Origin of the sequence: Apibacter sp. B3706 (genome assembly GCF_011082725.1) — a bacterium.
GTDB lineage: Bacteria > Bacteroidota > Bacteroidia > Flavobacteriales > Weeksellaceae > Apibacter.
Map to the genome: position 1 here is coordinate 403,700 of NZ_CP049715.1, position 57,671 is coordinate 461,370.

The following is a 57,671-nucleotide window of genomic DNA, read 5'->3' on the forward strand; positions in this document are numbered from 1 at the left end:
GTATACTTTCTTCTTTAATTTTAACCGAGGAAGATTTAATAGGAAGAACGTTTTGTAAATTATTAGTATAGGCCAAACATTCCTCCTGAATAATACATTGATCGCATTTTGGATGTAACGGTGTGCAGACCATCGAACCGAAGTCCATGATCGCTTGATTGAAATCTCCCGGATTTTCTGGCATTAAAGGTTTAATTAAATCAAAAAAGTAGGTAAAAGTGCTACTTTTACTTATATCTTTTTCTGAGCCAAAAACTCTGGAATATACCCGAAATGCATTACCGTCCAGCGCGGGTACTTTTTCATTAAAAGATATTGAAGCTATGGCAGCTGCTGTATATTTTCCGATTCCTTTAAGTTTAATTATTTCATGATAAGAATTAGGGAAAATACCATTTAATTCATTTACAATGTATTTTGCGGTAAAGTGTAAATTGTGCGCTCTAGAATAATACCCCAATCCCTGCCAGGAATTTAATACTTCATCTTCGGAGGCATTTGCCAGAACTTTAACATTAGGAAACCGTTGAATAAAATTTAAATAATATTCATATCCTTGATTAATACGAGTTTGCTGAAAAATAATTTCCGAAATCCAAATGTTATAAGGAGAAAGAGTTTCCCTCCATGGCAGTAAGCGTTTATTAATTTTATACCATTTCTGTAAAAGACTAATAAAATTCACACTTTTAAATGTTTATAAGTTTTACTTTCCAAAAATAATATTATATTTGCAAACTCAAAATTTAATTAGAAGTATAATAATATAATATTAAAAGTATGACAAAAGCAGATATCGTAAATTCGATTTCAAGTAAACTGGGTCTTGAAAAAGTTGAAACTCAAAAAGTCGTGGAAGTTTTTATGGATGAGATTAAAACTGCTATGGCTAAGGGTGATAATGTTTATTTAAGAGGTTTTGGAACTTTTTTAATTAAAAAAAGAGCAGCTAAAACAGGAAGAAACATTTCTAAAAATACAACTATTAAGATTCCGGCTCACAATGTACCTGCTTTTAAACCAGCTAAGTCTTTTGTTGAAGACGTAAAAACAAATGTTAAAGTCAAAAATTAGTAATAATTAATAAATAAAAGAACACTATGCCAAGCGGAAAAAAAAGAAAACGTCATAAGGTAGCGACCCATAAACGTAAAAAAAGAAGAAGATTAAACCGTCATAAAAAGAAAAATAAATAATTTTCTTCTAACATAAAACTAAGGTTTTTTTACTTAAGATATTTGTACATTCTTTACCAAAGTTTAAACTCAAAAACAATAGGTAAAGAATGTTTTTGTTCAAAAATGAATGTGTATAAGGGTGGATAATTAATGTAAAAGATGAGTAAAGAATTAATAGTATCATACGAACATTCAAAGGTTAGAATTATAATATTAGAAGGAGGAAGGATTCAAGAACTTCATGAAGAAGAAATAGGAAATAATTTTACGGTTGGAGATATTATTATGGGCAAAGTAAAAAAACTTGCCCCAAGTCTTAATGCTTGTTTCGTAAACATCGGATACGAAAAAGATGCTTTTTTACATTATCTTGATTTAGGTCCACAAATTAAATCTTCATTAAAATACTGTAAAGGAGTATCTTCCGGTAAAATAAATTCACCCAAATTAACTTCGTTCCCTTTTGAAGAAGATATAAACAAGGATGGAGTTATACAAGATGTTCTAACTCCTAATCAGGATATACTCGTACAAATTACCAAAGAGCCTATTTCAACCAAAGGTCCTCGATTATCTTCCGAAATTTCTTTAGCTGGAAGGTATCTTGTATTGATTCCTTTTGCATCCAAGACATCAGTTTCAAGAAATGTCTCTACTGCTGAAGAAAAAGACAGGTTGAAACAAATCGGAGAACAAATACGCCCTAATGGTTTCGGACTTATTATTAGAACGGTAGCAGAAGGTAAATCCGCTCAAGAATTACAATCGGAATTAACTAATCTTTTAAATAAATGGAACAATGTGTGCTTTCGTAATATAAAAAAAAGCAAAGCACCTGCCAAAATTTTGGGAGAGTTAGATAAAGCTTCATCAATTCTTAGGGATAATTTAAATGAAGATTTTGTTAGTATCGTTTGTGATAATGAGGAATTGGCCGGAGAGATGAAAGAATACCTCAATATTATTGCTCCCGAAAAATCTAAGTTAGTTAAATATTACGATTCCCATATTCCCATCTTTGAATATTACAATATAGATAAGCAAATAAAACAATTGTTTGGTAAGCATGTTAATATTTATCAATCGAAAGGCGCGTATTTGATAATTGAACATACTGAAGCCATGCATGTTATAGATGTTAATTCAGGGAACGTTACAGCCAATCAAAAATCTCAAGAAGATGCAGCCTTACATATCAACAAATTAGCTGCAGCAGAAATTGCTCGTCAATTGCGTTTACGGGATATCGGAGGAATCATCGTTATAGATTTTATTGATCTAACTTCATCTCAGCACAAAAAAGATCTTTATGAGTATCTAAAAAAGGTAATGAAAGATGATAAAGCAAAACATAAAATCTTACCTCCAAGTAAATTTGGAATAGTTCAAATCACCAGACAAAGAGTACGCCCTCAAAAACAGTTGAATACAACAGAGGAAAATCCTAATATTAATGGAAAAGTAGAATCTCCTATTGTATTAGTTGATAAAATTCAACAACAAATTTTAAATGCCATAGTTTCTAATAAAGGCAAATTGTATTTGCATACACATCCATTTGTTGCGGCATATCTAACTAAAGGCATTAAAAGCATACGTAATGAATGGTTTCTAAATTACAAACGATGGATTAGGGTAATTCCTAGAGACAGCTTTAAATATCTTGAATTTCAAATACAAAACGAAGAGAAGGAAGTCATTTATAAATTTTCAAATTAAACTCTATGCTTTTTTTTCTTTCATTACACACTCTTCCTATCCTTCTTTTTGAGGAGAGAAATTTAATTGAATAGTAGATCTGAGCTTAAAGATCCGATTTCTTAACATTCTTAGAAACAATAATCATAGTTCGACTTTTATTCTAAAATTTAATGGTATTCAAATTTTAGAAATAAAATTTCCTATCCAAACACCCAAAATTCCTACAAAGATGCTGATACCTATATATAAAGCTAAAGTGAAGAATTGATGATTTTGATATAATTGCAAATTTTCAGCTGAAAAAGTTGAAAAAGTAGTATATCCACCACAAAAACCGGTTATTAATAGTAATTTTATTTCATTGTTTATAAAATTAAATCGTTCAGATAAACCCAAAAATAATCCGATGACAATACATCCGCTACAATTTATAAGAAAGGTAGCTAAAGGAAATATTCCTCCATAATATTTTTGGATATAAAGAGATAATAGATAACGAATGATTGAACCTAAAGATCCACCTAATCCAACTAAAAATATATTATAAATCATAAAATAAAATTATCTTTATCTAAATCTTTACTATTAACAAAAAGTGTAATCAAGTTAATAAATTTCTTGCATCGAATCCTTAAATGCCGTTGTCATCATCATCTTCTTCATTACTATACCATTTGCTGTATTTAATATAATTGGAAGCCGTCTGGTGTATTTTATTTTTCATTAAATCTTCTGAAACCATACCTATTTTTTTTGCCGGAATTCCTGCCCAAATTTCACCACGTGATATAAACGTACCTTGAGTGACTACAGCTCCGGCAGCAATAATTGCATTACTTTCTACGGTTACCTCATCCATGACTATAGCTCCCATACCAACCAGAACATCATCGTGAATGGAACATCCATGGACAATTGCATTATGACCTATAGATACGTTATTTCCAATAAGGGTAGGATGTTTCATATAGGTACAATGAATGACTGCATTGTCTTGAATATTAACTCTGCTGCCAATTTTTATAAAATTAACATCACCACGGATTACAGCATTAAACCAAACAGAACTTTGGCTTCCTATAGTCACATTTCCGATGATTACGCATGTTTCTGATAAATAACAATCATTTTCAATTGAGGGAAATTTATCTAATACTTTTTTAAGTAGCGCCATATTTTTAAATAATATTATAAGAATCTGTTTATAGATACTAGCAAGTTATGTAATTTTGAAGAATTAAACTAAATGACATGAAATTAAAAATTGAAAAAACTCCCAATAAAAATATAATTAAATTCGTTGCCCCCTCAACATTAGTAGAAGGCAGTTATGAAATATCGGATATAAAAAAAGCAGTTGATATTCCTATAGCACAAGAATTACTTCAATTGCCATTTGTTACTCATATTTTTATTACAGCAAATTTTATTGCTGTTCAAAAAAATGATATGGTAGAATGGGATATGGTCTTAGATGAAGTAAAAGAACTAATTGAAGACGAATTACTGGCGAATCCTTCAGTTGTTTTACAGCCGCGAAATACTCCCATATCTGTGTATGTAGAAATGACGCCTAATGCCTCTGTAATGAAATTTGTTACCAACAAAATTTTAGTTGAAGGAATAATTGAATTAAAAAATGAGAGCGAAGCTAAAGAAGTCCCTTTAGCACAATATTTATTTAATTTTCCTTATGTAAAAGAAGTGTTTATATCGGATAATTTCGTGTCCATAACTAAAGCAGATGATTATCAATGGGAAGATATCTCTATGGAACTAAGGTATACTATTTCTGAATATTTAAGAGAAGAAAAAGAGATCAGCAATATAAAAAATTTTTCCACCTATAAAACTACAGATCATACGGAAAGAGAATTTTCAGAAATTGAAATTAAAATTAAAAATATTTTGGATGAATATGTGTTACCTGCAATTGCCGGAGATGGAGGTAATATAGAACTTATTTCTTTCGATGAAGAAACGAAGGTAGCTAAAATGCTTTTACAAGGCGCATGCAATGGTTGTCCATCCTCAACATTTACTTTAAAAAATGGAATTGAGGAACTTTTAAAACAAATGTTACCTAATGAAATTGAAGCAGTAGAAGCGATTAATGGGTAAGTAACTTATCCATTAATCCTTTGAAAGTTTTTCAGCAATACAAGTACAAGCTTCATTCAATAGGTTGAAAACATTTTCAAAATCTTCTATATCACCGTAATAAGGGTCTGGAACACTTTGTTTAACAGCAGTAGGAGATTCAGACATAATTAGCTTAACCTTTTTCTTATCTGCTTCTTTTTTTGCTTTGAAGATTATATCACTGTAGTTGGCATGATCCATAACATATATGGCATCAAACTCGTCGAAATCAGAAGTAATAAATTTTCTGCCTCTTAGCTGAGAAATATCAATATTGTTTTTTTTACAAACCTGAATTGCACGTTTATCAGGTTTTTCATTTACATGATAATCGGTTATCCCGGCACTATCTACAGTAAAACTATCAGGAAGTTTTGAACGTAAAATTCCTTCTGCCATAGGGGAACGACAAACATTACCTAAACAAACCATTAATATTTTCATATATCAGAAGTCAATTTTTTATTTAAATCGTCAACATAAGATTTGAATAACTTATCTGTTTCAAATAAGTTGTCAACCGTTTTACAAGCATGTAATACAGTTGCGTGATCTCTTTTACCAATTTGAATACCAATAGAAGAAAGAGAGGCATTGGTATATTTTTTAGCGAAATACATAGCTAATTGTCTCGCCTGAACAATATCTCTTTTTCTGGTTTTTGATTGTAAAGCATCAATTGATACTTTAAAATAATCGCAAACCAAGTTTTGAATATAATCTATGGTAATATCTTTTTTTGAATTAGTAATAAGATTTGATAGTGTTTTTTCAACAAGATCTAAGGTTATTTCCTTTTTATTGAAAGTTGCCTGAGCAATTATGGAATTTAGAGATCCTTCCAGTTCTCTAATATTGGTTTTTATATTTTTAGCAATATATCCTAAAACTTCATCAGAAAGCGCAATACCATCAAATTCCATTTTTTGTTGGAGAATTGCTAACCTCGTAGTATAATCAGGGGATTGTATTTCAGTTGAAAGTCCCCATTTGAATCGAGAGATTAATCGTTGCTCAACATCTTGAATGTCTACCGGCGATTTATCCGAGGTTAATATAATCTGTTTTCCGTTTTGATGTAAATGATTAAAAATATGGAAAAATACTTCTTGTGTACCTTTTTTACCCGATATGAAATGAATATCATCGACGATCAACACATCAATCATTTGATAAAAATGAATAAAATCATTTCTATTGTTTGATTTAGTAGCTTCCTGGAATTGTTGACAAAATTTTTCCATGGAAACATACAAGACGGTTTTTTCAGATTGAATTCTTTTAACTTCTAAGCCGATAGCATGAGCCAAATGGGTTTTTCCTAAACCTACACTACTATAAATAAATAAAGGATTAAAAGAAGTACCGCCGGGTCTTTTAGCAATTTGTTTTCCCGCAGAACGGGCAAGACGATTAGAATCTCCTTCAATAAAATTATCAAATGTATAATTTGTATTGAGTTGACTATCAATCTTTAATTTTTGTAATCCGGGAATAATAAATGGATTTTTAACTCCTCTTTCAATAAATAGGGGAGCTTCCACTTCCTGAACCTTTATTTGTGCTTTTTGGGAACTTGGAATGTTAACGGTATAGGAATTTTCAGATTGTTGGTTTTTTTCCATCATAATGGAATAAACCAATTTGGCATCTTTTCCCAAATTTTTGGTTAAGGCACTTTTTATTATCTTTATGTAATTTTCTTCAAGATATTCATAGTAAAACTTACTGGGTACCTGTATGGTTAATATTTTATCTTGAAGCTTTACGGCCTTGATAGGTTGGAACCATGTAAAATAGGATTTCTCAGAGATATTATCTTTGATATATTGTAGACAGGCTTCCCATATTGAAATCGCAGAATTTAACATTTTTTTAAATTTGTATAAAAAATAAAGGATAAAATTTTACCCACCTTTTAGATCACAAAATTGTTAATTTATTTTAGAAAAAAAAAGAGGATTACCTGTTGTATTTTTAGAAATTTATTAGTAAGTAAATATATATTCTATCTTGGATGAAATAAAGCGTAAAAATAAGAATAAGATAGGATAAATTGGATAAAAAACAACTGTTTAAAAATATTGATTATTAATAATAATTTGGATTGTATAAATTCGATCTATATAAGGCCAATAAAGGGATTGCAGAATATGAGCCAATAGTTGTGAAAAACAATTTATTCATCAAATAGGCAAAAATAGAATTGAAATGTTGTTGAACAAATTATTTATTTTAATATCCATCATTTTTCTAAAGAAATAGGTATATTTTTGGTCTTTGAAATCAAAAAAACAAGATGATTTTTTATGGCTTTTAAAGAAGGAAAATTAGTGTTATTTTGGATTAATAAATCGGTAGAAAATTTGTTGCTCAGTACGATAAGTGAGCTATAAAATTTTTTTTATGGCAATAAAATTTTGAGCCAAATAAGAATCGAATTTTTCAAAAAATAATTCTTTATTTTTCATGGGAACTTCAACTACAAGATAACATTTATCGGAAAAAGTGCTTGATACTATTTCAATCGATAATTTTTTTAAAAGAGTCATAACAGAAGATTGATACGCATAATCAAATAAGAGCTCATAGTTCTCACTTAATTCCTTAGAAATGATTTTTGCGCATTCAATAGTATATTGAGCACTTTCTTTATAAGCTTTTATCAATCCCCCAACCCCAAGTTTAGTTCCTCCAAAATATCGTACTATAATTAAAAGTACATTGGTTAGTCCTGAAGAAAGCAATTGATTATAGATTGGTAATCCGGCAGTACCCGAAGGTTCTCCATCATCATTGGCTCTGTATAGCTCTCCCGAAATGCCCATTCGAAAAGCATAACAATAATGCGTTGCATTGGGATATAGTGTTTCACTAAATTTTAGATAATCTTTTACTTCTTGTTCATTATTGACATTAAATATTAGCCCGTAAAATTTACTTCCTTTAATTTTTAAAAGAGCATCCGTTATATCAGTATCAACAGTTTTATAAATAAATTTATCATCCATGTAAATTTAAGATAATGATTTGTAAATAATTGATTAATATAACGTTGATGGATTCTTAAGATATGAAATAAGGTTGTCTCCCACTAATTCTTGATAACTAATATCTCCGAAAAGAATAGGGGCATTGGTACCATTTTTTAATATATTTGGAGACGTGATGATCATTGCTTCATCCCACATTCCTTTATCAATAAAATGTTGTAAGGTTTGTTTACCGCCTTCGATGATTACCGATTGAATATTTTTGTCGTATAAAACATTTATAATTTGGGGAACTAAATCCTTGTCAAAATCTAATTGAAAATAGTTTAAATGAGTAGTTGATTGAGATTTTTTTTCCGTAAAGATAAAAGTCTCAGCTTGGTCATCGAAAATAGAATGACTGAGGGGAATTTCTAAATTTTTATCGATGAGTAATCTTATTGGGTTATTACCATAAACAGATCGGGTAGTTAAACTAGGATTGTCTATTAAAGCAGTATTTTTTCCGACTAATATAGATTGTTCTTCATTTCTTAACACATGTGTTTTTTGTATTGAAAACGGATTGCTGATCCAGAACGGATGGTTTCTATCTCTGCCGTTATCTATTTTCTTATTTAAAGTTTCTGCCCATTTTAAAATAATATACGGTCGTTTTTTCAAATGATAAGTAAAAAATCTTTTATTTAATCTTTTACATTCTTTTTCCATAACACCGGTAACTACTTCTATACCTGAATTGCGAATTATTTCAATTCCTTTACCGTTAACTTTACTCGTTGGATCCTGAGTACCGATCACCACTTTTTTAAACATTAAATCCTTTATTTTTAAAGCGCAAGGAGGAGTTTTTCCGTAATGAGCGCAAGGCTCTAAGGAAACATAAATGGTACTTTCTTTAAGTAAACTTTGATCTTTAACCGAAGAAATGGCATTAATTTCAGCATGAGCTTCACCGGATTTTCTATGCCAGCCTTCTCCAATTATTGTATTGTTGTAAACTATAACAGAACCTACTAAAGGATTAGGATAAGTGGTTCCCAAACCATTTTGAGCAAGATCTATACAACGCCGCATGTAGATTTCATCGACAGTATTACCCATAAATACTTTTTATAAGCGGTGAAATAGATTATTCTTCCTCAGTTTCTTCAGAAATATCTTCACCATCTTCATAATTTGAATCGCTTTCAGACAAATTTAAATTAACCAGTTTTGAATAAGTTTGTTTTAATTCATCCAATTTAGTTTTTTTAGATTCAATATTGTTTAATGTATTCTGTAATAGAGGATTGTCTTGATTGGCATTTGAAAAGTATGATAAATTATTCTCCAATTGAACAATTTCATGTCCCAAATCTTGGATTTGCTTTCTCATTTTTCGTAGATCTTCATCCAGCTTTTTATCATCTTTAGATTGCTTATAATTTTCTACTTTAATATTTAATTGAATTTCATCAATGATGTTTTTATCAATATCGAATTTTTTAATAAGATTTTTAATAGCTGAATTAAATTCTTTATTGATGTTCATATTCTCTCTGGGAACTTTTCCTATAGAATTCCATTGAATGCTGTAATCATTGATTTTAGCAAGGGCATCTTCTTTATCAGTAGCAGAAATGGAGGATATTTCTTCCAAAAGACTTTGCTTTCTTTTTAAATTTTCGATCCATTCTTCATTAACTTTATTATTTCTTAATTTATATCGGTTAAAGAAATAATTGCAATTTTCTCTAAATTCATCCCAAAGTTTATCAGAATATTTTCTTGGAACATGACCAATATTTTTCCATTCATTCTGAATCTTTTTATAAAGATTTAAAGCAACTTCCCAATCTTCGCTGTCTTTATTTGCTTTAGCGATTTCCAATAAGTCGTTTTTCTTTTTAAGATTTTCTTGTTGGATCTTTTTTAAATCTTTATAAAATGTATTTTTCTTATTGTTGATTTCATGAAGCAAACTTTTAAATTTACTCCAAGTGTCACTACTGGTTTCTTTAGGAATTCTTCCTGTAGTAAAGAAAGCTTCTCTTAAATTTTCTATTTTCTTAACATTATTTTGCCAGAAGGAATGATCGGGATTTTCAGCGGATGCTATAGTTTCAAGTTGAGAAATAATGGCTTGTTTTTTCTCCAAATTCGCTTGTTGTTCTTCTTTAATTTTTTCAAATAATTCAGATTTGCGTTCGTGAATTTTTTGGGTTATAGCTTTAAATTCTTGCCAAGTACTTTCTCTAAACTCTTCCGCCACAGGTTCTGCTTGTTCTTTCCATAGCTTGTGCAAATATTGCAGTTCATTTAATGCTTTTTGCACACTAGGCTCAGTTGTCAATTCTTCGGCTCTGCTAATAATAGCCCTTCTTTGTTCCAAATTATGAGCATAGTCCAATTCTTCAAGTTCCTTATTTAATTTGATGAATTCATGTGTATTATCTAAATGATGAAAATAGGTTCTGAAAACATCACCGGCTCTTGATTTAGGAATTTTACCTGCATTATGCCATCTTTCTTTTATATCTCTGAATTTTTTAAAAAAAGAACTGATCGATTCCATAGGGGTTGTATACAGCTCTTTTAATTCTTCAATTATCTGAAGTCTTTTATTGAGATTATTTTGCTCGTTTTGTTCTTGTTCTTTATAATATGAGTTTAGTTTTGTTTTATAGTCGTGGTAGGCTGAATTGAATTTGTTTTTTAAGAATTGATCGGGTTGATAACTTAGCTCGTCTCCACCTTCATTAAGGAACTTTTGTTTTCGTTCCGTTTCATGTTCATCAAATTTTTTTAAAAATATATCCCTTATGGAATTAATATTTTCTCCAATTAATTGAACTGGATAATGATTGTGAAGATATTTAAGCTCATCAATGAGTTTTTCTAATGAAAAAGATTCATAATCTTTTTCAGGAATGGTTGTTTCTTCAACGGATTGATCCTCCTTGTTGTTTTCAGAATTTAGCTCATCAATAGAATCTTCCTTAGAAGAATTTTTATTATATGTTGATTCTAAATTTTGAGTTGATTCAACCTTTTTTTCATTTCCTTCTGCATTATGCAGGTTATCCGATTCAGTACCCATATTTTTGATATTTTTCCAAACAAAAATATAAAAAATATTGCAAATGTGCTATATAAGTGATAATAAAATGTAAATGGATTAAATATTCAAAAAAACATGATTTTTATGTTGTTAAATAAATAAATCAAAAAAAAATATTAGAGTTAAATAAATCACAAAAAGTGTTAAATAAAGTAGAAATTAAATTTTTTTAGTTTTTAAATATTTAAAATCTAAAAATTATATTAACAAATTCTTAAAGATATAAAGCACAATGTAAAAATTAATAATAAAAATTTTTATCTTTTTTTACTATATCGAATTTTAAGATGAAGAATTAAATTGGTGAAGAATTTAATTTATGGAAGATGAAATAGTAATTATAATTAAAAATTATAGAATATAAATATTAAATCCATTCAAGATCAAATATTTCGGAAAAGTATTTTTTAATAACTTTTTTCACCTCATCCGGGTTTACGGATATACCTAATTCTTTTTCTAAAGAAGTAACATATTTGTTTTGTATACCGCAAGGAACGATATAGTCAAAATAGGAAAGGTTGGGGGATAGATTAAGGGCAAAACCGTGCATAGTGACCCATTGAGAGGCCTTTACGCCAATAGCACATATTTTTCTGGCCATAGGTTTATTTACATCAATCCATACGCCTGTTTCCCCGTTAGATCTTTCTCCTTTAATTCCATAAAAATTTATGGTTTTTATAATTACTTCTTCCAACAAGCGCATGTATTTATGGATGTCATTGAAAAAATTATCAAGATCAAATATAGGATATCCAACAATTTGTCCGGGACCATGATACGTAATATCTCCGCCTCGATTGGTTTTAATGAACTGAGCATTAATTTCTTGAAGTTTGATATTGCTGATAAGAAGATGGTCTAAATTACCATTTTTACCTAAGGTAAATATATGCGGATGAGAAACAAATAAAAAATAATTGGGAGTAAGATTTATTTCGTTAGTTATTGATTTTTTGTTTTTTAATTTGATTGAAACAATATATTGGAGTAATTTTTCTTGCAACTTCCAAGTTTTAAGATAATCAGCATGAAGTAAATCTTTATATATTACTTTTTTATTTTGGATTTTATTCATTAAGCTAAAATAATTGTATAAATATAAAAAAGATAATATTTATATATGTTATAAATGAAATATTAAGATTAATAACTTGTTAAAATATAGCAGGGGATTGGTATAAGAAAAAAAAATTTTAACATTAATGTAACATTATTATATGTAAAACCCTTTCAATAGAAACTATGAAAGGGTTCATTAACACTAAAAAACTTTATTAAAGAACAACTAATTATTGATGCAAATATACATCATTTTTCTTAAATACAAAATTATTTAATAGATTTAAGTAAAAATTGTTAATAAAACGTTTAAACTTGTTACTATAATGTTAAGGCTAAAGTTTGAGGTAAAAAAATAATTTGCGCTCATTTTATTTTCAAGAATTAATATATATTAATTTTTTATTCACATAAATCATTAAAAATGCAATTTCTTTACTAGTGCAAAATGAAATTTTTAAATTAATTTTGCTTTAAAAATTAGTGAAGATATAGATATAAATAATACAAATATGAGTTTAGAAATTAGTGATCAAACATTCAAAGATGAGGTATTAAGTTCGAAAGAACCGGTTTTGGTTGATTTTTGGGCTGAATGGTGTGGACCATGCAGAAGTTTAAAACCTATAGTTGATGAATTGTCTGAAGAATTTAAAGGAAAAGTAAAAGTTGCTAAAATTGATATTGATGCCAATCAAGAAGTTTCAGTAGAATATGGAATCAGAAATATTCCTACACTTTTATTCTTTAAAAACGGACAAGTTGTTGACAAAGTAGTAGGGGTTCAGCCAAAAGAAAAGCTAGCAGAAAAAATGAATGCATTATTGGATTAATCCAATTAAATGATGAAAATAAAAATATCCTGAAATATTCAGGATATTTTTATTTATATAAATGCTATTTAAAAGTATATTAAATTTTACGCATACGTAAGCTCTTAGGAGTTATTTCAAGATATTCATCATCTTTAATATATTCCATAGCTTCTTCTAATGAAAATTCAACTTTAGGGAAAATTTTAGCAGCTTGGTCAGATCCGGAAGCTCTCACGTTAGTTAACTTTTTACCTTTAATAAGATTAACTTCCAAATCATTATCACGGCTATGTTCTCCGACTACTTGACCTTTATATATTTGATCTCCCGGTTCAACAAAAAATTTACCTCTATCCTGAAGTCGGTCGATTGCATAAGCCAAAGCCTGTCCCGTTTCAGATGAAATCATAGATCCGTTTTGTCTTTGTGGAATAATGTCTTTTACAGGTTCAAAATCTTTAAAACGATGATTAATAATAGCTTCTCCGGAAGTTGCTGTTAGAAGAAGGTTACGTAATCCGATAAGACCTCGAGAAGAAATATCAAATTCTAAATGTTGTAAATCACCTTTAGGTTCCATCACTTTTAATTCTCCTTTTCTTTGAGTAACCAATTCTATAGCTTTGCCGGATACAGCATCGGGAACATCAATTACTAAATGCTCATAGGGCTCATGCTTAACACCGTCAATCTCTTTAATAGTTACTTTTGGTCTACCAACTTGCAATTCATATCCTTCACGTCTCATAGTTTCGATAAGGACAGATAAGTGAAGAATACCTCTACCAAAAACATTGAACTTATCTTCGGAATCAGTTTCTTCCACACGAAGGGCTAAGTTGATTTCAGTTTCCTTCATTAATCGATCTCTAAGGTGTCTTGATGTAACGTATTTTCCTTCTTTACCGAAAAACGGTGAAGTATTGATAGTAAACAACATACTCATCGTAGGCTCATCAACCGCAATACGAGGCAAAGCTTCCGGTTCGTTCAAGTCAGCAATGGTATCACCGATTTCAAAATCATCGATACCGATTACAGCACATAAATCACCGCTTCTAACAGATTCAACAGGTTTTCTTCCTAAACCTTCAAAAACTTGTAATTCTTTTATGCGTATTTTTTTATTTTTACCGTCTTCCTGGCAAAGAGTATAATCTTTTCCGGAAATTAAATCTCCACGATACACACGACCTATGGCAATTTTTCCAACAAAACTTGAGAAATCAAGAGAGGTAATTTGCATTTGAGGCGTTCCTTCTACATAAGGTGCTTCCGGTATTAATTCAATAATTTTATCTAATAAATATGTAATGTTATCAGTAGGTTGTTTATAATCTCCGGACATCCAACCTTGTTTAGAAGAACCGTATACCGTTTCAAAATCCAATTGTTCTTCAGTAGCGTCTAAATTAAACATCAATTCAAATACCTGATCATGTACATGTTCCGGTTGGCAGTTTTCTTTATCAACTTTATTGATTACTACGATGGGCTTCAATCCCAATTCAATCGCTTTACTAAGAACAAAGCGAGTTTGAGGCATTGGTCCCTCAAACGCATCCACAAGCAATAATACACCGTCAGCCATTTTAAGAACACGTTCAACCTCTCCACCAAAATCCGCGTGTCCGGGAGTGTCAATGATATTAATTTTGACACCTTTATAGTTAACCGATACATTCTTGGATAAAATGGTTATTCCTCGTTCACGTTCCAGATCATTATTATCCAGAATCAAATCCCCGTCATTTTTTTCAACAACATTACAAGACTGAATAATTTTATCTACTAATGTTGTTTTTCCATGATCGACATGAGCAATAATTGCTATATTTCTAATTGATTGCATATATGATATTAAAATTCAGGTGCAAATGTAAGATATTATTGCTAAATATATGGTTTTGTGTTAGTAAATAAAAGCATACTATTATTCATAATTTAAGGCTTTATTAATAGAAACTTAAAAACACTATTAAAATGAATAATTTAATTGTACTTTTGATTAGTATTTAAAAATAAGAAAATGAAAATATCTTATATCGTATTTTTTTTAGGTATTGCTTTAAGCATAAGTTCATGTATCAATTCTAAAAAATCTGAGAAGGCCCCAAATACGACCCAATCTAAAAATAGTACTCCGGTGGTACAATCTACGTCATTAGATACGATAAGTTTATCTCCAATTAAAAAAGTACCGAAATTTGAAAATAAAGAGGTGGACAACTTTGTTCAGAAAACTAAATTATATTTTGAGCAAATAGCAGAAGCTACCCAAGCAGGTAATGATAGTAAAATTTTAGAATTGCAACTTAAAGCCAATGATATAGATGAAAATTACAAAAGGGTTTTAAAAAAATTAGATACCGAACAACAAAAAATTCTTAGAAATTGGTATATGCAATTAGTCGATGCCGCATCTAAATAATACCTTCTATTTTTTTATCGTCTTTAAACGTATTAAAAAATAATGTAAGTATTATTTTAAGTATAAAACAGATATTCATTATTATACATTATCTAAAATAAACTAAAATAGTTTTATCTTTATACGGATAAAACTATTTTTTATGCTAATTAAAACATATGGAAGTTCTGTCTATGGAGTCAATGCTCAATTAATAACCGTTGAAGTAAATGTAGATAAAGGAGTAGGGTATCAGTTAGTAGGTATGCCGGATATGGCAATAAAAGAAAGCGCACATCGAATTTCGGCAGCCTTAAAAAACTGTGGATATAAAATGCCGGGTAAAAAAATCACAGTAAACATGGCACCTGCAGATCTAAGGAAAGAAGGATCAGCTTATGATTTAACTATTGCTATGGGAATATTGGCGGCATCCGAGCAAATAAAAGGAGATCATCTCGATCAATATTTAATTATGGGCGAATTATCTTTAGATGGTTCTTTACAACCCATAAAAGGGGTTTTACCTATTGCAATACAAGCAAGAGAAGATGGTTTTAAAGGCTTTTTTCTTCCTAAACAAAACGCTAAAGAAGCCGCTATAGTCAATGATCTCGAAGTTTATGGAGTTGATAATATTAAAGAAGTCATTAATTTTTTTGATAAAAACATTCAATTAAATCCAACCATAGTAAATACAAGAGAAGAGTTTTTTGAGAATAATAATAAATTTCAATTTGATTTTTCAGAAGTCAAAGGTCAGGAAAATGTAAAAAGAGCTTTGGAAATTGCTGCTGCCGGAGGTCACAATGTACTTTTAATCGGTCCGCCGGGAAGTGGAAAAACCATGTTGGCAAAAAGAATTCCTTCCATCTTACCTCCATTGACCTTATCGGAAGCACTAGAGACAACCAAAATACATTCCGTTGCCGGAAAATTAGGATCAGAATCTTCTTTAATGACAGTAAGGCCTTACCGCAATCCTCACCATACCATATCGGGAGTAGCTTTAGTTGGAGGAGGAAGCTATCCGCAACCCGGAGAAATTTCTCTTTCTCATAACGGCGTACTTTTTCTGGATGAACTGCCTGAATTTAATCGGCAAGTATTGGAAGTCATGAGACAACCTTTAGAAGACAGGATTGTAACTATCTCAAGAGCAAAATTTACGATCACCTATCCGGCCAGTTTTATGTTGATTGCTTCCATGAATCCTTCTCCTTCCGGATATTTTCCAAATGATCCTAAAAATACGAGCACTATACAAGAAATGCAAAGATATATGAATAAAATATCCGGGCCGTTACTCGATCGAATCGATATTCATGTGGAAGTTTCACCCGTTCCTTTTGATGATTTATCGGATAAAAGGAAAGGAGAGTCAAGTTCAGAAATAAGGGCAAGAGTGGTAGAAGCAAGGAAAATTCAAACTCAAAGATATAAAACAGCGGAAGGAATCCATTATAATGCTCAAATAGGTCCTAAACAATTAGATGAATTTTGTTTGTTGGATGACATCTCTAAAAATTTACTAAAGTCTGCCATTGAAAAATTGGGTTTATCTGCCCGAGCCTATGATCGAATCTTAAGAGTGGGCAGAACGATAGCAGATTTAGATAAATCTGAAGTTATCCAAGCTCACCATATTGGAGAAGCTATACAATATCGTAGTCTTGATCGGGAAGGATGGTGTAAATAAATGTAATTTTTTGAAAAATTATTATTAATTTGAACAAAGAAAATAATAATAAATTATGATAAGAAATGTTCAACTATCCGATGCATTAAGAATAGCTGAAATTTATAATTATTATATAGAAAATACGGTCATTACCTTTGAAGAAAAAAAAGTTAGTGCTCGGGAGATAGAAAACAGAATTCAAAAAATATCGGCAAAAGGTTATCCTTATATAGTATATGAAAAAGAAGGAATCATACTAGGATATGCATATTTGAATACTTGGCGAGAACGTTCGGCTTATGATATAACATTAGAAAACAGTATTTACCTGGATTATAATCAAACCCATCAAGGAATAGGTAATGAATTGCTTACAGCCCTGATTGAAGAATCAAAAAAGATAGATATACATTCCATTATAGGAGTAATATCTTTACCGAATGAGCCCAGTAGAAAATTGCATCGGAAAACAGGATTTAATCTGATAGGAAATTTTAAAGAATCAGGAAAAAAATTTAATCAATTGATAGATGTTGAATTTTGGCAATTACTATTGGATTGAATAAATTAAAATCTATATTAAAAATTCAAAATAATTTAAAAAATAATAAAAATGATACATCATATTGTAATGTGGAAGCTTAAAGAAAGCGATAAAAAAAATAATGCTTTAAAAATAAAAAATGATTTAGAAGCCTTAAAAGATCGAATTAAGGAGTTACAATATATCCAAGTAAATACCAATATGGAGATTGCTCCACAGTCAAATTTTGATATACTGTTAGATTCCCGATTTAAAAATTTTGAAGATTTAACTCTATATGCAAATCATCCGGAACATCTTAAAGTGGTGGAGTTTATAAAAACAGTGGTTGAACAAAGAGTAGCTATCGATTACGAAATATAATTAAATAGTAATCGTTTAGTATAAAGGATGTTTACTTACACTATATATCCTTTTTTTATTCTTGCTTTATGGATAATATAAATTTTAATGCCAATTTAACTTCAACAACTAAATAAAATATCCGATTATTCTTTCCCCTAATACGATCAATTTATGGGTAAAATGATGGATGGTGAAATGCGAATAATGTAATTTTTTAGAATATTTATATATAAAAATTACAAATTATTTATTAAATGACTCTTTTTTTTAGAATTTAAACAAAGATGATTAAATTTGCATCCACTATTTAACAAATTAATTATTCATGAAATTACCGGCAATAGTTCAATTGCATATTATCGTATTTATTTGGGGATTTACCGGTGTAATAGGTAAGCTTATCTCTCTTAATGCTATACCTCTGGTATGGGGTAGGACCTTGGTTGCAGCTTTTATTTTATTTTGTTATTTATATTTTTCAAAAGGAAAAAATTTTAAAATTTCCAAAAAGCTGATGTTCCAACTTTTGGGGTGTGGAGTAATTGTAGGTACTCATTGGTCATTGTTTTATGGATCCATTAAAATATCCAACATTTCTATTGCCACTTCAACCCTATCAACAGGTACTTTATTTGTGGCTTTTTTAGAGCCCTTTTTTTTCAAACGAAAAATCAAAATTTCTGAAATAATTTTAAGCTTAGTTATTATAATTTGTATACTTTTTATCTTTAATACAGAAATGAGTTATTGGAAAGGTATACTACTCGGTATCGGATGTGCATTCTTGTCGGCCTTGTTTTCAGTAGTAAACGGAATAATGCATTCAAAAGAAAGTCCCGAAATAATAACTTTCTTTGAAATGGCAGGAGCTTTTGTAACCTTGACGGTTTTTATGTTTTTGTTCAATGATTGGGAAGCCATAGCTACCATAAAAGCTTGGGATATCCTATGGCTTTTAGTGTTGGGCGGACTTTTAACCAGTTTTCCTTTAGTTATGACCATGAAGCTGATGAAACACATTACGCCTTTTACACTTATGCTTTCCATAAACTTAGAGCCTGTATATGCTATTTTAATAGCCTTTTTAATTTGGAAAGATTCGGAAAAAATGAGTCCAGTATTTTATATTTCAACAGCTGTCATGATTGCTGCCATCTGTTTTAACGGTTATTTAAAATCTAAAAATAAAAAGATCCAAAATCAATAAAGTTAGCATTTGCATTATTTTTGAGTTTACATAAGATTAATATTAGACATATGCGTACTGTCCCTAAAATTCTTATGATATTCAGACTCTTACTAGCTCCCCTAAGCATTATTTTATCTTATCACTATGGAGAAAGATGTGTTCCTATGCTTGTTTTAATACTATGCCTGGGGTTGACTTCCGATATATTGGATGGAATTATTGCAAGAAAGTATCAGGTAGCAACTGAAAATTTAAGAAGAATGGATAGTTTTATAGATATTATATTTTGGCTGTCTCTTGCAACTTCAACAGGAATAGTTCGACCCGGGATCATAGAAGCCAATTTGATATTTATTGTAGGTTTAGTAATATTAGAAGGAATAAGTGCGCTAATTAGTTTCTTGCGATTCAGAAAAGAAGCAAGTACCCATGCGTATTCTTCAAAATTTTGGGGAATAACGTTATTTTTAGCACTTATATCAATACTGGGTTTTAATTACGGTGGATTCTTTTTATATCTGACTATAATTGTGGGATATATTTCCTATGTTGATGTTTTACTTATACTTATACTATTACCTCATTGGATGCATGATATACCGAGTTTTTTTCATGCTTATTTAATTAGAAAAAAAATTATTTAAAGAAGAGTACATTGGGTTCAGTTACTAATTAAATATTTTAGAAAGTTTAAATAAAATATTAAATAAAATAGATCATAACAATCGGAAACAACTTATTTTAAAAAATTTAAAATTTTAATTTTAAATGTTGAAAGATTACAAAAAAGACTTAATTATAGCGCTATATTCCTTACCGGGTATATTAATAATCTATTGTTTCGGATTTATCTTCAATAATATCATTTTTGCAAGTATAGCTGCAGGAGGTGCTGTGACGGCGGGATATGGAGCAAATAAAAAAATATTAAAATATCCTTTTGCGCCCATGATCATAGCCGTTCTAGGAATGAGTATATGTGCTGCATTGGGTTCATTAATAGGACATTTCTATTTTTGGTATATAGTCTGTTGTGTATTATTAGCCTGTTTAGCAACCTGTGTGGGAACTATCGATCAAAATGCTTGGTGGATTGTTTTACAATGGTCTATTGCATTTTTTGTAGGAGGCTATTATGTGGGAGATATCTATGCCGCTCTGCATAGAGGTGTTTTAATTCTTGCAGGAGGTTTATTTCAATCAATTTGTATTATTTTTCTCATTGAGAAATCATCATTTGAAAGAAATATCAGTAACCCTGAGGAGCTTCTGATCATTTTTAAAAACATATATGAAGATATTGATAAAAAAATACGCTTTCATATGACCATCATCTATACCGCATTAACCATATTAGTTTGCTTTTTCTTCATTACTATTTTCGATATCAAATATTATTACTGGGCTGTTATGACTGCCTTAGTTATTTTGAAACCTGATTTTATTGATACCCTGAAAAAGGCAAGTATAAGGTTGATGGGAACACTTCTGGGTATTGTCATAGCTACTTTTTTAATATGGTGGTTTCCATCAAGATATATCATGGCATTGGAAATTCTGATTTCTTTATATGTTTGCTATGTATTTGCTAACCACAGATATGCAATTTTGTCAACCTTTTTAACCATTACAACCGTATTAATGTTTGCAATTAATGGGTCATCGGGTAATGAAATAGCTATGGACAGATTAATTGCCACCTCGATTGGAGGAGTATCTGCCATATTAATTATGAGTTTAAGTTTATTGCATATTCGATTTTTAAAAAGTAAAAACTAATAATGATCTTTTAGAATTAGTAATTTTTATTATTTTTTAAAACTTCTTCAAAATGATTTTCAGCCCAAGTGATCATCATCTGAATGGATGGCATTAAACTTATACCTGTTTCCGTAAGACTATATTCAACCCTAGGCGGGATTTCAGCATAGGCTTTTCTTTTAATTAAGTTATATTTTTCCAAATTTTTAAGGGTGTTGGTAAGCATCTTTTGAGAAATATCAGGAAGTTCATTTTTTATTTCTCCATAACGCATCGTTTTGCCGGTATACAAAACAGCTAATAATAATAAAGACCATTTATCGCTAAATCGGCTTAATATATTTCTTATAGGACAGATGGGATATTTTAAATCGAGTTTATGAGCTTTCATTTTTCTATCAAATATACATATTACTCTCCAATAGAGTACAACTATAAATAATAAAGTAATAATTTATAGTTAAACAAATGTTAAAATTAAACATATAATTAGCTGGTAATCAATAATTCTAACTTTAGCGGTTCGTTACGATCCTGTTTGTGAACATAAGTTGTTTGGGCTAAATTCGAATCATAAACTTATTTAAATATATATAAAAATGAAAATATCAATACTAGGAACAGGAAATGTTGCACAAGCGTTAATTAACGGATTAATTAATGAAAAGTATAATGTGGTAGTTGGTTCAAGAAATTTCGAAAAAGGAAGTGAAAATATAGAAAAACTAAAACAAGTTAATAAAACCCTATCCATTGTTTCCTACCAAGAGGCTGTAGCATTAAGTGAAATTATACTTCTTTCAATTCCCGGATTTGCGCTTATAGAAACCATAAAGGATATTGGAATTAAAAATTTTGAAGGTAAAATACTTTGGGATATTACAAATGCATTTTCATCGGAAGCTCCGACTAATGGAGTAATAAAATTAATTTCATCTCCGGAAGAATCTCTGTCAGAAAGTGTACAAAAGCTTTTGCCATTATCGCATGTTGTTAAAGGAATGAATACCATAGGTGCGCATCTAATGTATCAACCTTCACTGAAAGAAAACGGTACCGCATTTATTGCCGGAAATAATGAAGAGGTTAAAAATACAATTTCTACAATAATTAAATCTTTAGGTTGGAATACCTATGATGCAGGTAAACTAGAATCTTCACGAGCATTAGAGTATATGGGACAATTATATGTAGCTCAAGGTATTTTATATAATAAATGGAATTCAACTTTTAAGTATATAGATTAAATTTTATCATGTAATAAAACATATTATAAATCAAGTAATTTGAAAATCGATGAAAATAAATATTATAAAAAATGCATATTTTCTACTTTTTGTTGTGATTATAAACATTTCTGAAATAAAAGCACAAAAAGTTATAGATTTAACGGAGACTCATTTGAAAGCGATAAATACATTTATGACATTTGAAAAAATGGATGGCGATAAAGTAGTAAGAGTCATTAAGGATCCATCAATCAAGAAATTTGATGAACCTACTTATGTACGGATCAATAATGTAAATTTTGCCAATGGGATCATAGAAGTAAAAGTGTTAAGTCGAATTTTGGATGATGCTCCGAATTTTGCCCGAGGTTTTATTGGTATAGCCTTTCATATAAATGATTCAAACTCTAAGTTTGAAAGTATATATGTTCGCCCTTTAAACGGAAGATCCGAGAATCAGGAACACAGAAACAGGACCATACAATATTTTTCTTATCCGAATTATAAGTATCAACGATTGAGAAATCAATCTCAAAATAAATACGAGTCCTATGCAGATATGGCACTAAACGAATGGATACAGTTAAGAATTGAAGTTCAAGGGCAAAAAGCTCAATTGTATATAAATGATAATAAACAACCCTCACTCATCGTAAATGATTTAAAATTAGGAGGAAATGCGACAGGGGCTATCGGACTCTTTGTTGATGTAGGCACTGAAGGATATTTTAAAGATTTGAAGGTTTATCTACAATAATAAAACCTAAAATAAAATTCCGACTCTATTTTAAAGTCGGAATTTTTATTAATTCAACCTGAAATCTAAATACAGATCGTTTCTTAATACATCTAAAATTTGTTTATTTATATTTACTCTTCGGTTCATTGATTGAGATTCTAAATACACATTGTTCTTTTTATCGATAATTTCAAAGTGTATATCTTTTGAACCTGCATTTTCATCACATACTTTATTTAAAGTAGTAATGGTATTTTCATCTAAATTTTCCAAGTTTATCTTAATGGTTAATTTTTTGGCATGTTTTCCGATTACATCGCTAAGTTCTTCGATATTCAGCACGTTTATATATACAAAGCCGTTATCTTTAATCATACCTACCGTGATTTTTACTAAAACAAATAAATTAGGAATAAGATATTTTTGCAAATCCAGATAATTCTTTTTAAGCTTAAGAGAAATAGTACCTGTTTTATCTTCCAAATCAAAATAGGCGATTCTTGTTCTGCCGTCGTTTATTTCCTTATGCTCAAAACGAGAGATCATACCGGCAATATACACTTCCTTATTAATATAATTTTCTTTATTTTCATTAATTTCGGAAATATCAATAGGTTTAATCAACGCAATTTCGTATTTGTAATTATCCATTGGATGAGCAGATATATAGATACCTACTACTTCTTTTTCTCTACCCAATTTATACATGGTACTCCATTCTTCCGTTTCAGGAATTACCGGTTTCATAACATCAAATCCTTCATCCCCCAAGTCTCCAAATAAAGAATTTTGAGCAGAATTCTTATTATCCTGATAGGCAATCCCGTATCTTACCAGCTTTTCAATAGTGCTGGTACCATTTTCTTCTTTAAAAAATTGAGCACGATTATTATTGGCTAATCCATCAAAAGCCCCTGCCAATACTAAATTTTCCAGAACTTTTTTATTTATATTTTTTAAATCTGTCCTTTCAAAAAATTCAAACAGATTTTTATATTTTCCCTTAGTTTGTCTTTCACTTACTACAGCTTCAACAGCATTTTCACCGATTCCCTTAATAGCTCCCATTCCAAAACGGATAGCACCTTTTTCATTTACGGTGAATTCATAATCACTTTCATTAACATCAGGTCCAAGCACTTCCAATCCCATATTTTTACATTCTTCCATAAAGAAACTCAAAGTGGTAAGATTGTTAAGGTTATTGCTGAGCAATGCGGCCATAAATTCTGCAGGAAAATGAGCTTTTAAATAAGCGGTTTGAAAGGCAATAAATGCATAACAAGTGGAGTGAGATTTGTTAAAAGCATACTGTGCAAAAGCTTTCCAGTCTTCCCATATTTTTTTTAATTTATCTTCAGGATGACCTCTTTCGATAGCTCCCTCAAGAAAACGAGCTTCCATTTTATTTAAGACTTGTATTTGCTTCTTACCCATAGCTTTTCTTAGCACGTCCGCATCACCTTTGCTAAATCCGGCTAATTTTTGAGAAAGTAGCATTACTTGTTCTTGATAAACAGTAATTCCGTAAGTATCCGCAAGATACTCTTCCATATCCTCTAAATCGTAAGAAATTTCTTCCTTTCCATGTTTACGATTGATAAAGTTGGGAATATATTGTAAAGGTCCGGGACGATACAAGGCATTCATGGCAATCAAGTCTTCAAACTTATCGGGTTGCAATGCTTTGAGGTGCTTTTGCATTCCGGGGGACTCGTATTGGAAGATCCCTACTGTATTTCCATTTTTGAATATCTCATAGGTTTTATCATCATCCAAAGGAAAATCATCAGGATTTAAAACTTCACCCGTCCTTTTTCTAATAATTTCAATGGTATCGGCAATAATCGTCAAAGTACGTAAACCTAGAAAATCCATTTTTAACAATCCGGCACTTTCTACCACGGAGTTATCAAATTGGGATACCAACAAAGAGGAATCTTTAGCAACGGCAACCGGTATTAAATTAGTAATATCTTCCGGAGTAATAATTACTCCACACGCATGAACTCCCGTGTTCCGTAAGCTACCTTCCAGTTGGTAAGCATTTTGTATTACCCGCCCTTCCAGGTCATATTGATTAAATTTTTGTTTGAGTTGAAGTACAGGAACAGACTCCTCTTTACCGAAATCTTTAATTAACTCACTTTCTGTTTTATTTTTTAGCTTGGTTAAATTTAAGGTAGAGGGTAGGTTTTTTGATAAGCGGTCTGTATCGCTTAAGGGCAATTCAAGCACTCTTCCTGCATCCCTTATTGCGGAACGTCCGGCTAATGTACCGTAAGTAATTATTTGAGCAACCTGATTTTCTCCGTATTTATCTACCACCCATTGAATGATTTTTTCACGTCCTCTATCGTCAAAATCGATGTCTATGTCGGGTAAGGATACCCGATCCGGATTTAAGAAACGCTCAAAAAGTAAATCGTATTTAATAGGATCTATATTAGTAATCCCTATGCAATAAGCAACGGCTGATCCGGCTGCAGAACCTCGACCCGGACCAACAGATACGCCCATTTTACGCGCTTGTGAGGTGAAATCCTGTACAATGAGAAAATATCCGGGATATCCCGTTTTGGCTATGGTTTCCAACTCAAATTGTAAACGATCTTTAGTATCTTCGGATAATTGGTCGCCATATCTTTTTTTAGCACCTTCCCAGGTAAGATATGCTAAGTAGGCATTTTCTCCTCGCTTTCCTCCGTCCACTTCATCTTGAGGGTCTTTAAATTCATCAGGTATATCAAATTTAGGAAGTAAAACATCTCGGGTTAATTGATAAGGTTCAAATTTTTTGATAAAGTCTTCAAAATTTTCAATTGCTTCCGGTATATCTGCAAACAATTGAGCCATTTCTGTTTGAGATTTAAAATTATATTCATCATTAGGAAGACCGTATCTTCTTCCAAAACCTCTGCCCTTAGGGGTAGATTGTTTTTCTCCGTCTTTTATACATAAAAGGATATCCTGGGTTTCTGCTTCTTTTTTACTAATATAAAATGTATCGTTTTGAGCTAAAACTTTGACTCCGTATTTTTTGGCAAATTTTATTAAAACTTTGTTGAGGTGTTCCTCTTCATCTAAATGGTGTCTTAATAACTCTACATAAAAATCATCACCAAATAATCCATGCCAATAGATAAAGGCCTCTTCTGCCTGCTTTTCTCCCACATTTAAAATTAGACTGGGAATTTCTGAAGATAAACTTCCGGTAGTTGCAATTAAATTTTCTTTATATTGTTCAATAAGTTCTTTTCCAATTCTGGGATAGCCTGCATATAAACCTAGTTTATATCCTAATGTTGATAATTTAGAAAGATTTTTAAATCCTTCATGATTTTTAGCAAGTAATATCTGAGTATATCTACGATCCGGATTATCTTTTGTAAACTTATTTTGTAAATATGTTTCAGATATATACAGTTCACAACCGATAATTGGTAAAATCTCATTTTTTAAAGGTTCAGAACCATTGCCTTCTAAAATTTTAGTATTATGATCTTTAATAGATCCATTAGCTTTTTTTATTTCATTGAGAAAAGCAAATGCACCCATCAAGTTGCCCGTATCCGTTACACCTAAAGCGGGCATGTTATATTCTAAGGTTTTTTTTATTAAATCAGAATGTTTACTGGTAGAAGTAAGTATTGAATAAACCGAATGATTGTGAAAGTGGAAAAAAGATGAATAATTTATTTCATCTACAGATTTTTTAGTACTTTCTGATTTCCCTTTTAGTTGCTTATTAAAATCTTTGACCTGTTCACGAATAACAATATCAAAAGGTTGAAAAGGTTCAGGATGAGTTTCAATAAAAGCACTTAATTCTTCTTCTGTAAAATTCAGCTTATTTGCACTTATTTGGTTTCGTCTAACCAACTCCCAAAATGCCTGAGCAGTAGCATTAACGTCTGCCGCAGCATTGTGTGCCTCATCAAAACCATGCCCAAATAATTTTTCATATAATTCGGAAAGTTTAGGAAATTTAAATCCACCTCCCATACCTCCGGGCAAAGCACAAAAATTAGTTCCCTCACGGGCTGTATCTATTAACGGAAGATCCGCAATATGGTTTTCAATTGATTTTCGATAAAATTCAGCTCCAACAATCGGGATGTCGAATGCTATATTTTGTCCGACTAAAATCGGATTATCTGCAAGCACCGCATTAAATTGATCCAATACGGTTTTAAGATCATGACCTTCCGCTAATGCTTTTTCGGTACTTATACCGTGAATTTTTTGAGCATTGAAAGGTATGTCGTATCCTTCGGGTTTAATTATATAGTCATAGTTTTCAATTAAATCACCATTTTCATCATGTAACTGCCAGGCAATTTGAACCATTCTAGGCCAATTGTCTGAATCGGAAACAGGTGCATTTGCATTGGCAGGAAGACCTGTGGTTTCAGTATCAAAAACTAGGAATTTCATAATACAAAGTTAGGGATTTCTTTATGAATCTAACTTTTAAATCTTAAGTTCCTTCAATATTTCATTTCTTAAAAATAACTTTGAAAGATATTGGAATTGAATAAAATAGAGTGAAATTTTACATTAAAAAAATTACAGGGTAAAGAAAGATTAGTTTCTATTTAAACTGAATGTAAAATATAATTTAACAGCCTGAAATTTTACATGTATTACATATAAAATATTTATAAGCAAATCATTTATTAGGTCTAATTTTTGATTTTTTATTTTACTAAAACAATAAAAAAACATAGTGTATGGAAAATATTATTGAAAAACTTCAAAAAGAAGTAGGTCTCAGTGAAGATCAAGCGGTGAAATCTTTAAATGTAATAAAAGAATATATGGATAAAGAAGATTTACATGTTGATTGGGAAAAATTCTTTAAAGGGAAATACGAACATTTTAAAGATTCAGTATCTAATTTTTTTAGTAAAATATCCAATAAGGCAGAAGATTGGGGTGATAAAATAGGAGATAAGGTAGAGGATTTAACCACAGATGCGAAACGAAAAATTAGAGATGCATCTAAAAAAGAATAGATTAAGTTTTTTAACTTATATAAATTTGTGCAAGAAGCTTATCAATTAAGCTTCTTTTTTTATTTAAAAAAATCATTTTTTGATTTAAAAATTAGTATTTCGGCTATGAAAATAAGATAGATTTTAAATGAATTAATTTAATTAGGACTGAAATTGAAATCTAGTTTAAAAACCTATTATTTGTTTTAAATTCATGATAAAAAATTACTAATGTTTTTAATATAAAAATAGTTGATAAACCATAAAATATGTATTTTTGTATCTCTTCTATAATAGGATAAAAATGTTAGTATTAAAATTTGGAGGCACCAGCGTAGGAAGTGCAGAACGTATAAAAAATTTAGCTGAATTAACTAAAGGTCAAAAACCGAAGATTGTTGTTTTGTCTGCTATGAGTGGAACAACTAATGCCTTAGTAGAAATATCTCAAGCTCTTTATGAAAAAAATACTTCTAAGGCGAAAGAATTAATACAATCTCTAGAAGATAAATACAGAAAGGAAATAAAAGATCTGTACAAGAATGAAACCATTGCCAAGAAAGGGAACGAACTTTTGGATGATTATTTCAATTATATAACTTCATTCCTGGATTTTCCTATATTTACTTCCAAAGAAGAAAAAATAATTTTGGCTCAAGGTGAACTTTTGAGTACTCATATGTTCCATTTTTACATGAGTGAAATCGGAGAAAAAACGATATTGCTTCCGGCGTTAGAATTTATGAGAATAAACAAAGACGGTGAACCGGATTTTCCTTATATAGAAGAACGTATTAAAGAAGAAATTAAAAAGTATCCTGATATAGATTTTTTTATTACTCAAGGATATATTTGTAAAAATGCTCAAGGAGACATAGACAATTTGCAAAGAGGGGGAAGTGATTATACAGCTTGTATAATTGGCGCCGTAATTGATGCTGAAGAAATACAAATATGGACCGATATCGACGGGATGCATAATAACGATCCTAGATTTGTTAATAAAACTCATCCCATAAATGAATTAAGTTTTGATGAAGCTGCAGAATTAGCCTATTTCGGAGCAAAGATTTTACATCCAACCTGTATTCTTCCTGCACAGAAAAGAGGAATACCCGTAGCTTTGAAAAATACAATGCAACCTGAAGCTAAAGGTACTTTAATAGGTAATATTAATACTCCGGAAGGAATTCGTGCCGTAGCAGCAAAGGATGGTATTTACGCCATAACCATAAAAAGTGGTAGAATGCTATTGGCGTATGGATTTTTAAAGACAATTTTTGAAATTTTCGATAAATATAAAACCTCTATAGATATGATTACCACTTCAGAGGTTGCTGTATCATTAACCATTGACAATCCTTCTAATTTAGAATATATATTAAAGGAATTAAGAGAAATAGCCAATGTAGAATATGAAAAAGATCAAACCATTATTGCCATAGTTGGAAATATTGCAAAAAATGAATCAGGTTATGCTGTTAAAATTTTGGAAGCTCTTAAAAATATTCCTCTGCATATGATATCTTATGGAGGAAGTGAGCATAATATATCAGTAGTAATTGACAGCAAAAGTAAAAAAGAAGCTTTACAAGCTTTAAATACAACTCTTTTTGGATATTAAAGATATAAGATAATTTAGTTAAATTTTAATAATAAATATATCATTAATCAAAATACCTTTAAGTTAATTACTTAAAGGTATTTTTTATATCGTAATTATACTATATAATCTAAATTGTAAATGCAATTTTATCGATGTAATGATTCTAATTGATTTTAGAAAATAGATAACATGTAACATAATTATATTTTTTCAATATTAGAATCTATCACTACTAATTGTTACTTTAAAAATACCAACTAAAAATAAGTGCAAGTAATATAAAATTTATCCTAAAAAAACATTAAATAAACTTGAAAAGATGAAATAAAATAAAGGGAATGAATTTTACCGTTACGGTACTGTAAGAAAAATACAATGCTATGAATATTAATTATTTATATCTGGATAAATTTGTTTATTAGAAAATAAAAAATCAAAGTTGAACTATAATATTGATAAAAAATTTCTAATTTCGCAAAAAAATCTTAGCATGAATTTGGTAATTGTTGAATCGCCCGCAAAGGCCAAAACAATAAAAAAATTTTTAGGAAATGACTTTGAAGTTGAATCTAGTTATGGTCATATAACTGATTTGGCAAAAAAAGACATGGGTATAGATATGAAAACTCTAGAGCCCATATATCAAGTCTCCTCAGATAAAAAAGAAGTCGTTAAAAAACTAAAATCATTAGCAAAAAAAGCTGATACTGTATGGTTGGCTTCCGATGAAGATCGTGAAGGGGAAGCCATTGCTTGGCATTTATTTAATGAATTACAACTTAAATCAGAAAATACTAAAAGAATTGTTTTTCATGAAATAACCAAAAATGCCATACAAAAAGCCATTCAAAACCCCAGAAATATAGATATTAATCTGGTTAATGCACAACAGGCCCGAAGAGTGTTGGACCGATTGGTAGGATTTGAAATGTCACCTATTCTTTGGTCTAAAATAAAAGCCGGATTATCTGCAGGAAGAGTACAATCTGTGGCTGTACGTTTGATCTGTGAAAGAGAAAAGGAAATTGAAAAATTTATTCCGGTTCCTACGTATAAAGTTGAAGCAGATTTTTACAATAAATCTCATAATTTATTAAAAAGTAAATTAAATACTGATTTTCAAGACTATTCTAAGGCATTAGATTTTATACAAAGAGCCCAAGGGAAAACATTTACCATATCCAATGTTGAGACTCGTCCAAGTAAAAGAAGTCCATCAGCCCCTTTCACTACATCTACTTTACAACAAGAAGCTGCCAAATTAGGATTTTCAGTTAGTAGAACAATGATGTTAGCTCAACAGCTCTACGAATCGGGGTACATTACCTACATGAGAACCGATAGCGTCAATTTATCAGAAGAAGCTTTGAATTCTGCAAAAGATGTAATTATTGGACAATATGGAAAAGAATATTTAAATACACGTCAATATACCACAAAAAATAAGTCGGCTCAAGAAGCTCACGAAGCTATTCGTCCAACCAATTTATCCGTACAAGAAGCAGGGGCAGATGATTCACAAAAGAAACTATATCATTTAATTTGGAGAAGAACTTTGGCTTCACAAATGGCCGATGCTAAATTAGAAAGAACAATTGTCGATATATCAAATCCGGAATTAAAAGAGAAGTTCGTAACAAAAGGAGAAGTTATTGTCTTTGATGGATTTTTAAAAGTATACCAAATTCAAAAAGAAGAAGATTCAGCCGATGAAGACAATAATGAAGGACTCTTACCTGTCGTAGAAAAAGGAGAAGAAGTACAACTATCTCAAATTATTGGCGAAGAAAAATTCAGTAGGCCGGCAGCTAGATATAATGAAGCCTCTTTAGTAAGGAAATTAGAAGAATTAGGTATCGGGCGTCCTTCCACATATGCTCCTACTATTTCTACAATTCAAAAAAGACAATATGTGGAAATCAGAGATTTAGATCCCAAACAAAGGGAGGTTAAGAAAATTCTTTTAAAAGATGATACTATAAAAGAAAGTGTTGAAATTGAAAATTATGGAGCGGATCGAAGGAAATTAATGCCGACAGATATAGGATTAGTTGTAAATGAATTTTTGACGGAACATTTTCCAACCATATTAGATTATGGCTTCACAGCAAAGGTTGAAGAAGACTTTGACAATATAGCCGGAGGAAATGAAAACTGGAAAGAAATGCTGACAGGTTTTTATGATGATTTTCACCCCCATGTAGAAGAAGTAAAAGAAACGGCAGAAAGAGCTACAGGAGAAAGATTATTAGGTCAAGATCCTATAAGCGGTAAAAATATTTATGCTCGCATAGGCAGATTCGGTCCAATGATTCAAATGGGTGAAACCGAAGATGAAGAAAAGCCTAAATTCGCCGGTTTAATGAAAGGGCAACACATAAATTCAATCACTTTAGAAGAATCGCTTAAATTATTTGAATTGCCTAAGTATTTAGGAGATTATGAAGATAAAAAAGTTGAAGTAAATACGGGAAGATTTGGTCCTTATGTTAAACATAACAGCAAGTTTTTTTCCTTAAAACCTAAAGAAGGAGATGAAATTTCAACCATTACTTTAGAAAGAGCTATCGAATTAATAGAAGCGAAAAGGGAAGCAGACAGAAATAAATTTATTAAAGCATTTGAATCAGAAGATCCAATTATTGAAATTTTAAATGGAAGATGGGGGCCTTATATTAAACAAGGAAAAGAAAATTATAAAATCCCTAAAGACACGGAAGCCGATAAAATAACTCTTGAAGATGTCAAAAAATTAATCTCGGAATCAGGTAGTAAAACCAAGCCTAAATCCAAAACCAAATCAAAAAAGAAATAAGTGGAAGCATTGCGAGATTTTTTGCATCCGGTAGATGAATCTTTGATATATGCACAACCGGATTCAGTAGGAAGCAAGATACAATTTTACTGGGATAAAAAACTTGAAGAGAATAGTGTTGTAATAATTGGTTGTCCCGATTTAAGAGGTACCGGCCATAAAAAAGAGTTTTCCAATTTAAGGTTGATCCGTGAAGAATTCTATCAATTAGTATGGAATGATTGGAATTTAAAGTTGTATGATTTGGGAGATATAATTCCTGGAAATGAATGGGAGGATACAGATTTTGCTCTCAAAAAAGTATTAGAAGAATTATTGGAAATGAAGGTACAACCCATTATCTTAGGTGGAAATATGGGACTGAATTATACCGCCTATAAAGCACTTTCTATACTAAAAAAGCCTTTAAATTATACCGCAGTTGATACGAAAATTGAAATTGGAAATACAGAAGGAAAGCTAACGGATAAAAATTATCTTTCCAAGATGATAGTTGAAGATTTTAATTTACTTTTCAATTTTACTAATATAGGATATCAAAGTTACTACGTACCTCAATCAACATTAAAAAAATTTAACACCTTAGATTTTGAAGGCATACGTTTAGGAAATATAACAACAAATATAAAAGATTCAGAGCCTATATTCAGAAGCTCTGATTTTGTAGGGATCAATTTGGACTCTGTAGAGTCTTATGATGGTACTCTCTCAACCGGAAGTACGGTAAACGGATTCACCAATCGTGAAATTTGTGGTTTATCAAGGTATATAGGTTTATCTAAACAGGTAAAAATAATAGGGATCTATAATTTTTTAGGATATTCATACAATAAAATGAATGAAAAATTAGTTTCTCAAATTTTGTGGTATCTGATAGAAGGTAAAAATCAGCAAGAATATTATGAAAATGATGAATACATAAAATATACTGTTTTACATGAAGATAAAGAGTTGGTCTTTTTAAAAGATAAATATGTCGATAGATGGTGGTTGGCTATCGATTTTGAGGACAATGAAAATCTTCCTTTCTTAGTTCCGTGTTCATTAAATGATTACAAAGAAGCTTTAGAAGGAAATGTTCCCGAGCGATATTGGAAAACTTTCAAAAAGTTTTTATAAACGGCCACAGATAAAATTAACGCTGATTTTAATAGAAGAACAAAAAAATTTTTAAATAAAATAAAAAAATAGTAGTTTTACAATTTTTAAAAGAAACTTTGGTTATAATGAGAAAAGTATTATTACTCTTATTGGCAACGTCAACAATAATTTCTTGTAATTCATCCAAAAAAGGAAGAGCAGGAAAACCGGGATCACAAGGAGAGATTGTAGTTACGCAAAAGAGTCAGCAATGGAATAACAAAAAACCGTATGGTATGGTTCCTATTCCGGGTGGAGCTTTTGTTTTAGGGCAATCTGACATGGATTTCACCGGCACAAACACAAAAGCCCCTTTAACTACTGTTACCGTATCAGCATTTTATATGGATGATACTGAAGTAACCAATGCTGAATATAGAGTATTTGTAAACTATGTTAAAGATTCCATTGTTCGTTCCCTATTAGCAGAAAGAGGAGGTGAAGAAGGAGGAGAAGGAATAGGAAGATATTCTTATTTAAACAAAAAATCAGAAAAAGAACAGACTGCATATCAGCAAATGTTGGAAGAACAGGGGGGGAGAGAAGGATATGACGAATCTAAAAAGTTAGATTGGTCGGTGCCTTTAGAATGGAATACTTCCAGATACCCTGATGTTGCTTATGCAGAAGTATTAGAATCATTATATTACCCGCCGGAAGAAAGATTCAACAATGAAAGAGTTATAGATGCTAGAAAATTAATTTACCAATTCACATGGATTGATCAACTGGAGGCAGTTAAAAATAAAGGTAGAGGTAAAGATTTTCTTAGAAGAGAAGAAATAGCTATTTATCCGGATACGACTGTATGGCTGAGAGATTTTAATTATTCTTTTAATGAGCCTTTATTTGAACAGTATTTTTGGCATAAAGCTTATTCTAAATATCCTGTAGTAGGGGTAACATGGGATCAAGCAAGAGCTTTTTGTGCTTATAGTACAAAATCTAAAAACGATTATAACCAAAGCAGAAAAAGAAAAATAGATAAAGTATTTCCGTATAGATTACCTTCAGAAGTTGAATGGGAATATGCTGCACGAGGAGGTTTAGAAAATGCTCCTTATCCATGGGGAGGACCTTATCTAATAGATGATAGAGGTTGCTATTTAGCCAATTTTAAACCTAAAAGAGGGGATTACATGGAAAATGAAAATGGTTATTTATACACAGCCCCAGTTAAATCTTTCCGTAAAAACGGGTTTGGATTATATGATATGGCCGGTAATGTTTCTGAATGGACTGTTTCCGCATATAATAATAGTTCTTATATAATATCATCCACCTTAAATCCTTATTTAGGAAATAGAATTGAAGACCCTCGAAAAGTTATAAAAGGAGGATCATGGAAAGACATAGGTTACATGCTTATGGTGAGTGAAAGAGATTGGGAACATAAAGATTCAGCCAGAAGTTTTATTGGTTTTAGACGAGTTCAAACCATACCGGAAGGGGCTAAGGGTAGATTCCCGGTTGTTAAAAAACATGCTCCGGTAAGATAATTAGTACTGATAATTAAATAATATATAGATAATAATTTAGAAAATTTAGAAAAATGGCAAATCAAACAAAATCAAAGGATAAAGTGTTAAATATGGTGTACTCTTTAGGTGCAGCAGTAGTTATCATTGGTGCTTTATTTAAAATTAATCACTGGGGATTAGGTCCTATAACCGGTAGTACCATATTGGCAATAGGTTTAATTGTAGAAGCTTTTATATTTGTGGTATTTGCGTTTGATCCACCTCCGGCTGAATATGAATGGGAAAAAGCATATCCGGAATTATTAGACGGTTCATCAGCACAGAAAAAATCAAAATCTCAAATAAAGGACTCATCCATACAAGAAGCAGAAATATCTTTGTCAACTAAATTAGATCAAATGCTTTCTCAAGCTAAATTAGATGCAGGATTATTGGAAAGATTACGAGGGGGTATAGAAAACTTTGGACAAGCAGTTGAAGGAATTAACAAAACAGTAGAAGCTAGCTCTGTAACAGAAAAATATAAAAACCAATTAAGTATAGCTTCCTCACATTTAGAAAATTTAAATGCTTTATACCAATTGCAATTAGATAATGGAAAAAAATATGCAGAAGCGAACCAAAAATTTGTGGATGATTTATCCAAAGCAGGAGAGTATTCTCATACATTCCAAAAACAATTAGCTGAATTAACAGCAAATCTAAACAACTTAAATAAGGTATATGGTGGTATGCTTAATGCCATGAAAGCTTAATAATTTTAAATTTAAAAATTAAATAAGTAAAAATGGCAGCAGGAAAACAGACACCACGCCAGAAGATGATAAACCTAATGTATTTAGTGTTTATTGCTATGTTGGCAATGAATGTAGACAGAGAGGTTTTACGTTCTTTCGAAGGTATAAATGAATCTTTACAATTATCCACAAAATTAACGGATGAAAACAATAAAACCTTTTATGAACAAATCGATGCTAAAAAAGCCGATGGAAATGAAGGGTATGTAGAGATAGCAAAAAAATCAGATGAAGTTAAAAAACAAGCGCAGACAGCTGTAGATGCGATTGAAGAAGTAAAAAATCGTTTAGCGACAGCTGCAGAATATACTCCTCCTTCAGCAGGTGAAGAAACTAATTATAACTCGCTTCAAAATACAGATGTAGTTAATAAAGTGTTCTTTGCAAATGATAACACAGCTACAAAAGATGTGCAAGATATGATTGCAAAGGTTAAAACATTTACCCAATTTATTTTGCAAGGAGCGAATGAGAATGCAAAGAAAAGGATTGATCAATTATTTGATTTTACAGATAAACAAAATAAACCGTGGATTGTTAATCAATTTTATGATCAACCTATGATTTCAGCTCTAACTAACTTAACAAGATTACAATCAAATATTAGAACTGAAGAAGGAAACAGAGTTAGAGATTTATTAGCTAACAAACTGCAAGATGAAATCGAATTGAAAGCCTTTGTTCCAATCGTTTCTGCACCTAAATTCGTTAGAGCAGGAGAGAAATTTAATGTTACAATTGGTTTCGGTGCATATGATAACTCATTAAAAGGATCTATAACTCTGAACGGACGAAATATTCCTTTATCAGAAGGAAAAGCTATAGTTAATATGGTTGCTTCCGGAGTAGGAAAACAACGTTTATCAGGTAATATCTCATACCAAACAGCAAATGGTATTAAAACAGAATCGTTTGACGAAACATACGAAGTTGTTCAAGATGTTGTTAAAGATTTACCAACCGGAGGAACTGTAGTAGCAGATAAAATGAATGTAGTTTATAGAGGTGTAGATAACCCTATGAGCGGATCGGTTACCGGAGTTGATGCATCTACTATCAGTATGAGTACTTCAAACGGTAGTCTTTCAAGATCAGGAAAAGGTTGGATATATAAAGCAGGTTCAGGAACAACTACCAACTTTACCATTTCAGGAAAAACTTCTTCTGGAAAAACTGTTTCTACAACTGTTGCATTTAGAATTAAGAATGTACCTAAAGCGCAAGGTACCATACGAGGTGCGAATGTAGTAAGTATGCCGCCTAGCTCCGTATCTAATCAAACTGTATCAGCAGCTATACCGGATTTTGAGTTCCCTGTTACCTTTAATGTTACCGGATTTAAATTGAAGAGACCGGGAGCAGCAGCGAGACCTTATTCCGGAAATTCATTAAGACCGGCTGCAGATTATTTAAAAGGATTAAAATCAGGTGATCAAGTATTAATATTTGATATTTCTGCTACAGCATCCGGAATATCTCAACAAAGTATTTCACCTATTCTTATAAATGTTCAATAAAAAAGAAATTAATAATACTATTTTTAACATGAAATCTTTATTACTTAGCTTAACAGTCTTAATAAGTTCAGGAGCATTTGCACAAAATATCTTAAATGCAAAGTCCCCTGTTGAATTAAGAGAAATGAGAGAAGAGAGGTATGATATTGTAAATGGAACGGATACAATTTCTACTGCTCCGACTGTCTTACCCTATGGGTATATTGAAGATAAAGATATTTTATGGTCTAAAGTAGTATGGGAGATTATAGATTTAAATGAAAAATTAAATCAACCTTATTACTATTCTTATGAGGATGTTTCAGCAACTTATATCTCCCTATACGATGCTCTTTTTAAGGGTATTGATTCAGGAAACATAACTGAAGTATATGATGATGATAACTTTACATCAAGAATTTCACCCGAAAATCTTCAAAATAAAATCCAAGCAATAAGAGAATCCGAGTGGCTTCAAGATAAAAGAGCTTCCGGGGAAGAAATTACTGCTCAAGATTTGGTTGAAGGAGTAGATCATTTTAAAACGGATACACGTAGCGTGAAATTAATTAAGATTAAAGGAATGTGGTATATAGATAAACGATTAGGTCAAATGAAATATCGTTTGTTGGGAATTGCACCTATGGGACCGGATCCTCAAGTCATGGGGCTTTCAGAAGCCGCTATGCTTGGCTATCAAGGAGATGAAGAGTTGATCGACTTATTTTGGATATTTTATCCGGGAGCTAGAGAAGTTTTATCCAGTTGTACAGTGTATAATCCTAAAAACGGATCTTCAGCAATTACCTATGATGATGTTCTTAACGCAAGACGATTCAGTTCAATTATTTATAAATCGCAATCTGAATATGGTGACGGGTTGATATCAAATTATATACCCGGAGATGCAAAATCTCAGCTTGAAGAAAGTAATAGAATTAAAAATGAAATTCTACAGAAAGAAAACAATATGTGGAATTATTAATTATATGAATTTTAATAAAATACAGTCCTGAATCACACAAATTGATTCAGGACTTTTTTTTTATCTTTACAAAAAATACACTACTTCCGATAATATAAAAAGTATGTTAGATTATCTTATTATAGGTCAAGGATTGGCAGGTTCCTGTTTGGCTCATAAATTATATAAAGAAAACAAATCATTTAAAATAATAGATATAGTTTCCAACTCGGCTTCATTTGTTTCATCGGGAATGTATAATCCCGTGGTATTAAAACGATTTACGCCCGTTTGGAACGCAGAAATTGAAATTGATAAATTACGTAAAGAATTTACAGAATTTGAAGATTTATTACAGGTAAAACTAGTTTATAATTCAAATTTATACAGAATTTTTGCGAATGAGGACGAAGTTAAAACTTGGAAAAAAAAGTCTGTAAGGAATGAAAATTTAAAACCTTTTTTAGATACTGAAATTTATGATTCGATCAATCCAAATATTATAGCAAAATTTGGAATGGGAAGAGTTTATAAGGCTGGAAAGATATTTGTTAGAGAACTTTTAAGGGAATTTAGAAAATTTTTACTTAATGAAAATAGGATAATTGACGATATATTTGATTTTAATCAATTAACAAATGAGATAAATCATTATGAATATAAAGGAATTAAAGCTAAAAAAGTCGTATTTTGTGATGGATATGCTTTAAAGTATAACCCTTTTTTTAGCTATCTTCCTATGGAAGGTGTCAAAGGCGAAACCATGGTAATTCATGCCGATGGATTAGGCCTTTCTGATATCGTAAAAGCTAAGGTTTTTATTATGCCTATGGAAAAAGACTATTATTATATAGGAGCTACTTATCATTATCGTGAAGTAAATGATGAAATATCTGAAGAAGGACAGAGCGAACTAATTAATAATTTGAATAAGTTTTTAACTATTGATTATAAAATTATTAAAAAATTTGCAGGAATACGACCTACAGTTGTTGATCGTCGACCCTTATTAGGAGAGCATTCTGAACATAAAAATATGTTTATATTTAATGGTTTGGGTAGCAGGGGAGTTATGTTAGCCCCTATTATGGCTGAAGAGTTATTTGATTATATGGAAAATGGAAAAGAATTAATGTCAGAGGTAAATATTAATAGATTTAATTTATAAAATGGAAAATTCAAATATTATTGTAATAGGTATTATTATAATTACCAGTGTACTTAGTTTTAAAGGATTTAAAGATCAGAATTTTTTTAACCGTTATAAGTTTAATATCGATGCTATTTTAAAAGGAAAACAATGGGAAAGGATGATTACTTCAGCATTTTTACACGGAGATATTGCTCATTTGTTTTTCAATATGTATGCCTTTTATTTTTTTTCAGTCTTTTTACTAAATTATGGAAATCTGTTTTTTCTTATAACATACTTCGGATCCATTATAAGCGGTAATTTATTGGCATTATGGATGCATAAAAATAATCCACAATATAGTGCAATAGGAGCTTCGGGCGGTGTATCCGGGATTTTATTTGCTACAATTATTATAAATTCAGAAATTTCAATAGGAATTTTTCCTTTACCATTTTCTATTCCGGGATGGATTTTTGGTGTTGTTTATTTAACCTATTCTTTATATGGAATGAAGACTCAATTGGGTAATATTGGACATGATGCTCATTTAGGAGGAGCACTTTTTGGTATTCTTTGCGGGCTCTTGTTTGTTAGTGAGTATCCCTATTATCCTTTTACTAATTTTAGACCCATTTATTTATTATTAATGCTAATTCCTATCGCATATTTAATCTACTTAATTGTTAATAAACACAAAGAATAAGCACTTTTAATCAACCATAATTTTTAAATGTTTTTATTTTAAGTAATAGTGATTGTATTATAATTAAAATTTAAGATATAACTTAATTGGTTAAAATAATCATAGAAACAATTACTTATTTACTTTAAAATCTTATATCCTATTTTACAGCTTAAACATTTTTTTTTTAAACACTTATTTTCATATAAATATAAAAATGCTTGAGAGTCTAAAGCAGAATTAATTTTAATACCTAATTGATTATAACTTTTTATAATCGAGTTATTTTCAGCTTTAACTTCAGAAAGTATTTCAAAAATTTCTTCTTCCATAGGTTTTCCTATACTTAAAGAATAAGCATATTTTATGGGAAGAAATGCATTTAATATTAGCAAATCTTTTAGTGAGTTAGTTAATCTTTTTTCAGAAATTGACGATGTTTTTTTATCAAAAACATAATGATCATTCCAATAGCCGGATGCTTTGACATCATCTAATAGCCGATAATACTGATTTACAGATTTGATACCTATGATATAAGAAAATAAATTTTGATAAGTAGAGATAATGTTTGCAAGTTGGGATAATCTAATGGTAGGAAAATTTGAAGGCCTTAATCTCAAATATTTTACATCAGTAATTTTTTCCGGTAGATTAAATTTTGATTGCAAGAATTTAAATTCTTTATATAAATCTTGAGGATACGTATCAACGCTATTTTCCAGTTTATGAGTTGTTCCAAATAATAAAGATTCGGTTTGAAAAAGATTTTTTGAAATTTTTCTGATAATCCCATACTCTAAATATAAAAATATATATTCAAATGCATAAGCATTTATTTTGAGACCTAATGTATACCCTAAAACAGTAGTTAGGGTGGCTTCCCAATCATTCTTTTTTCTTTTCAAAATTTCATAGATACGTTCACATTTATTTTTTAATTTGTCCAAGTATAAATTTTCTGAGAAAGAAAAAATATCACAAATTAATGAGTTGTCAATTAAATTTTCGCAAGGGATAAATTTGAATGTTTGATGATCCAAAAATTCATAATTATTATAAATCTCATTGGAAATATAGGATTTTAATTCGAGAATAGGAAAAGATAAATTTTGGATTTTATCTTTATTATCATCAATTTCGTATACAACGTGAAGAATTATATTTTTGTAATAATTATTGAGATCATGTTTATGCTTAAACCAATCCGATGATTTTACATGAATTTCAACACTACCGTTCCATTCAATATCATCTATTTTTAACTTAGCAAAAATAAAATCCGGGCCTTCATTCGTATTATAAGTTCCCGCTTGAATTATTTCAACTTTTTTGCCATCATTAGTATACAGATCTAAAGTGTTAAATTTTTTAAATTGCCAAATATAATGCAGTAACTTTTCTTTCATAATTTAGTCTTATTCAAGTAATTAATAAGATAAATTTAATGAAAATAAAAAAAGTTTTAGCTAATTACTAAAACTTTTTCTACAATGAATTGATATTTTATCTTTTATCTATATCGATATAATCTCTTTTAGGACTACCGATATAGATTTGTCTTGGTCTGTTAATAGGCTCATTATTCATTCTCATTTCTTTCCATTGAGCAATCCATCCGGGCAATCTGCCTAAAGCAAACATAATTGTAAACATTTCTGTTGGAATGCCTAAAGCTCTATAGATAATTCCGGAATAAAAATCGACATTAGGATAAAGCTTTTTCTCAATAAAATAAGGATCATTTAAAGCTACCTCTTCTAATTTCTTAGCAATTTCAAGGGTTTCATCTTCAACACCTAATCTATTGAATACATCGTCAGCCACCTTTTTTATTACCTTAGCTCTAGGATCAAAATTTCTGTATACCCGATGTCCAAATCCCATAAGACGGAAACTATCATCTTTTGATTTTGCTTTATCAATCCATTTTTGAAGATCACCTCCGTCATTTTTAATCATTTCGAGCATTTCGATGACTGCTTGATTAGCTCCTCCGTGCAAAGGTCCCCAAAGGGCTGAAACTCCTGCAGATATTGAGGCAAATAATCCGGTCTGAGCTGAACCTACCATTCGGACAGTCGACGCAGAGCAATTTTGCTCATGATCAGCATGAAGTATAAGCAATTTGTTGATGGCATCAACAACTACTTCATCAATTTCTAGATCCTCAGTTGGCATTCTGAACATCATTTGATAAAAGTTGTGAGGATAATCCAGTCTGTTGTTAGAATAATTCAAAGGTAAACCCAATTTTAATCGGTATGTCCAAGCGCATAATACAGGAAATTTACCCAATAATAAGGTATATGCGTTATATAGATCTCTTTCAGATTTAACATTAACAGCATGAGGATTGAAAGCAGTTAAGGAACTGGTAAGGGTAGATAAAACACCCATTGGATGAGCAGAGCGAGGAAATGCTTTTAAAATTTGTTTCATTTCTTCACTTACCAAACTATTCTTTTTTATGTCCGCTTCAAATCTGTTTAATTGTTCTTGAGTAGGTAGCTCCCCTTCTAACAATAAATACATAACCTCGGTGAAGGTTGATTTTTTAGCAATTTGTTCAATGGGATATCCTCGATAATATAATTGACCTAAATCTCCATCAAGATATGTAATTTTACTTTTAGTTGAACCTGTATTTTTGAAGCCGACATCTAAAGTAATTAGTCCGGTTTCATCTCGTAATTTGGATATATTTATGCCTCTGTCGCCAATAACACTCTCAACAATGGGATATTCATATTCTTTGCCTTCATAGGATAATTTTACTGTGTCTGACATATTTTATTTTCTTTCTTATTTTATTAGTTGTTTTATTCTTTGAATATATGAAATTAAAATTAGTAGAAAAAAAATTATAAAAGAAATATTGAAAAAAAACATTCAAAAACAGTAAATTAGAAGAAAAAGTTAAAATAAATATCGTCTATTTTTATAATTTTTTGGAAGTATGGATAAGTGTACTTATCAAATATGGGAGGAAATCCCAAAAAATTCTTATTCTTCCCATATAAGTCAATAATTTTTAATGGAGATAATTTAGTCGAGAATTTATGCAATAAAAAAACGGAAAGAATTAACTAATCTTTCCGTTTATCTTTATTTATAAAATAAATTATCTTTTAACTTTAAAAGCTTTGAATTGAGGATAAACAGCAACTTCTCCTAAGTTTTCTTCAATTCTTAGTAATTGGTTGTATTTAGCCATACGATCTGATCTAGAAGCAGAACCTGTTTTAATTTGACCACAGTTTAATGCAACGGCAAGATCTGCAATCGTATTATCTTCTGTTTCACCGGAACGGTGAGACATTACTGCAGTATATCCGGCATTTTGAGCCATTTGTACAGCATCAATAGTTTCTGTAAGAGTTCCGATTTGATTAACTTTAATTAAGATTGAGTTTCCTACTCCTTGTTTAATACCGTCTTCAAGTCTTTTAACATTGGTAACAAATAAATCATCACCTACTAATTGAACTCTTTTACCGATTTTTTCGGTAAGTATTTTCCAACCTTCCCAATCGTTTTGATCCATACCGTCTTCAATAGAAATAATTGGATATTTTTCAGTTAATTCAGCTAAATAAGAAGCCTGCTCTTCACTGGTTCTTACTTTACCTCCTTGACCTTCAAAAATAGAATAATCATATTTATTGTCTTTGAAGAATTCAGATGAAGCACAATCTAGAGCTAGCATAACATCTTGCCCCGGAGTGTATCCTGCTTTTTTGGTAGCATCTAAAATGGTATCTAATGCATCTTCAATATTTTTAAAGTTAGGAGCAAAACCACCTTCATCACCTACAGCAGTACTTAAACCTCTGTCATGTAAAACTTTTTTAAGAGAGTGGAAAATTTCAGTTCCCATGCGAATAGCAGTAGAATAACAATCTGCAGCAACCGGCATAATCATAAATTCTTGAAACGCAATAGGAGCATCAGAATGCGCACCTGCGTTGATAATATTCATCATTGGAACAGGTAGAACTTTACCGTTTACACCTCCAACGTATCGATATAATGGTAATCCTAATTCTTTAGCAGCAGCTTGAGCAACAGCTAAAGATACGCCTAAAATAGCATTAGCACCTAATTTACCTTTATTAGGTGTACCATCCAGGTCAATCATTGTTTTATCTATTAAAGCTTGTTCAAAGACATCAACTCCAACTAATTCAGGTGCAATAACATCATTTACATTTTCAACAGCTTTTAAAACTCCTTTACCTAAATATTCTTTTCCTCCATCTCTTAATTCAACAGCTTCATATTCACCGGTTGATGCTCCAGATGGAACAGCTGCTCTACCCAAAGTACCGTATTCGGTGATTACATCAACTTCAACTGTTGGATTTCCTCTGGAATCCAAGATTTGTCTTGCATGAATTTGTGCTATTAGACTCATAATATTATAAAATTTGTTTGTTAAAATTTTATACAAAAATACTCATTTATTAATATATAGAGGTTATGAAAAGTTTATTTTTTATTGTATTGTTGATGCTATAAAATATAAAATTATTTATGGAGAAATAAATTTTAAACAGACCGGCATATCAATTTTTATATTTTGATTGGTGTCTTGTAAAAATCCTGTATTTTGGTCAACGGAAAATATTTGAATGGTATCACTATCTTGATTAGCTACTATCAAAAATTTACCATTAGGAGATATAACGAAATTTCTGGGATTGATATTAGTTCTTTCATAATCAATGGGAGTTAATTTACCAGTATTCTGATCGATACTGAAAATTGATATTCCATCCTTTTTTAATCTATTGGAAGAATATAAAAACTTGCCATTAGGATGTATATGAATATCTGCACTTCCTTCGGCCTTGTATTCATCGGAAACAGTCGTCTGAATTTCTTTTAAATTTCCATCCTCATATTTAAAAACAACTACAGTTCCACCCAATTCATTAATTAGATAAGCAAATTTTTTATTTTGATGAAATACGAGGTGTCGAGGACCTGAACCGGGTGCAACATTTATATAAGCCGGATCAAAAAACGTAAGAAAATTCTTTTCTGTAGAATAATTTACATTGAACTTATAAATTCTATCACTTCCTAAATCCGTAGCAAAAAGATATTTATAATCGGGAGAGAACACCACGCAATGAAGATGCGATTGATTTTGCCGTACATCGTGTACGCTGCTCCCCGAAAAATTAACCTGTTGAATCATGGGACTTAAACTTCCGTCAGGTTCAGTTTTAAAAACAGAAATACTTCCTCCTATATAATTAGCCGTAACTATGTATTTATCTTGATATTCAATAGTAATATAACAAGGTGCAGCGCCATAGGCTGCCTGTGAGTTTTGAAAGGAAATTTTTCCGGAAGCTTTATCAAATAAAAAGGAATTTACTATGGAACTTTCTTTATCATCATTTTCACTAACTGAATATATATGATTTTTTTTATGGTTTATAACCAAATAGGATGGATTATTAACCGAAACATTATCAATAAATGAAGTATTTCCGGTTTCTGAATCAAAATCATATATATAGATACCGTTGCTTTCTCCATCAGTATAAGTACCTATAACTAAATAAAATTTCATTTTGTTTTTTAGTATTAAAATAATTATTTAAAATTATTAAAAAATATTTATATAAAATTATTTTTATTTTTAAAATTTTGAAATATAAATAAAGTATAAATGCTTTATAATATAATATCCTGTTTTATATAATGAATATTTATTTCTGTTTTTTTCAGTTAAGTACAATATTTGATATAACATTAAAAAACATATATTTTATAGCTTCTTTTTTTGAGTTTTTTGAAATTAAGACGTAAAAATTTTGTTTTTATATCTTATAACTTAACTACTCTACAACAATTACTTACTACTACATAATTTTTGGCAAAGAAATCTAAATAAGTGCTATTTAAACTATAAATAAATAGAACTTATTTAAGGAACAAAAAGGGAAAACAAAGAATTTAAAAATTTCATTTATTACTTGACTTAGTTAATAATGTAAAATAGTAATATGATAAATGGATCATATAATAAAATAATAAAACAAATAAAGTCATCAATATATAAATAAAATAATTTAAACAATAAGACATGGGAATTTTACAAAATAAAACAGCATTAGTTACAGGTTCAAGTTCAGGTATTGGTAAATCGATTGCGGAAAAATTTGCGCATGAAGGCGCTAATGTTATTATAACTTACCATTCGGGAAAGGAAAGAGCGGAAAATTTGGTGCAAGAATTATCAGGATTGAACGTAAAAGTTAAAGCATATCAGGTGAATGTTTCAGATTATAATGAAACGCAAAGTTTTTTCAATTTGGTTAATCAAGATTTTAACGATATAGACATTTTAGTTAACAATGCGGGAATAAATGGTAAAAATACATACGTGGAGGATATGAATTTGGAAGATTGGGATAGAACTATAAAAACCAATTTATATGGACCGTTCTATTGTATCAAAGAATTTTTAAAACTTAAGAAAAAAAATAATTCATATAAAGGATCAAGAATTATTAATGTGACTTCTATACATGAATATATTTGCAGACCGGGAGATGCTGATTATAATACAGCTAAAGCCGGAATGAGGAATTTGGCCAGAACTTTAGCTATTGAATTGGCATCAAGAGAATTAACGGTTAACAATATTGCTCCTGGAATGATACTTACTCCTATCAACAAACAATTTACGGATGAAGCGAAGTTATTAAAAGAAAAAGAAGATATTATCCCTATGAAAAGAGGCGGTACACCGGAAGAAGTTGCTAATGTAGCCTTATTTTTAGCTTCCGATGCTAGTTCTTACGTTACGGGTTCAACTTATACAGTAGATGGAGCATTGTCAATATTAGGGCAAAATGCCTAAGTGATTTCACACTATATCTTTAAAATATGAATATTACAGACTTTTTAATAGCCTGTATTCCTATTTTATCTTGGGGTTTTGTTCCCGTTATAGCTACCCTTATAGGTGGAAAGGTTATAGAACAATCATTTGGTATTGCAATAGGGAGTTTTATATTTGCTTGCATTATATATGCCATTAAACATCCTGCTTTAAATCTTCATATTATAGGAATTGGAATAGTATCGGGATTATTTTGGACAATTGGTTCGGTAGGTCAATTTATGGGATTGAAATATTTGGGAGTTTCAAAGTCAATGCCCATATCCAATGGAACTCAGATCATTGGAACTTCTATTTTAGGTGTATTTTTAGGAGATTGGTCGACTCTTAATTCAAAAATATTTGGTTTTAGTGCTTTAGCGTTAATTATTGTAGGAATTATTTTTACTTCATATAAGGAAGTAATCGAAAATGATGATGCTAAAAAAATAAATTGGAGTAAAGGAATTTCAGTTAATTTATTATCTTCCTTAGGTTTTACATTGTATGTTGGTATTTTAAAATACTATAATATTGATAGTTGGTCGAGTCTTTTGCCTCAATCTGTTGGCCAACTAATTGGTATAAATATTATAGCATTTTTATATTTCAAAGTAAATCCCTATAGTCTTAATTCTTTGAAAAATAGTGTTGTAGGGGTGGTGTGGGCTATAGGTAATTTAGCTATATTGATTTCTCAAATGAAATTAGGATTATCAGTAGCCTATCCGGTTGGTCAAGCATCCATTATTGTTTCGGTAATTGCGGGAGTTTATTTTAACGAAGAAAGAAAAACCAAAAAAGAGTGGATATCATCTATAATTGGTATGACTGTGATCGTGGTAGGATTATTTTTTATTTATTTGTCGGGCGTATTCGATAAATCCTAAGTTAGGAATAGATACATTAGTCATTATTGAGGCATATGAGAAACAATTTCTCATATGTAAACTAGTGATAATATTTATACGCTATAAAAAATAAAATTGAATAATATATGAGTTGTAATTAGATAGAAATTACAATCAAATATTTTCATTTAAACCTAAGGATAATTTGCTGAAATTGATTTCATTTTCATCTCCTGTATTTTTACCTAAAACATCAGATAACTTTACAGCATTTAAATAATCATCAGAAGGTTTTTCTTTTACATGAGTTAATTTAATTACCATATTAAGAGGCTTAACACCCACATCATTAGACAAGTATGTCCCGATGCCATAAGTGTCATGGATTCTGTCTTTGACATGTTCTTTTATTTTTTTAACCTCATTTAAATTTAATGAATCACTAAATACTATAGTTTTTGAAGAAGGATCGATTCTATTTTTTTTATAAAAATCAATAGTTTTTTCTGTAAACTCTAGTGGATCTCCACTGTCACAACGAACTCCGTCAAATAATTTTGCCAATTTTAAATTAAAAGATTTAAAAAATGATTGTGTTGTATAGGTATCCGTTAAGGTAATACCCAGACTTCCCTGGAAAACATCCACCCAAGCTTCCAGAGCTTTAATGTTAGCTGAGCGATAACCGAATAAAGCTCCATGGTACATAAACCATTCATGAGGCATAGTGCCGATTGGAGTTGTATTATATTTCATGGCAAGATATACATTGCTGGTCCCTTTAAAATATTTATCGGAATTTTCCTTTAATACTCCTACAACTTTATCTTGAACGTCGAAAGAATACCTTCTACGAGTACCAAACTCAGAATAATCGGCTTTTAAATTTTTAAGTCCAATTGCTTTTTCTTTAGCTTTAATTTCAATATCTTTTGGCTTTGTGCCGATCATTTCAAAATACAATTCCGATATCATAGCCATAAGCGGAACTTCCCATAAGACAGTTCTATACCAATATCCTTCAACATACAAGTTTAATTTACCGCCTACTTGGGAAATATGAACTTCATCAGGATTGTATCTGTACCCTTCTAAAAAATCTACAAAAAACGGATCTAAAAAATAGCATCTTTTTAAAATAAAATTTTTTTCATCATTAGTTAATTTCAAACTAATCATTTTATTTATTTCTTCTTTCAGTCTTTCTGCAAAACCTTTTGGAAAATCATCTTTTCCTCGATTTATAAAGTCATATCTAACATATGCCCATGGATATAATTTTTGAATGGCATGCATTACTGAAAATTTATATAAATCGTTGTCTGTAAAATGCTTAATTATCATAATTAAAATATGTTTTCTAAAAAGGTATTTGTCAAAGTTACAATTTTTATGATTAAAACTATTATTAATAAGCCATTTAATTAATAAAACCTTTTGTTTTTATCGAAAATAAGATAAAAATAAAAAGATTATATTTATCAGATCAAAAACAATATAGGGTTAAAATGAAAGCATTAATAGTAGTTGATATTCAAAACGATTTTCTTCAAGGAGGAAGCTTAGCCGTACAAGGGGGTAATAAAATAATCCCCGTTATTAATTCCATTCAGGAAAAATTTGATTTGGTCGTTGCTACTCAAGATTGGCATCCCAAAGGACATAAAAGTTTTGCTTCGCAACATAGTAATAAAAACGTGTATGACAAAATAGATTTAAATGGTATAGAGCAGGTTCTATGGCCGGATCATTGCGTTCAAGGCACTGTTGGAGCCGAAATATCTTCGGAACTGAATCAAAATAAAATAGAAGCGATCTTCAGAAAAGGAATGAATACTATTATTGACAGCTATAGTGGTTTTTATGATAATGGAAAATTAAAATGTACGGGTTTAGGAGATTTTTTAAAGGGGAGAGGGGTGAAAGAAATTTTTGTCTGTGGATTAGCGGCTGATTATTGTGTATACTTTACAGCCAAAGATGCTCTGGAATTAGGATTTACATCCACTATTATTGAAAATGCTACAAAAGCTATTGATGTATCAAATTTTGAAAATATTAAAAGATATTTTATACAAAGTGGAGGTAATATTATAGAAAAAATATAACAATAATATTATTAGAGTTATTTTTAAATTAAATACTAGTATAAGTATATATACTATTGATTTTATTGTTTTATTTAAACATAATAAAAAACCCCGTTATAGAACGGGGTTAAAACTAACTACTATGAAAATTCACTGCCTTATGAACATTTATAGTAAGACAAATTCCATGCCATAAAATTTCAAATAGTTAAATTATTATAAATTATATGTGTTTATATAATTTTTAAGATAATATATAGTGAATAAATTATTTTTCTTTTTAAAAATAAATATGAATTAACGTTTTTTGATCTAATATGTTATAAAATCTTCCATTTTAAATTATTTCAACAAATATTTATTTAAAAGAATAATATGAAGCATATATTGGAAAAATAGTAATATTCCGTTTTTAATATATTAATAAAGTTTATATTAATAAAGTTCTTATCAATTTAAAAAGAACGGGATTTAAAAAAAAACTTATCTCAAATCAAACTTATCATTCAAATGTATTTTTTTAGCTGATTAATTCGATAATGAATTTAGTTAAAAATAATTTTTCTGTTAATAAAAAAGCCCCGTAATACGGGGCTTAAAACTAACTACTATGAAAATTCACTGCCTTATGAATATTTATATTAAAACAAAATTCATGCCATAATATATGTATTTTGTTTATTTAATTGTAATAATTTACTGATAATAAATTTGTGATTGAAATAATATAGTTTAATTAAAGTACTAAATAAAGAAAGTCCCATTAATGATAATGGGACTTAAAACTAACTACTATGAAAATTCACTGCCTTATGAACATTTATATTAAAACAAAATTCATGCCATAATATTTGTGCTTAATTTATTTAATTGTAATAATCTGTTGATAATAAATTTGTAATTGAAATAATATTTTTTAAATAAAGTACTAAATAAATAAAGTCCCACTAATGATAGTGGGACTTAAAACTAACTACTATGAAAATTCACTGCCTTATGAACATTTATATTAAAACAAAATTCATGCCATAATTAAGGTTTTATATTTATTTAAATACAATAATATTTTAATAAAAATTTTTTAATTGAAATAATATATAATGAATTAGTTATAAATAAATAAAGTTCCACTATTGAAAGTAGAACTTAAAACTAACTACTATGAAAATTTACTGCCTTATGAATAATTGTATAAAAACAAATTTTATGACATAAAAATTATATTTAATTTAATACGATAATATATTTAATATTATATGAAATAATAATCTTTTAAATTATGTTAAATAAAAAAGTCTCACTACTTAAAGTGAGACTTAAAACTAACTACTATGAAAATTCACTGCCTTATGAACATTTGTTTATAGACAAATTCTATGCCATAATAGTTATATTTAATTTATTTATATATTATAAATATGGTAAAATTTTATACGTTATGAAATAATATATCTTATTGATTACTTTAAATAAAAAAAAGTCTCACTACTTAAAGTGAGACTTAAAACTAACTACTATGAAAATTCACTGCCTTATGAATAATTATTTAAAAACAAATTTCATGCCATAATATTTAATCATATATTTGTAATATATTATAATTTTAATAATATTATTATATAATTAAAATAATATATTGATAAAATGCACGAAATAAAAAAAGTCTCACTACTTAAAGTGAGACTTAAAACTAACTACTATGAAAATTCACTGCCTTATGAATAATTATTTAAAAACAAATTTCATGCCATAATATTTAATCATATATTTGTAATATATTATAATTTTAATAATATTATTATATAATTAAAATAATATATTGATAAAATGCACGAAATAAAAAAAGTCTCACTACTTAAAGTGAGACTTAAAACTAACTACTATGAAAATTCACTGCCTTATGAACATTTATTTTAAAACAAAATTCATGCCATAATTTTATGAAATTGTTATTTGTATATAATATTTATTTTAGAATAATTAAATGTTATAAAATTTTGGAGATGATATAATTGTATAAGATAAAATTTTAATTAAGATAATAAAAAAGCCCTATTAATAATAACAGGGCTTAAAACTAACTACTACGAAAATTCACTGCCTTATGAACATTTTAAGTAAGGCAATATTTGTGCCATTGAATTGCGGAAGTAATTTATAAATTTTAAAATTTAATGTTTACTACTATGAAAATAGTAATAAATATATCATAAGGTGATTTGTAAAATAAATATTATCAATATTTTAAATATATAAATAAAAAACCCCATAATTAATGGGGTTTAAAACTAACTACTACGAAAATTCACTGCCTTATGAACATTTATAGTAAAACAATATTTGTGCCATTGAGTTGCACAAGTAAATTAAATATTTTAAATATAAGGTTTAAAATATCATTAAAAAATTATAAATGTATGATGAGTATTGTGAAAATATCAGAATTAATTTTTTGTTTTAAATAAAAAAAGCCCTATTAAAAATAACAGAGCTTAAAACTAACTACAACAAAAATTCACTTTCTTAAGAAGATTAGCCTTGCACATTCAATAGTGCCGGTAACCCCTATTGGTTTAAAACCGAAGCAAAAGCCTGCCAAAACTTCTCCAAGCACTCATGTATCAGTATTTAAACGCATTGATGTAGGACTTGGGCAACTGAATATTGGTTATTTTGGACAAAAAGTTAAAACTCCTTGCCAATTACTTGAGCCGTATACCATTTTGATATTGCTGTCAGTTTATTAAGACAACACTATAAACCTTCTAAAAACTGATTAATATCTGATGGTCGTTATCATCGAGCAGCCGAGGGTAAAGCCGTATATATTATTAACAGCAAGTAAAAAAAACGTCGGATGTCTCTTATATCAAGATATTAAAACTATTTCCGAGGAACTTTATTCAGAAGAATAGATATTACCTTCATTTTGCTGATACTCGACTTATTTTATCTTATAAACAAAAAAATTGAAAATGTAACTTATTTAAGCAGCTCACTAAAAGTAAGCTTAAAGTGAATACTAGTTAAGTAATGTTACTAACTCTTGTTATCCATAAGATGAATATGGATATACCTAATAATGGAATACAAATTAAATTAACTAGTTGCCAGCCAGATAGGTACATTAAAGCGCCGGCTGAAAATGAAGCAACGATATTACCTGTATATACAAATAAGGAGTTTAATCCTTGAGCTTTTGTTTTCATGGCTGGACTGTATGTTTTTGTCAATAGAAGTGTTCCACCATTGAACATAAAATTCCATCCTATACCGGATAAGCCGAGTTCAATCATATAAATTTCAAGAGTTTGGTTAGGTAATAAAGTTAATAGGCAACCTAATGCACTACTTAAAACTCCGATGGTAATTAGCCCCTTAAGTCCAATAATTTTCACTAAGCTAGGATTAAAAAAGGACGGCAAATACATCATAATAAAATGTACCTGCAAGACAATAGATGCAGTCGTTAAAGCAAAGCAAGATTTATGCAATGATAATGGTGCGGCATTCATGGTTAGAGTCATTACAGCAAAAGCAATAGTACAAATAATACTAATCTGAATAAAATTCGAGCTTAATAACTTATGTTTGTGATCTGATGTTTTAATTGCATCTGGAGTAGGGCTAACCGTACGTCCTAAATCACTGGAAAGGAATAACTGTGATAAGGCTAAACAAACACAAACAGTAATGATAGCTACAAAAGAACCAGCATAGGGTACCGGTGAAAATAACTCGGAAAAGTGACTACTGAGAAAAGGACCGGCAATACCACCTATCACCCCGGCCCCCATTACAACAGATATTGCAGAAGCATGCTCCTTTGAGTTTTTAGCGGCATCAATTGCTGCAAACCGATAATATTGACCAAAAGCACTAAAAATACCTAATAACAAAGCTCCTAGGACGAGTACATAAAAATGATTCAACAACAAGGCTATACAGCATATTATTCCACCTAAGATTCCTACACCGGCTTTAAACATAAAACCACCTTTACGACCAAGTATCCCCATCAACCATGAGGCAGGATATATCATCAATAAAGTACCAATAACTGTAGCAGTTACTGGTAGTGTATTAAGTGAAGGGCTGGGTGATAAATATGAACCGGAAAGGCTTGAGACTGTTGTTAGCATCGAAACAACAGTTGTAGTTAATGCCTGTCCCACGGCCAACACAATAATATCTTTCGATGGTAGATGCATAACATTCACTCCTTTTATATGAAATTATATGAAATTGATTTAATCATTTAATTATGTTTATTCAATTATGCACATTATTTACCCTATGCTTAAAGCTTCATTTATTAACTCTTCAATTGGTATGAATCCCAGCTCAACCATACATAATGGCTGTTGTGAACCAACTAACCAATCAAATAAAAGATATGACTCACCTGACTTAAGCTGAACAGGAACAACATTATTACGTATAGTAAATTCTGCAAAGCTTTCAAAAATAATATCTTTGGATTGAAGACAACCCAACAAAACATGTTGAGAAAACTGATTACCACCACTAGGTCCTAATGTATAAATAGCAGGTTTATCCTTTTAATCTCGTTTTTCATGTACTGTTAATCTTAATGTTTTTCTACCTGATAAGTAAATAATACCAGCACTTTCATCATATATGTAAGGCAATATAATTACATATTGATTTCCAAGCTACATTTTGTATAAAAGAAATAGCATCTTCTAGAACTTCCTCATTTTCGAACTGAGCCGACCATTCAGTTTGATGGCGATTAATTATTAAACTAATAATATAGGCTGTAATTAAATGATTACAAGATAAAAAACTAATCATTATACCACTGATGCTTGCAAATTAATCTCGTGAGGTAATTGATATCTAGAGGTTCGTGATGGATCAAATAAATTATCCCAATCAATATTTAGTAAAATTGCATCAAACTTTGCTGCAACATTTCATTGATTAAATTGGAAAGTATTTCCCTTTCACCAGCAATAACAGAATGACTATTTCCTCCCACAACATTTGAATATAATACAAATTTGATAATGTTTTGGTTAGATATATTAGATATATTAGACAAAATTTATGCCATTATATCATTATAAATACTTAATATAATATAAATTCGGGTGAGTTGAAAATGTAAAAGACAATTATTAATTGCCATTCTTTATAAATCAGTATAATATATTTATTATGTTTCTATGATTCAATATACTATTTCTGAATATAATTTTTATTTAAGTTTTTAATTAAATAATTATATTAAGAGTAACAATTAAATTATTAAATAAAAACACTTTAAATATTCTTGTATTATATTAGCTATTTCTATGGTGATTGGTAAATTATTTAATAATTTAAAATTTAGGTTAATAGATTTAATAGATTTAATTGTAAGATTATTTTAAAATAAAAATTATTTATTATCCCAATTTTTATAAGGATTTTTCATAAGCATTGAATTGTAATATCTGGGATCAGCTGTGACTTCTTTCCCTAACCAATTCGGTTTCTCAATATTTTCATTTTCATCATCTAATTCAATTTCTGCAAGGATTAGTCCTTCGTTCTCACCATAAAACTCATCTACTTCAATTATTTTATCTCCAAAGGGAACAATATATCTTATTTTATCTATAATACCTACTTCACATAATTGTATAAGTTCATTAGCCTCTTCTTTTGTGATTTCCTTTTCCCACTCAAATCTGCTTATACTATTTTTTTTATTTGAACCTTTAATGGTTAAAAAACCTTGATTGTCTTGGATTCTAACACGTACAGTTCTTTCAGGTATTGAAGATAGATATCCTTGTTTAATTTGTAAACTTTTAATAGCCTTCGATTTAAATTCTCCTGTAATTAAATATTTCCTTTCAATTTCTTGTCCCATAGGATGTAATAAACAATTTTATTGAATATTTCATTTGTAAATTATAAAAAAATACAAATTTTTGAATTTAATTTTTATTCTTTTTAGCTTTCCAAAGTTGATCTAAATATTTATATCTGTCGGAAACATATTGAGAATACATTTTAGAAATAATATATCCCTCTTTTCCATCTAAAAAACCAAATTGAATAATATAATGATGGAGAAAACGATATATAGGTTTAATATGGTGATGTAAAAAATTAGATTTTTTACCCTTTTCAAATAATTCTTTTGCCTTTAGTCGGGAATATTTATCTAACTTATCCAAATATTTTTTTTCAGAATTAAAAGAATAATGGTCCAATCTGTTTTTTAAATATCCCGGTTCGGTTTTACATTCTATTTCTTCATGAACAAGTTTACTGCTTTTATATAAGGATTTATCTTTTTTAAATAAACGTATTACTTTATCATTCTTCCATCCGCTATGTTTCAGAAGTTTATCTTTAAAGTAAAAATTTCTTTTTATCCAATAAGCGTCTTTAGGGTTAAGGGAATTTACAGTATTTAAAATTTCATTTATTAAAGGAGTGGGGATATGTTCGTCTAAATCAAAAAAGACGATCCATTCATGAGTTGCGCGTTCAATTGCAAAATTCTTTTGATTAGTGAAATTATCAAATACTCTTTCAATGAAAATTACATTAGGATATTTTTTGAAACGTTCCTTAGTTTTATCTGTGCTAAATGAATCCACTACAATTATCTCATCGGCAAAAGAAATGTCTTTCATGAAACGATCTACATTATCTTCTTCATTATAGGTGATACATAAAGCGGTGATTTTTGGTTTATTGTCTTTAATTTCTTGAGGTAAATTGGAATTTGTTTTCTCAATTCCTAAAATATTTTGTAAAAAATGATCAATTTTGCCAAGTAACATTTTCGGTTTCATTAGTTTATAAAAAGGTTCAGGCTTACGTAAGATTTCTTTAAGAGGATATTCCGTATAAATTTCAGGATATATATCCATAAGATGAAAACTCTTATGAATAAATAAATTTTCATAGCATCCCCAATCTTTTCTGAACTTGTGCGGGGAAAAAATTGAAAACGTGGGCTTTTGTATAGCCTTTGCAATATTAACAGCTCCTCCCTCATTGGCTATCAGTGCATTGCAATTAGATAATATGGAAGCAAATTCTCGAATATTATTTCCAAGAATGGAAGTAAATATTTTTTCTTTATGTTCAATTTCTTTTAAAAGATCATCCGCTTCTTTTTGCTGACTAGGAATATAATTAAATAAAATATCTATATCATAATATTTTAACAAGTAATTGATTAACTCCGCCATATACGATAGAGGCCAAGATTTTTTTAAACTGCTTCCCAATATACCAACCATTAGGACCGGTTTAATAAAACTGACTCCGGAACTGATCATTAATTTTTTAGCATTATTAATTTCTTGATCATTTAAAAATATTTCGGTTTGAAAATCAATTTTTGTAATATCATCTACAAAAGGAGAAAGTAAAAGGCATCTATTTTCAATAGAAGTACAATGGATAAATTTAGGAAACTTTTCTTCTACAAAAACATCCGTATAAAAATATTTAAAAAAAGGTTTATCATAACTAATTTTCCTCTTAGCTTTAGAAAACAAAGTTATAAAACGGCTTTGTAATTTAGCGTAAGGATCTAAAAGTATATCATATTTTTCATTTTTAATATATTTTGTATACTTCCATAAAACAGAAAGCTTTTTTAACTCAATATCATCAAACTCAATTATTTTGTCGATATAAGGATTGTTTTGAAGGATATAAATAGCATTGTGGTAACAAAAAAAATGAACTTCGATGTTGGGAAATATTTTTTTTAAATTTTTAGCAAGTACACTGGCCACTAAAACATCTCCGATAAATTTATTTTGTATAATTAATGCT

48 protein-coding genes (2 of these 48 running past the window's edge) are annotated in these 57,671 nt (G+C 29.8%); 27 read left to right on the forward strand and 21 right to left on the reverse strand.

Annotated features, from left to right (window positions below):
* On the reverse strand, positions 1–685 hold the 5' portion of the coding sequence (gene mutY, locus G8C41_RS01870; RefSeq protein ID WP_160557155.1) for an A/G-specific adenine glycosylase. The gene continues 308 nt to the left of window position 1, outside the view; 685 of the gene's 993 nt are visible here — the first part of the coding sequence; its start codon is at positions 683–685; the stop codon falls past the left edge of the window.
* 95 nt (positions 686–780) lie between these two features.
* On the opposite strand from mutY, the gene G8C41_RS01875 reads away from it, so the two are divergent.
* Positions 781–1,074, forward strand: coding sequence for an HU family DNA-binding protein (locus tag G8C41_RS01875; RefSeq protein WP_105298021.1), 294 nt, complete (start codon positions 781–783; stop codon positions 1,072–1,074).
* 263 nt (positions 1,075–1,337) lie between these two features.
* Complete coding sequence (locus tag G8C41_RS01880) at positions 1,338–2,897, forward strand: Rne/Rng family ribonuclease (RefSeq protein WP_160564159.1); 1,560 nt, start codon at positions 1,338–1,340, stop codon at positions 2,895–2,897.
* 159 nt (positions 2,898–3,056) lie between these two features.
* On the opposite strand, the gene crcB is transcribed toward G8C41_RS01880, so the two are convergent.
* Positions 3,057–3,431, reverse strand: a complete 375-nt coding sequence (gene crcB / locus G8C41_RS01885) for a fluoride efflux transporter CrcB (RefSeq protein WP_166005938.1) — start codon at positions 3,429–3,431, stop codon at positions 3,057–3,059.
* Positions 3,432–3,510: 79 nt separating this feature from the next.
* The gene (locus G8C41_RS01890) at positions 3,511–4,053 is read right to left on the reverse strand and encodes a gamma carbonic anhydrase family protein (RefSeq protein ID WP_166005939.1); all 543 of its coding nucleotides are present in this window, start codon (positions 4,051–4,053) and stop codon (positions 3,511–3,513) included.
* A 77-nt stretch (positions 4,054–4,130) separates the two neighbouring features.
* On the opposite strand from G8C41_RS01890, the gene G8C41_RS01895 reads away from it, so the two are divergent.
* Positions 4,131–5,000 carry a NifU family protein gene (locus tag G8C41_RS01895; protein WP_166005940.1) on the forward strand — a complete coding sequence of 290 codons (870 nt, stop codon included), beginning with the start codon at positions 4,131–4,133 and terminating at the stop codon, positions 4,998–5,000.
* 12 nt (positions 5,001–5,012) lie between these two features.
* Here G8C41_RS01895 and G8C41_RS01900 read toward each other — a convergent pair whose 3' ends face one another.
* From G8C41_RS01900 to lipB, 6 genes are all read right to left on the reverse strand, one after another.
* Positions 5,013–5,465 (reverse strand): low molecular weight protein-tyrosine-phosphatase, encoded by a 453-nt coding sequence (locus G8C41_RS01900; protein WP_255448927.1) that lies wholly within the window; start codon positions 5,463–5,465, stop codon positions 5,013–5,015.
* Entirely contained in the window at positions 5,462–6,892 is a 1,431-nt protein-coding gene (dnaA, locus tag G8C41_RS01905; RefSeq protein ID WP_105298016.1) for a chromosomal replication initiator protein DnaA, read from the reverse strand. The genes G8C41_RS01900 and dnaA overlap by 4 nt, the downstream gene beginning before the upstream one ends.
* A 519-nt stretch (positions 6,893–7,411) precedes the next feature.
* Positions 7,412–8,032: an IMPACT family protein gene (locus G8C41_RS01910; RefSeq protein WP_166005941.1), complete on the reverse strand. Its 621-nt coding sequence runs from the start codon at positions 8,030–8,032 to the stop codon at positions 7,412–7,414.
* A gap of 33 nt (positions 8,033–8,065) precedes the next feature.
* Positions 8,066–9,118, reverse strand: coding sequence for a bifunctional diaminohydroxyphosphoribosylaminopyrimidine deaminase/5-amino-6-(5-phosphoribosylamino)uracil reductase RibD (ribD, locus tag G8C41_RS01915; RefSeq protein ID WP_255466976.1), 1,053 nt, complete (start codon positions 9,116–9,118; stop codon positions 8,066–8,068).
* 28 nt (positions 9,119–9,146) lie between these two features.
* Positions 9,147–11,096 (reverse strand): DUF349 domain-containing protein, encoded by a 1,950-nt coding sequence (locus G8C41_RS01920; RefSeq protein ID WP_166004323.1) that lies wholly within the window; start codon positions 11,094–11,096, stop codon positions 9,147–9,149.
* Positions 11,097–11,484: 388 nt separating this feature from the next.
* Positions 11,485–12,198 (reverse strand): lipoyl(octanoyl) transferase LipB, encoded by a 714-nt coding sequence (gene lipB / locus G8C41_RS01925; RefSeq protein WP_160564151.1) that lies wholly within the window; start codon positions 12,196–12,198, stop codon positions 11,485–11,487.
* Between the two features lie 496 nt (positions 12,199–12,694).
* Here lipB and trxA point away from each other — a divergent pair, with 496 nt between their 5' ends.
* Positions 12,695–13,015, forward strand: coding sequence for a thioredoxin (gene trxA / locus G8C41_RS01930; RefSeq protein WP_105298011.1), 321 nt, complete (start codon positions 12,695–12,697; stop codon positions 13,013–13,015).
* A 79-nt stretch (positions 13,016–13,094) separates the two neighbouring features.
* Here the strand turns inward: trxA and typA are convergent, their stop codons facing one another.
* The gene (typA, locus tag G8C41_RS01935; protein WP_160557163.1) at positions 13,095–14,849 is read right to left on the reverse strand and encodes a translational GTPase TypA; all 1,755 of its coding nucleotides are present in this window, start codon (positions 14,847–14,849) and stop codon (positions 13,095–13,097) included.
* Positions 14,850–15,026: 177 nt separating this feature from the next.
* On the opposite strand from typA, the gene G8C41_RS01940 reads away from it, so the two are divergent.
* The 7 genes from G8C41_RS01940 (at position 15,027) to G8C41_RS01970 (ending at position 20,945) form a co-directional block, all read left to right on the forward strand.
* Positions 15,027–15,428 carry a hypothetical protein gene (locus tag G8C41_RS01940; protein WP_166005942.1) on the forward strand — a complete coding sequence of 134 codons (402 nt, stop codon included), beginning with the start codon at positions 15,027–15,029 and terminating at the stop codon, positions 15,426–15,428.
* A 142-nt stretch (positions 15,429–15,570) separates the two neighbouring features.
* Positions 15,571–17,106 (forward strand): YifB family Mg chelatase-like AAA ATPase, encoded by a 1,536-nt coding sequence (locus tag G8C41_RS01945; protein WP_160541957.1) that lies wholly within the window; start codon positions 15,571–15,573, stop codon positions 17,104–17,106.
* 55 nt (positions 17,107–17,161) lie between these two features.
* Positions 17,162–17,650, forward strand: coding sequence for a GNAT family N-acetyltransferase (locus G8C41_RS01950; RefSeq protein ID WP_160557165.1), 489 nt, complete (start codon positions 17,162–17,164; stop codon positions 17,648–17,650).
* A gap of 51 nt (positions 17,651–17,701) precedes the next feature.
* The gene (locus G8C41_RS01955; protein WP_160557166.1) at positions 17,702–17,995 is read left to right on the forward strand and encodes a Dabb family protein; all 294 of its coding nucleotides are present in this window, start codon (positions 17,702–17,704) and stop codon (positions 17,993–17,995) included.
* Between the two features lie 307 nt (positions 17,996–18,302).
* A complete protein-coding gene (locus tag G8C41_RS01960) occupies positions 18,303–19,184 on the forward strand; it encodes a DMT family transporter (protein ID WP_166005943.1) in 882 nt (293 codons plus the stop codon).
* A 50-nt stretch (positions 19,185–19,234) separates the two neighbouring features.
* The gene (locus G8C41_RS01965) at positions 19,235–19,810 is read left to right on the forward strand and encodes a CDP-alcohol phosphatidyltransferase family protein (RefSeq protein ID WP_166005944.1); all 576 of its coding nucleotides are present in this window, start codon (positions 19,235–19,237) and stop codon (positions 19,808–19,810) included.
* A gap of 124 nt (positions 19,811–19,934) precedes the next feature.
* Complete coding sequence (locus G8C41_RS01970; protein ID WP_166005945.1) at positions 19,935–20,945, forward strand: FUSC family protein; 1,011 nt, start codon at positions 19,935–19,937, stop codon at positions 20,943–20,945.
* Between the two features lie 16 nt (positions 20,946–20,961).
* Here the strand turns inward: G8C41_RS01970 and G8C41_RS01975 are convergent, their stop codons facing one another.
* A complete protein-coding gene (locus tag G8C41_RS01975) occupies positions 20,962–21,318 on the reverse strand; it encodes a winged helix-turn-helix transcriptional regulator (RefSeq protein ID WP_166005946.1) in 357 nt (118 codons plus the stop codon).
* Positions 21,319–21,526: 208 nt separating this feature from the next.
* Between G8C41_RS01975 and G8C41_RS01980 the strand changes: the two genes are divergently transcribed.
* Entirely contained in the window at positions 21,527–22,174 is a 648-nt protein-coding gene (locus tag G8C41_RS01980) for an NADPH-dependent F420 reductase (protein ID WP_160564115.1), read from the forward strand.
* Between the two features lie 49 nt (positions 22,175–22,223).
* Positions 22,224–22,913: a DUF1080 domain-containing protein gene (locus G8C41_RS01985; RefSeq protein WP_221411733.1), complete on the forward strand. Its 690-nt coding sequence runs from the start codon at positions 22,224–22,226 to the stop codon at positions 22,911–22,913.
* A gap of 48 nt (positions 22,914–22,961) precedes the next feature.
* Here the strand turns inward: G8C41_RS01985 and dnaE are convergent, their stop codons facing one another.
* Entirely contained in the window at positions 22,962–27,332 is a 4,371-nt protein-coding gene (gene dnaE, locus G8C41_RS01990; RefSeq protein ID WP_166005947.1) for a DNA polymerase III subunit alpha, read from the reverse strand.
* A gap of 296 nt (positions 27,333–27,628) precedes the next feature.
* Between dnaE and G8C41_RS01995 the strand changes: the two genes are divergently transcribed.
* From G8C41_RS01995 to G8C41_RS02040, 10 genes are all read left to right on the forward strand, one after another.
* Positions 27,629–27,913: a hypothetical protein gene (locus G8C41_RS01995; RefSeq protein ID WP_160541966.1), complete on the forward strand. Its 285-nt coding sequence runs from the start codon at positions 27,629–27,631 to the stop codon at positions 27,911–27,913.
* A gap of 283 nt (positions 27,914–28,196) precedes the next feature.
* Positions 28,197–29,516: an aspartate kinase gene (locus tag G8C41_RS02000; RefSeq protein WP_160564111.1), complete on the forward strand. Its 1,320-nt coding sequence runs from the start codon at positions 28,197–28,199 to the stop codon at positions 29,514–29,516.
* 472 nt (positions 29,517–29,988) lie between these two features.
* The gene (gene topA / locus G8C41_RS02005) at positions 29,989–32,313 is read left to right on the forward strand and encodes a type I DNA topoisomerase (protein WP_166005948.1); all 2,325 of its coding nucleotides are present in this window, start codon (positions 29,989–29,991) and stop codon (positions 32,311–32,313) included.
* The gene (locus tag G8C41_RS02010) at positions 32,314–33,432 is read left to right on the forward strand and encodes a hypothetical protein (protein ID WP_166005949.1); all 1,119 of its coding nucleotides are present in this window, start codon (positions 32,314–32,316) and stop codon (positions 33,430–33,432) included.
* Between the two features lie 107 nt (positions 33,433–33,539).
* Complete coding sequence (gene gldK, locus G8C41_RS02015; protein WP_160566905.1) at positions 33,540–34,952, forward strand: gliding motility lipoprotein GldK; 1,413 nt, start codon at positions 33,540–33,542, stop codon at positions 34,950–34,952.
* A 53-nt stretch (positions 34,953–35,005) separates the two neighbouring features.
* Positions 35,006–35,689: a gliding motility protein GldL gene (gene gldL, locus G8C41_RS02020; protein WP_160566901.1), complete on the forward strand. Its 684-nt coding sequence runs from the start codon at positions 35,006–35,008 to the stop codon at positions 35,687–35,689.
* A gap of 32 nt (positions 35,690–35,721) precedes the next feature.
* The gene (gene gldM / locus G8C41_RS02025; RefSeq protein ID WP_166005950.1) at positions 35,722–37,248 is read left to right on the forward strand and encodes a gliding motility protein GldM; all 1,527 of its coding nucleotides are present in this window, start codon (positions 35,722–35,724) and stop codon (positions 37,246–37,248) included.
* A 28-nt stretch (positions 37,249–37,276) separates the two neighbouring features.
* On the forward strand, positions 37,277–38,212 hold the full coding sequence (gldN, locus tag G8C41_RS02030) for a gliding motility protein GldN (RefSeq protein ID WP_105298159.1): 936 nt from the start codon (positions 37,277–37,279) through the stop codon (positions 38,210–38,212).
* Between the two features lie 103 nt (positions 38,213–38,315).
* Positions 38,316–39,359 (forward strand): NAD(P)/FAD-dependent oxidoreductase, encoded by a 1,044-nt coding sequence (locus G8C41_RS02035; protein WP_160566891.1) that lies wholly within the window; start codon positions 38,316–38,318, stop codon positions 39,357–39,359.
* A 1-nt stretch (position 39,360) separates the two neighbouring features.
* On the forward strand, positions 39,361–40,029 hold the full coding sequence (locus tag G8C41_RS02040; protein WP_166005951.1) for a rhomboid family intramembrane serine protease: 669 nt from the start codon (positions 39,361–39,363) through the stop codon (positions 40,027–40,029).
* Positions 40,030–40,148: 119 nt separating this feature from the next.
* On the opposite strand, the gene G8C41_RS02045 is transcribed toward G8C41_RS02040, so the two are convergent.
* The 4 genes from G8C41_RS02045 to G8C41_RS02060 form a co-directional block, all read right to left on the reverse strand.
* Entirely contained in the window at positions 40,149–41,417 is a 1,269-nt protein-coding gene (locus G8C41_RS02045; RefSeq protein ID WP_166005952.1) for a DUF2851 family protein, read from the reverse strand.
* Between the two features lie 97 nt (positions 41,418–41,514).
* A complete protein-coding gene (locus tag G8C41_RS02050) occupies positions 41,515–42,798 on the reverse strand; it encodes a citrate synthase (RefSeq protein ID WP_160566883.1) in 1,284 nt (427 codons plus the stop codon).
* A gap of 334 nt (positions 42,799–43,132) precedes the next feature.
* Positions 43,133–44,425 carry a phosphopyruvate hydratase gene (eno, locus tag G8C41_RS02055; RefSeq protein ID WP_105297989.1) on the reverse strand — a complete coding sequence of 431 codons (1,293 nt, stop codon included), beginning with the start codon at positions 44,423–44,425 and terminating at the stop codon, positions 43,133–43,135.
* A 117-nt stretch (positions 44,426–44,542) separates the two neighbouring features.
* The gene (locus tag G8C41_RS02060; protein ID WP_166005953.1) at positions 44,543–45,595 is read right to left on the reverse strand and encodes a lactonase family protein; all 1,053 of its coding nucleotides are present in this window, start codon (positions 45,593–45,595) and stop codon (positions 44,543–44,545) included.
* A 516-nt stretch (positions 45,596–46,111) separates the two neighbouring features.
* Between G8C41_RS02060 and G8C41_RS02065 the strand changes: the two genes are divergently transcribed.
* Both G8C41_RS02065 and G8C41_RS02070 read left to right on the forward strand, forming a co-directional pair.
* A complete protein-coding gene (locus G8C41_RS02065; RefSeq protein WP_105297987.1) occupies positions 46,112–46,891 on the forward strand; it encodes an SDR family NAD(P)-dependent oxidoreductase in 780 nt (259 codons plus the stop codon).
* Positions 46,892–46,917: 26 nt separating this feature from the next.
* Positions 46,918–47,802: a GRP family sugar transporter gene (locus G8C41_RS02070; protein ID WP_166005954.1), complete on the forward strand. Its 885-nt coding sequence runs from the start codon at positions 46,918–46,920 to the stop codon at positions 47,800–47,802.
* Positions 47,803–47,937: 135 nt separating this feature from the next.
* On the opposite strand, the gene pncB is transcribed toward G8C41_RS02070, so the two are convergent.
* On the reverse strand, positions 47,938–49,107 hold the full coding sequence (gene pncB, locus G8C41_RS02075) for a nicotinate phosphoribosyltransferase (RefSeq protein ID WP_166005955.1): 1,170 nt from the start codon (positions 49,105–49,107) through the stop codon (positions 47,938–47,940).
* A gap of 164 nt (positions 49,108–49,271) precedes the next feature.
* On the opposite strand from pncB, the gene pncA reads away from it, so the two are divergent.
* Positions 49,272–49,871: a bifunctional nicotinamidase/pyrazinamidase gene (pncA, locus tag G8C41_RS02080; protein ID WP_166005956.1), complete on the forward strand. Its 600-nt coding sequence runs from the start codon at positions 49,272–49,274 to the stop codon at positions 49,869–49,871.
* Between the two features lie 2,534 nt (positions 49,872–52,405).
* Positions 52,406–52,600, forward strand: coding sequence for a hypothetical protein (locus G8C41_RS02085; protein WP_166005957.1), 195 nt, complete (start codon positions 52,406–52,408; stop codon positions 52,598–52,600).
* A 279-nt stretch (positions 52,601–52,879) separates the two neighbouring features.
* On the opposite strand, the gene G8C41_RS02090 is transcribed toward G8C41_RS02085, so the two are convergent.
* The 4 genes from G8C41_RS02090 to G8C41_RS02105 all read right to left on the reverse strand — a co-directional run.
* A complete protein-coding gene (locus G8C41_RS02090) occupies positions 52,880–54,064 on the reverse strand; it encodes an MFS transporter (protein ID WP_166005958.1) in 1,185 nt (394 codons plus the stop codon).
* Between the two features lie 78 nt (positions 54,065–54,142).
* Positions 54,143–54,349: a hypothetical protein gene (locus G8C41_RS02095; protein ID WP_166005959.1), complete on the reverse strand. Its 207-nt coding sequence runs from the start codon at positions 54,347–54,349 to the stop codon at positions 54,143–54,145.
* A gap of 911 nt (positions 54,350–55,260) precedes the next feature.
* Positions 55,261–55,737, reverse strand: a complete 477-nt coding sequence (locus tag G8C41_RS02100; protein WP_160566863.1) for a CYTH domain-containing protein — start codon at positions 55,735–55,737, stop codon at positions 55,261–55,263.
* A gap of 67 nt (positions 55,738–55,804) precedes the next feature.
* Positions 55,805–57,671: the 3' portion of a glycosyltransferase gene (locus G8C41_RS02105; protein WP_166005960.1), read on the reverse strand. Its footprint extends 8 nt past the window's final position; only the last 1,867 of its 1,875 coding nucleotides appear in the window; its start codon lies off the right edge, out of view; its stop codon occupies positions 55,805–55,807.

Bases quoted from the DNA above. Each gene is read 5' to 3' on its own strand.
- topA (WP_166005948.1), top strand. From the start codon at position 29,989: ATGAATTTGGTAATTGTTGAATCGCCCGCAAAGGCCAAAACAATAAAA.
- G8C41_RS01965 (WP_166005944.1), top strand. From the start codon at position 19,235: ATGCGTACTGTCCCTAAAATTCTTATGATATTCAGACTCTTACTAGCT.
- G8C41_RS01895 (WP_166005940.1), top strand. From the start codon at position 4,131: ATGAAATTAAAAATTGAAAAAACTCCCAATAAAAATATAATTAAATTC.
- G8C41_RS01890 (WP_166005939.1), bottom strand. From the start codon at position 4,053: ATGGCGCTACTTAAAAAAGTATTAGATAAATTTCCCTCAATTGAAAAT.
- G8C41_RS02060 (WP_166005953.1), bottom strand. From the start codon at position 45,595: ATGAAATTTTATTTAGTTATAGGTACTTATACTGATGGAGAAAGCAAC.
- G8C41_RS01980 (WP_160564115.1), top strand. From the start codon at position 21,527: ATGAAAATATCAATACTAGGAACAGGAAATGTTGCACAAGCGTTAATT.
- gldK (WP_160566905.1), top strand. From the start codon at position 33,540: ATGAGAAAAGTATTATTACTCTTATTGGCAACGTCAACAATAATTTCT.
- G8C41_RS01900 (WP_255448927.1), bottom strand. From the start codon at position 5,465: ATGAAAATATTAATGGTTTGTTTAGGTAATGTTTGTCGTTCCCCTATG.
- G8C41_RS01960 (WP_166005943.1), top strand. From the start codon at position 18,303: ATGAAATTACCGGCAATAGTTCAATTGCATATTATCGTATTTATTTGG.
- G8C41_RS02100 (WP_160566863.1), bottom strand. From the start codon at position 55,737: ATGGGACAAGAAATTGAAAGGAAATATTTAATTACAGGAGAATTTAAA.
- G8C41_RS01950 (WP_160557165.1), top strand. From the start codon at position 17,162: ATGATAAGAAATGTTCAACTATCCGATGCATTAAGAATAGCTGAAATT.
- G8C41_RS01995 (WP_160541966.1), top strand. From the start codon at position 27,629: ATGGAAAATATTATTGAAAAACTTCAAAAAGAAGTAGGTCTCAGTGAA.
- G8C41_RS01910 (WP_166005941.1), bottom strand. From the start codon at position 8,032: ATGGATGATAAATTTATTTATAAAACTGTTGATACTGATATAACGGAT.
- typA (WP_160557163.1), bottom strand. From the start codon at position 14,849: ATGCAATCAATTAGAAATATAGCAATTATTGCTCATGTCGATCATGGA.
- G8C41_RS01975 (WP_166005946.1), bottom strand. From the start codon at position 21,318: ATGAAAGCTCATAAACTCGATTTAAAATATCCCATCTGTCCTATAAGA.
- G8C41_RS02000 (WP_160564111.1), top strand. From the start codon at position 28,197: ATGTTAGTATTAAAATTTGGAGGCACCAGCGTAGGAAGTGCAGAACGT.
- G8C41_RS01955 (WP_160557166.1), top strand. From the start codon at position 17,702: ATGATACATCATATTGTAATGTGGAAGCTTAAAGAAAGCGATAAAAAA.
- G8C41_RS02090 (WP_166005958.1), bottom strand. From the start codon at position 54,064: ATGCATCTACCATCGAAAGATATTATTGTGTTGGCCGTGGGACAGGCA.
- dnaA (WP_105298016.1), bottom strand. From the start codon at position 6,892: ATGTTAAATTCTGCGATTTCAATATGGGAAGCCTGTCTACAATATATC.
- G8C41_RS02035 (WP_160566891.1), top strand. From the start codon at position 38,316: ATGTTAGATTATCTTATTATAGGTCAAGGATTGGCAGGTTCCTGTTTG.
- G8C41_RS01985 (WP_221411733.1), top strand. From the start codon at position 22,224: ATGAAAATAAATATTATAAAAAATGCATATTTTCTACTTTTTGTTGTG.
- G8C41_RS01920 (WP_166004323.1), bottom strand. From the start codon at position 11,096: ATGGGTACTGAATCGGATAACCTGCATAATGCAGAAGGAAATGAAAAA.
- pncA (WP_166005956.1), top strand. From the start codon at position 49,272: ATGAAAGCATTAATAGTAGTTGATATTCAAAACGATTTTCTTCAAGGA.
- G8C41_RS01875 (WP_105298021.1), top strand. From the start codon at position 781: ATGACAAAAGCAGATATCGTAAATTCGATTTCAAGTAAACTGGGTCTT.
- G8C41_RS02050 (WP_160566883.1), bottom strand. From the start codon at position 42,798: ATGTCAGACACAGTAAAATTATCCTATGAAGGCAAAGAATATGAATAT.
- ribD (WP_255466976.1), bottom strand. From the start codon at position 9,118: ATGGGTAATACTGTCGATGAAATCTACATGCGGCGTTGTATAGATCTT.
- G8C41_RS02045 (WP_166005952.1), bottom strand. From the start codon at position 41,417: ATGAAAGAAAAGTTACTGCATTATATTTGGCAATTTAAAAAATTTAAC.
- G8C41_RS02070 (WP_166005954.1), top strand. From the start codon at position 46,918: ATGAATATTACAGACTTTTTAATAGCCTGTATTCCTATTTTATCTTGG.
- lipB (WP_160564151.1), bottom strand. From the start codon at position 12,198: ATGAATAAAATCCAAAATAAAAAAGTAATATATAAAGATTTACTTCAT.
- G8C41_RS02040 (WP_166005951.1), top strand. From the start codon at position 39,361: ATGGAAAATTCAAATATTATTGTAATAGGTATTATTATAATTACCAGT.
- gldM (WP_166005950.1), top strand. From the start codon at position 35,722: ATGGCAGCAGGAAAACAGACACCACGCCAGAAGATGATAAACCTAATG.
- crcB (WP_166005938.1), bottom strand. From the start codon at position 3,431: ATGATTTATAATATATTTTTAGTTGGATTAGGTGGATCTTTAGGTTCA.
- gldL (WP_160566901.1), top strand. From the start codon at position 35,006: ATGGCAAATCAAACAAAATCAAAGGATAAAGTGTTAAATATGGTGTAC.
- G8C41_RS01940 (WP_166005942.1), top strand. From the start codon at position 15,027: ATGAAAATATCTTATATCGTATTTTTTTTAGGTATTGCTTTAAGCATA.
- G8C41_RS02065 (WP_105297987.1), top strand. From the start codon at position 46,112: ATGGGAATTTTACAAAATAAAACAGCATTAGTTACAGGTTCAAGTTCA.
- dnaE (WP_166005947.1), bottom strand. From the start codon at position 27,332: ATGAAATTCCTAGTTTTTGATACTGAAACCACAGGTCTTCCTGCCAAT.
- gldN (WP_105298159.1), top strand. From the start codon at position 37,277: ATGAAATCTTTATTACTTAGCTTAACAGTCTTAATAAGTTCAGGAGCA.
- G8C41_RS01970 (WP_166005945.1), top strand. From the start codon at position 19,935: ATGTTGAAAGATTACAAAAAAGACTTAATTATAGCGCTATATTCCTTA.
- eno (WP_105297989.1), bottom strand. From the start codon at position 44,425: ATGAGTCTAATAGCACAAATTCATGCAAGACAAATCTTGGATTCCAGA.
- G8C41_RS01945 (WP_160541957.1), top strand. From the start codon at position 15,571: ATGCTAATTAAAACATATGGAAGTTCTGTCTATGGAGTCAATGCTCAA.
- trxA (WP_105298011.1), top strand. From the start codon at position 12,695: ATGAGTTTAGAAATTAGTGATCAAACATTCAAAGATGAGGTATTAAGT.
- G8C41_RS01880 (WP_160564159.1), top strand. From the start codon at position 1,338: ATGAGTAAAGAATTAATAGTATCATACGAACATTCAAAGGTTAGAATT.
- pncB (WP_166005955.1), bottom strand. From the start codon at position 49,107: ATGATAATTAAGCATTTTACAGACAACGATTTATATAAATTTTCAGTA.